The organism is Aeromonas sp. FDAARGOS 1407 (assembly GCF_019048725.1).
Classification (GTDB): Bacteria; Pseudomonadota; Gammaproteobacteria; order Enterobacterales; family Aeromonadaceae; genus Aeromonas; species Aeromonas enteropelogenes.
Genome location: NZ_CP077399.1, coordinates 1,361,986 through 1,419,656, shown reverse-complemented (window position 1 = coordinate 1,419,656; position 57,671 = coordinate 1,361,986). Strand labels below are relative to the sequence as shown.

The window sequence follows — 57,671 nt, the reverse complement described above, 5'->3', positions numbered from 1 at the left end:
CATACAGTATCAAGCCCAATTTATCTGAGCAGGGCCAACAGACCCGACAAGGCCTGTCTCACCGCCTGTTGTCGCACCTGACGACGGTCGCCATCGAAGCGGGCAAGCAGGGAGTGATGACGTCCCGAGCTATCCGCCCAGGCAAACCAGACGGTGCCGACCGGCTTGCCTTCGGTAGCGCCGCCGGGGCCGGCGATGCCGCTGATGGCCACACTGATGGAGGCAGACGAGTGAGCCAGGGCGCCGCGGGCCATCTCCAGCACCACCGCCTCGCTCACGGCGCCATGCCGCTCAAGGCTCTCGTCGCTCACCCCCAGCATCTGCTGCTTGGCCTCGTTGGTGTAGGTGACAAAGCCGCGATCAAACCAGCCGGAGCTGCCCGCGATGTCGGTGATGGCGCTCGCCACCCCGCCGCCGGTGCAGGACTCGGCGGTCGCCGCCAGCCAGCCGCGCTGGCCGAGGGCCTGTCCCAACTCGATGGCCAGGTGCTCAATCTCTGCATCCAGTGTCATGGCGGATCTCCTGCTCATTGAAGAGGCACATTATGCGATCCCGATCCTGTCGCCCGCAACTGGGGGCAATCCAAGCCGACCTCCCCCGTCGCGGCGCTTATGTGTAGAATGGCGCCATCAAGCTCAAGGCTCATCACCGCAGACACAGGCCCGCAGAGGCCCCTTCTGGAATAGCACATGACCGCACAACACCAAGCCACTGGCGCCGCGCCAGGCGCCAATCTCAGCGCCCACACGCCCATGATGCAGCAGTATCTGACCCTCAAGGCCGAGAATCCGGAGATCCTGCTGTTCTACCGGATGGGCGACTTCTACGAACTGTTCTATGACGATGCCCGCAAGGCCTCCCAACTGCTCGACATCTCCCTGACCAAGCGCGGTCAGTCGGCGGGCAGTCCCATCCCCATGGCGGGCGTGCCTTATCACGCCATCGAGGGGTATCTGGCCAAGCTGGTGCAGCTGGGCGAATCCGCTGCCATCTGCGAACAGGTGGGGGATCCCGCCACCAGCAAGGGGCCGGTGGAGCGCAAGGTCATTCGCATCATCACCCCGGGCACCGTCTCCGACGAGGCGCTGCTCAGCGAGCGCCAGGACAACCTGATCGCCGCCGTCTATCACGATGGTCGCCGCTTTGGCTATGGCACCATGGACATAGGCTCGGGCCGTTTCTTCATCAACCAGTTCGAGAAGGAAGAGACCCTGCTGGCGGAGCTGCAGCGCACCAATCCGGCCGAGCTGCTCTACCCCGAATCGTTCGAATTCCTGCACCACATCGAGGGTCGCCGTGGTCTGCGCCGCCGCCCGGAGTGGGAATTCGAGCTCGGCACCGCCCGCAAGCTCTTGTGCCAGCAGTTCGGCACCCAGGATCTGGTGGGCTTCGGGGTCGAGCAGAGCGAGACCGCCCTGTGCGCCGCCGGCTGTCTGATGCAGTATGTGAAAGACACCCAGCGCACCGCCCTGCCCCACATTCGCAACGTGCGCCTCGAACAGCCCGATCATGCGGTCATCATGGACGCCGCCACCCGCCGCAATCTGGAGCTGACCCAGAATCTGGCCGGCGGCCACGACAACACCCTCTCCGCCGTGCTGGACTGTACCGCCACCCCCATGGGGAGCCGGCTGCTCAAGCGCTGGATCCACCAGCCGATCCGCGACCGGGTGATCCTCAAAGGCCGTCAGAGCACCATCAAGGAGCTGATCGAGCAAAACCTTTACGATGAGCTGGGTGGATTGCTGCGCCAGGTCGGCGACGTGGAGCGGGTGCTGGCACGCCTGGCCCTGCGTTCCGCCCGCCCGCGCGACCTCACCCGATTGCGCCAGGCCTTCGCCCAGCTGCCGGAACTGCAGCGCCTGCTGGCGGAGAGTGAGCACGAGGCAGTGCAACAGCTGCGCGAGCGGGCCAGTACCTTCCCCGAGCTGCTGGACCTGCTGGAGCGCGCCGTGATGGAGGTGCCGCCTGTGCTCATTCGCGACGGCGGCGTCATCCGAGAAGGGTTCAACACCGATCTGGACGAGCTGCGGGATCTGGCCAACGGCGCCACCGCGAGCCTGGCCCGTATCGAGGAGCGCGAACGGCTGCTGACCGGCATCAACACCCTCAAGGTGGGCTACAACAAGGTGCACGGCTTCTATATCGAGGTGAGCCGAGCCAACAGCCATCTGGTGCCGGCCCACTACATCCGCCGCCAGACGCTGAAAAACAACGAGCGCTACATCATCGATGAGCTCAAGAAGTACGAGGACAAGGTACTCACCGCCCAGGCTCAGGCGCTGGCGCTGGAGAAACGCCTCTACGAAGAGCTGCTCGATGCCCTGCTACCGCACCTCGGCGATCTGCAGGAATCCGCTGCCGCGCTGGCGGAGCTGGACGTGCTGGCCAACCTGGCCGAGCGGGCCGAGACCCTGGACTACCGTTGCCCCACCCTCATCGACGAGGATCAGATCCTGATCGAGGCGGGCCGCCATCCGGTGGTGGAGCAGGTGATGACCGACCCCTTTATCGCCAACCCCATCCGGCTGGAGCGGGAGCGGCGGATGCTGATCATCACCGGCCCCAACATGGGCGGTAAATCCACCTACATGCGCCAGACCGCGCTCATCGTGCTGCTGGCCCATATCGGCGCCTTCGTGCCGGCCGACAGTGCCCGCATCGGCCCCATCGACCGCATCTTCACCCGCATCGGGGCGTCGGACGATCTCGCCTCCGGCCGCTCCACCTTTATGGTGGAGATGACCGAGACCGCCAACATCCTCAACAACGCCACCGCCCGCAGCCTGGTGCTGATGGACGAGATTGGCCGCGGCACCAGCACCTACGACGGCCTCTCGCTGGCATGGGCCTGCGCCGAACAGCTGGCGAGCAAGATTGGCGCCTACACCCTGTTTGCCACCCACTACTTCGAGCTGACCCGCTTGCCCGAGCTGATGGAAGGGCTTGCCAACGTTCATCTGGATGCGGTGGAGCACGGCGACACCATCGCCTTCATGCACGCGGTGCAGGAGGGGGCGGCCAGCCGATCCTACGGCCTGCAGGTAGCGGCGCTGGCGGGGGTGCCGAAATCGGTGATCCAGCAGGCCCGTCACAAGCTGCACGAGCTGGAAAGCGCCACCCCGGTGGCCGCCGGCGAAGTACGCCCGGCCCCGGTCGCCCTGCCGCCCCAGAACCATCCGGTAGTTGATGAACTGGAAGCGGTGCGCCCGGACGAGCTGACCCCGCGCCAGGCGCTGGATCTGCTCTATCGCCTCAAGCAGATGCTGTAACCGGTAACAAATGCAAACAGGGGAACCGCGAGGTTCCCCTTTTTCATGGCTGGCTGCCAACCCCTGTCAGGGCAAGCCGGGGCCGAACTGTCCCTTGAGCGGATCGTAGTAGTAGGCGCGATAGTCGAAATCCATCTCCTTGAGCAAGGGATTGGGTAGTTCGAAGTACAACCGCTCATCCAGCTTCGCCTGGTCGAGGGAGGGTTTGAAGTGATGCAGCCAGAGCCGCTGCAGCGAGCCATCCTGCCAGGCCAGCCGGATCCCCTCCGAGATGCGCTGGATCGCCGCCTGATTGGCCTTGTTGGTGTAAAAGAGATGGAGGAAGGGATAGTGCAGCACCAGGCGTCGATCCACGGTGAGCGCCGGCAGATCCCCGTGTTGCTCCTGCTCGATGAACACCTCATTCACCCCGCGGCAAAACAGATCGACCCGACCGCGGGCGACCAGCCGGAACAGCCGCTCATAGCTGTCGACCTCCTGCCCCCGCAAGCCGGCATTGCGCAGAATGGCCACATCCTGCCAACCACGCCCCTGACCGTGCACAAACTGCCGCAACTGGGCCAGGGTACTCACGTTCGCCACCGCCTGTGCCTGCTGCGGGCTGACAAAGCAGATGCGGTAACCGAGCAGACCCAGCTCCACCGGGAATCGCACGTAATCGAGGGAGTCACTGATCGCCGCCGGTTGCGGGGTATCGGAGGCGAACAGGTTGGGATAGAGGTTGGCTTTCATAGCTTGGCGCATCCGCACCCGGTTCATCGGTGGTGCCAGCCGCAGCTCGTAATCACCGTGGCTATCGCGGGTCTTCTCCAGCGCCAGTTGCAGCAGGTCGTGAGTATAGAGAGCCCGCATATCCCGTTCACTCTCCGGGCTGATATGGGTAAAGACATCGCCAGCCCGGGTTGGGCTGGCGAAAAACAGGCTGCAGAAGAGCAGACAACAGAGAGCAAGGCGATGGTTGGTCATATGGCTCGTCCCGGGCGCACTGCTTTGAGTGTAGCGCCGAGTACTGCCCGAGGAGGCACGCCTCTCCTTACCAGAAGATCTTGCCCAGCAGGGGCGCCAGCAGCACGGTGACCATGCCAGCGATCATCATCACCATGCTGGAGACCACCCCCTCCTCATTGCCCATCTGGTAAGCCCTGGCGGTGCCGGCGCCATGGGCCGAGGCACCAAACCCGGCCCCCTTGCCGAGCCGGCTGCGAATGGCCAGCACGGTGAGCACGCTCTCCCCTACCGCCATGCCGATCACCCCGGTCAGCACCACGAACAAGGCCGTGAGATCGCTCTCGCCACCGATGGCGCGGGTCGCCTCCACCGCAAACGGGGTGGTGATGGAGCGCATCGCCAGGCTGCGCTGCAGCATGTCGGAAAGATCCAGCCAGCGGGCCAGCAAGACGGTGCTGCCCACCGCCATGATGACGGAGGCAACCACCCCCACCGAAAGAGAGAGCCAGTGCCGACGAATAAGCCGGCGATTCTCGTAGACGGGCACCGCAAAAGCCACGGTCGCCGGCCCCAGCAACCAGAGCAGCCAGTGGGATTCGGCCATGTAGTCCCGGTAGGGGATGTGGAACAACATGACTACCGCCACCAGCAGGGTGGGCGCCAGCAACAACGGCATCAGGGGCAGGATGCGCTTTTTGCCATAGAGCCACTTGCTGGCGTAGTAGAAGATCAGGGTCAGGGCGAAACAGACGAAGCCGAGCAGGGTATCAGACATGGCGACGACTCCGGCGAGCCAGTTTCAGCTCCAGTCGATAGACCCGATCCACCACCAAGGCCGTGGTGCCAAGCACCAGCGTGGTGCTGACCAGCAGCACCACCATGATGCGCCATCCCTCCTGCAACAGCAGATCCTGATAGTTGACTACCGCCACCACGGCGGGCACGAAGAACAGCAGCATCTCCGCCAGCAACCAGCGGGCGCCGGCCTCAAACCACTGTGCCTTGACCACCCCGAGCAGGATGCAGGCCAGCAGCAACAGCATGCCGGTGAGGTTGGCGGGGAGCGGAATGTGCAGGGTACGCACGGCGGTATCGGCCAGCAGCCAGACAAGGGCCAGCAGGGCGATTTGGAAGGGAGTCTGGAACCAGCGAATGCAGAGGGCTTTCATTATCGTCGTCTTTCTGTGAACTGGGTCACAGTATAAAGAGACGGGAAACCTGCAAAAAATGAATTTAAATTATCAAAATTATGCCAAATTGGCATGTTAGGATAACCCGATCAGACACACGCCAACCAGAGGGAAATCCATGGATATCCGGGCCCTGCGCTACTTCGTCGAACTGGTGCGGGAGCAGAGTTTCACCCGCGCCTCGGAAAAGCTGTTCGTCACCCAGCCCACCATCAGCAAGATGATCCGCAACATGGAGGAGGAGCTGGGCCAGCCCCTGTTGAGCCGCTCGGGGCGCCGCTTCACCCTGACCGACAGCGGCCGGGTGCTGTTCAACCGCGCCCAGACCATACTCGCCGAGATGCAGCAGCTGGAAGACGAGCTGGCCGACCTGCAGAGCCTGAAGCACGGACGCCTCACCCTCGGCATTCCCCCCATGGTGGGCCATGTCTATGCGGACCTGATCCGCGCCTATCGGGCCTGTTATCCCGGCGTGGAGCTGAGCCTGGTGGAGTATGGTGGACGCCGCATTGAACAGGCGGTGCTGGAGGGAGAGCTGGATCTGGCCATCACCATGCTGCCGACCAGGGAGGAAGCTGCCCTCAGTACCCTGGAGCTGGACTGCTACCCGATCCGGGTGGTGTTGCCGGATCTGCCCCGCTGGCACGGCGACGCTCCGCTTCGACTCGATGTCCTGCAAGATGAGCCCTTTCTGCTCTACACCCGGGCCTTCACCCTGAGCGAGCGGCTGGAGCAGGCCTGCCAGCTGGCCGGCTTCGAGCCCCAGGTAGCGGCCCGCAGCAGCCAGTGGGACTTTCTCATCGCCATGGTGCGCAGCGGCATGGGGGTGGCCTTCCTGCCCGAGCCAGTCTGCCGCAGGCTGACCCCGGACGGGCTGGTGCTGCGCCCGCTGGCGCCGGAACTGAGCTGGCGGCTCGGGGTGATCTGGCCGAAGGAGCGTTACCTCTCCCGCACTGCAGAGGCCTGGCTGGCGCTCTGCCGTGAGCGCCATCAGCCTCACTGATCGCCGAAACGATCCGTCATCGGGTTGTAGAAGTAGGGGCGGTAATCGAAGCCGATCCCCTTGAGGAAGGGATTATCCAGCCGGATCAGGTGGCGCTGCGGCAGCTTGGCAAAGTCGATGGCCGGGCCGAAGCTGCCGCGCCACAGCGCCTGCAGCGAACCATCCTGCCAGGCCAGTTGCAGCCCCAGCTCGACCCGCTTGATGGCCTCACCGTTTTTCCCGTTGGTATAAAAGACCCGTGGCAGTGGGTAGTAGAGTAACAGGCTGTCATCGACGGTGAGATCGGTCACCCCCTGATGGGTCAGCAACTCGTTGCGAAGCTCGCTCACCCCGCGGCAAAACAGATCGAAACGACCGCGGGACACCATCTTGAACAGCTTCTCGTAACCATCCACCTCCAACACCTGCAAGCCCGAGCGGCGCAGGATCTCGATATCCAGCCACCCCTTGCCCTGACCGAAAGTAAATGGCTGCAGCTCCTTGAGACTGGTCACCCGGGTGACGGCCGCCTGTTGCTGCGGGCTGACAAAGCAGATCCGGTAGCTGACGATGCCAAGGTGAATGGGGAAACGGACATAGGCCAATCCCTCTCCCTCGCGAGCGCTGCTGTAGCTATCCATCACCATCAGGTTGGGCAGCAGATTGAGATCCATGCTCAGACGTGCTCGCGCCTTGGTCATGGTGGGCGCAGGAACCAATTCGTAGTCGCCGAAGGTGTCGCGGGTCTTGTCAAGGGCGAGGCGCAGCAGCTCCCTGTCATAGGTGGTGCGGGGATCCTGCTCGCTCTCCGGGCCTATATAGGTGAAAAGGGTGGCAGCCTGTGCCATCACCGGCAACAAGCAGAGCAGGGAGGCAAACATCAAACGCGGCAACACCATAAACTGGACCTTGGCAAGAGAGACACCCACAAGTGTAGCCACTGGTGTCCCTCTATCGCCGCCCTGCCCTACTTGCCATGGCAACCCGGACCTCTGTTGGTCTGAGCACACTGCTGGCCTCAACCCGGCACGGGTCGCCCCTTCTGGGCGAGGTGCTTCGCTTACTGCTCTTCCCCGATGGGAGCGGCAATCCACTTCATCAGGGTCAGCATGTCCTGGGGTGCCACGCCGACCGAAAGGCCGCGCTTGCCGCCGCTCACCAGGATCTCATCAAACTGCATGGCCGACTCGTCGAGCACGGTAGGCAGCAGCTTCTTCTGGGCCAGCGGGCTGATGCCACCCACCTTGTAGCCGGTCAGCTTCTCCGCCTCCGCCGGCTTCATCATCTCCACCTTCTTGAGGCCGGTGGCCTTGGCCAGCTGTTTCAGGCTGCACATGCCGGACGAGGGGACGATGGCCACCACCGCCTGCTTGTCGTGGTGGGCGATCAGGGTCTTGAACACTTGGGCCTCCGGCAGGCCGAGCTGGGTCGCGGCATGCTTGCCGAAATCGTCGTGGGCTTCGCACTCGTAGGGGTAGAGCTTGTGAGGGATCTTGAGCTTCTTCAAGAGGTTGATGGCAGGAGTCATGATAAATGCCTTGAGTCAAAACAAGACCAGACAGTCTGCGCCTGCATGGCGGGGGATGCAAGCCGGGGCAGGCTGCCACACCATTGTGTCTCCCGGGAGCGGGCCGGCGAATGCGGTCAGTTTTGACTCAAAATCCCGCTTTTGCCATCGCGTCGCGCCTGGGGTAGTTTTTCCCTCCCCAAGAAAACTGCCGGAGGAGTGAATGGCGAGAAGAATCATGGTGCTGAGACACGGCGAGACCCTGTTCAATGCACAGCAGAAGCTGCAAGGGCATTGCAACTCGGCATTGACCGGGCGCGGTGAAGCGCAGGCCAGAGGCGTCGGGCAACGACTGGCACAGCATCTGGCTGGCCGCCCCTACCGGGTCTATGCCAGCGATCTGGGGCGGGCCATGCAGACCGCCGCCATCGTCTGCGGCGAGCTGGACTATCCGGCCGACCAGATAGTGCCTGAGCCCAGGGTGCGGGAGTTCTCTCTCGGGGAGTGGGAGCAGCGCACCATCCCTGACTTGCTGGCCGCTCAGCCCGATCTGCTTGAGCGCCGTGACTGGTACTTGCAGGCCCCCGGCTGCGAGCCGTGTGACGGAGTACGGGCCCGCCTGGCCGACTGGCTGGCCGGCTTGCCAGAGGATGAGGATGTGGTGGTGGTGAGCCACGGCCTGACCGGCGTAGTGCTGCGCGGCATGCTGCTCGGGCTCGATGAGGAGGCCACCTGGCAGCAGGATCTGCCCCAGGATGCCTTCTTCATCATCGAAGCGGGAAGCATGACCCGGGTTGACTGCACGCCCGTGCTTGAGCCTGCGTAACAGGCTGACTTTATCAGCATCTGAACATCGAAAAGGGCGCCTTGTCGGCGCCCTTTGGCATTATGGGAACTGGCTGAACGCGGCTCGCGTCGCCAGCGTCATCAACCGGTGTTGCGCATCCCTGCGGCGATACCGGCGATGGTGACCATCAGCGCCTTGTCCAGCTCGGGGTGCAGGGTCTCCGGGTGGTTGCGGGAGCGGTTGAGCAGCTCGGCCTGCAGCACGTTGAGCGGGTCAGTGTAGGGGTTGCGCAGCTTGATGGACTCCTTGATCCAGGGCTGATCCTCCAGCAGATCCCCGCGCGGGCTCAGCTTCAGCACCACCTCGATGGATTCGGCGAGCTCCTGACGCAGCTGCTGGCCGAGGCCCCACAGCTCCTTGGGCACCAGACGGGTGTCGTAGTACTCGGCGAGCCAGGCGTCCGCTTTCAGGAACACCATCTCCAACATCTCGAGACGGGTGCGGAAGAAGGGCCACTGGGCACTCATCTCCGCCAGCACTTCGAGCTTGCCGCCATCGATGGCCTGTTGCAGCCCCTTGTGGGCACCGAGCCAGGCCGGCAGCATCAGGCGGTTCTGGGTCCAGGCGAAGATCCACGGAATGGCGCGCAGACTCTCGACACCGCCGTTGGGCTTGCGCTTGGCCGGACGAGAGCCGAGCGGCAGCTTGCCGAGCTCCATCTCCGGCGTCGCTGCTCGGAAGTAAGGCACGAAGTCCGCATGACCACGCACGATACTGCGGTAGTGTTCGCAGGAGTCGGCGGCCAGCTGCTCCATCACCTCGCGCCAGCACTCCTTCGGCTTGGGCGGCGGCAGCAGGTTCCCTTCCAGCACGGCGCTGGTGTAGAGCTCCAGGCTCTTGATGGCCACCTTGGGCAGGCCGAACTTGAAGCGGATCATCTCCCCCTGCTCTGTGGTACGCAACCCCCCGCGCAGGGATCCCGGCGGCTGGGAGAGGATCGCCTGGTGAGCCGGCGCGCCACCACGGCCGACGGTACCGCCGCGGCCATGGAACAGGGTGAGGCGAATGTTGTTGGCCTCGGCCAGCCCAACCAGGGACTCCATGGCGGCGTACTGGGCCCAGCCCGCGGCCATCATGCCCGCATCCTTGGCAGAGTCGGAGTAGCCGATCATCACGTACTGACGGCCCTGGATATAGCCGCGATACCAGTCCACCGACAGCAGGCGCGCCATCACGGCGGTGCCCGCCATCAGGTCATCCTGGGTCTCGAACAGCGGGGCGACCGGCATGCGGAACTTGCAGCCGGCCTCTTTGAGCAGCAGCTGCACCGCCAGCACGTCGGAGGGAGCGCCCGCCATGGAGATGATGTAGATGCCGAATGCATCCGGGTCGTGGCCGGCGATCACCTGGCAGGTATCCAGGGTTTCGCGGGTCTCGGCACTCGGCTCCCAATCGTGGGGAATCAGCGGGCGGCGGGAGTTCAGCTCGTTGAGCAGGAAGGCCTGCTTGTCATCCTCACTCCACTCGGCGTAGTCACCCATGCCCAGATAGCGGGTCAGTTCGGAGAAGACCTGGCCGTGGCGCTCGCCATCCTGACGGATGTCCAGCTTGACCAGATGGATGCCGAAGCAGGCGACCTTGCGCAGCACGTCCAGCAGCATGCCATCGGCAATATTGCCCATGCCGCAGGCGTGCAGGGAGTGGTAGCAGAGCTCCAGCGGCTCGCGCAGCTGAGCGGTAGTTTTGATGAGGTCGCGGCTCTCGCTCACCTGACCCTGCACCTTGGCGGTCAAGTGTTCCTTGGTTTCGCGCAGCGCCTCGCGCAGCTCGCGCACCAGGGCGCGGTAGGGCTCGGGATGATCCCCTACCCGCTCGCGCACAGCCTCGGTGCAGTCGGACATGGAAAGCTCGGAGGTGAGCTCCTTGATGTCCTTGTAGAAGAGGCTCACCGCCATCCAGCGGCCCAGCTCCAGCACTTCGGCGGTCACCTTGGCGGTGACGAAGGGGTTGCCGTCGCGGTCACCGCCCATCCAGGAGGTGAACTTGACCGGTGCGGCATCCAGCGGCAGCCGCACACCCAGGTGGTGTTGCAGGCGCTCGTCCAGATTGCGCATGAATTCGGGAATGGCCGGCCACAGGCTGTTTTCTACCACGGCAAAGCCCCACTTGGCTTCGTCCACCGGGGTCGGACGCTGCTCGCGGATCTCGTTGGTGTGCCAAGCCTGATTGATCAGCTGTTCGATGCGATTGAGGATTTTGTCCCGCTCGCGGGGCAGCAGGTCGGAGAGCTCCAGCGCCTCCAGGCAGTCGTTAAGCTGCACATGCTTGTGGATAAGGGTGCGACGGGTCACCTCGGTGGGGTGGGCGGTCAGCACCAGATCGATATCCAGCTCGCGCACCGCCTGGATGATGGCCTCCTGCGACAGATTGGAGGCTTTCAGCTTGTCGAACATCAGCTCCAGCGGATCCGGGGTGCAGGTCTGCTCTTCGCAGCGACGGGAGATGGTGTGGAACTGTTCTGCCACGTTGGCCAGATTGAGGAACTGGCTGAAGGCGCGGGCCACCGGCAGCAGCTCGTCATCGGAGAGGGTGCGCAGGGTATCGAGCAGACGTTCCCGATCGGCCTCATTGCCCTTGCGGGAGGACTTGGCCAGCTGGCGAATGGTTTCGATCTTGTCGAGGAAGGCCTGACCCTGATGATCCTTGATGGACTTGCCCAGCAGTTGACCCAGCATGCCTACGTTGGCGCGTAGTGCGGCGTACTTTTCGTTCATTCCACATCCTTATCTTGTTGGTGCCTGACACCCGTCCCGGGGTGCATGACAGCCTCACTTATTGTTGTGCGATTACAACATATGCTCCATCATCTTAGGGTGACAATCTACCCAGATTGTCTGCGCAAGGTCAAATAACAGGCCGATTCAGAAGATGTATTTCCATCACCTCTCCAGGCGCGGCTTGTTATGTAACTTACTTACAAATGTTCTGCTCTCTGCGCCGTGCCCGTCACAGGCAAAAACGGCGGATCAGGTGCTGCAGCACCGCCGTGGTCGGCTTGACGAAGGAGAGGTCCAGATACTCGTCCGGCTGGTGCGCCTGGGCGATGTGGCCCGGACCCAGCACTATTGTCTGGCATCCCAACTGCTGGATAAAGGGGGCCTCGGTGCAGTAGTTCACGGATTCGGCGGCCCGACCGCTCGCCTTCTCGGCCTCGCGCACCAGCTCCGAGTCATCTGCGCAAGCATAGGCGGGGATGGGCTCGTGCAGGTGCTGCAGGTGCAGGCAGCCGGGCTGGTGAATTTCGATGGGGGAGAGCGCTTCTTTCAGCATCCCCATCAGCTCATCCGGCCCTACCTGCGGGGTGGGTCGCATGTCGATATGCAGCTCGCAGCAGCCGCAGATACGGTTCGGGCTGTCGCCCCCCTGGATGTAGCCGAGATTCAGGGTCGGCTGGGGCACCGCAAAGCGATGGTCGGCGTATTTCTCCTTCAGGCTGTGTTGCAGCTTGAGCACCTGGCCCATGGCCTGATGCATGATCTCCAGCGCATTGACGCCATTGGCGGGATCCGAGCTGTGGCCGCTCTTGCCCGTGATGCGGATCGCCTCCGACATGTGCCCCTTGTGGGCCACCACGGGCACCAGACCGGTGGGCTCACCGATCACCGCGTAGTCCGGCTTGAGCTCGGCCGCCGCCGCGATGGCGCGCGCCCCCGCCATGGTGGTCTCCTCATCGGCAGTCGCCAGAATGCGCAGTGGCTTGTCGAGAGTCTTGAGGTCTATCTCTTTCAGCGCTTCCACGATAAAGGCAAAGAAGCCCTTCATATCGATGGTTCCCAGCCCGTACAAGCGGTTGCCCTCTTCGGTCACCTTGAAGGGATCCTTGCGCCAGCCTCCCTCATCGAATGGCACAGTGTCCGTGTGGCCCGCCAGCAGCAGCCCTCCTTCCCCCTGACCATAAGTCGCCACCAGGTTGAACTTGCCCGGCAGCTCAGGTAGAGCGGTGACCTCGCAGCGAAAGCCGAGCTGGGTGAACCAGTCCGCCAGCAGCCGGATCACCGCCTCGTTGCTCTGATCCCACTTGGGATCCGTGCTGCTGATGGAGGGAATCGCAATAATGTTCTTGTAGAGAGAAAAAAAATCCAGATTGGCCACCCGCTCCTCCTTGCGTCCCCGAAACGTTTCTGATAGAAAATACAAATGCAATGTGAATGCATGAATATGCTGCAAGTTTAACAGGATACGCAGCCCACTGACAAAGGCTACTAGTTGTAAGGGAAAGTTAATGTTCTGTCACCTGATCTATAACCGACGACACAACCCCGCCTGAATTGCCCCTCCGCACCAGTTGCACCAAAGGGGCGATTGACCACCCCTTGCCTCGCAGCACCACGCTGTGAAATTCGAACTCTGACTTGGAATACTCAACAATGCTTAACACCGTTATCGTCGGTGCCAGTGGCTACGCGGGAGCCGAACTGGCCGCACTGGTCCAGAACCATCCACAACTCAAGCTGTTCGGGCTCTATGTCTCGGCCGGCAGCCAGGACGCCCACAAGCGTTTCTCCTCCCTGCATCCCCAGTGGGTCGGCAAGCTGGATCAGCCGCTGCTGCCGCTGGACGAGGATGGCATGACCCGGATCCTGACCCAGGCTGACCTGGTGCTGCTGGCCACCGCCCATGAGGTGAGTGCCGAGCTGGCGCCCAGGTTCCTGGCCAAGGGGCTGCCGGTGTTCGATCTCTCCGGCGCCTTCCGGGTCAAGGATCAGGATTTCTACGCCTCCTTCTACGGCTTCACCCACGACAGCGAACAGTGGCTGGAGCAGGCCGCCTACGGTCTGGCGGAGTGGAATGCACAGGCCATCCAGGCCGCCCAGCTTGTCGCCGTACCCGGCTGCTATCCGACCGCCTCCCTGTGCGCCCTCAAACCGCTGCAGCAGGCCAGCCTCATCGCCAAGGGGTGGCAGCCCATCATCAATGCGGTCTCCGGGGTATCCGGGGCCGGTCGCAAGGCGGCCATCAACACCAGCTTCTGCGAGGTGAGCCTCAATCCCTACGGCACCTTCAATCACAGGCACCAGCCGGAGATCAGCCACCACCTCGGCAAGGAGGTGCTGTTCCAGCCCCACCTTGGCAACTATGTGCGCGGCATCCTGGCCACCATCTATGTGCAGCTGGCGGACGGCGTGACTCCGGCCCAGGTGGATCAGGCCTACCTCAAAGCCTACGAAGGCAAGCCGCTGGTGCGCCTCACCGGCCAGATGCCCTCCATCCGCGGGGTGGCGGGTACCCCTTACTGCGACATCGCCTGGCAACAACAGGGCAACATGCTGGTGGTGGTCTCTGCCATCGACAACCTGCTCAAGGGTGCCGCCTCCCAGGCGATGCAGTGCATAAATATCAAATTCGGTTTCGACGCAGGCCAGGGCCTGATTTAAAGACTCAAGGAAGGATCGCAACGATGGACAAACAGACTCTGGTCATCAAGCTGGGCGGCGCCCTGATCGAGAACGACGAGGCACTGACCGCCCTGTTCGCCACCCTCAAGACATTTCTGGACGAGCAGCACAGACCCCTGGTGCTGGTGCACGGCGGCGGCTGCCTGGTGGACGACCTGCTCAAGGGGCTGGGGCTCACCTCCAGCAAGAAGAACGGCCTGCGGGTGACCCCGTTCGAGCAGATCCCCTTTATCGCCGGCGCGCTGGCGGGCACCGCCAACAAGATGATGATGGCCAAGGCCATCGCCACCGGCATCCCGGCGGTGGGGCTCTGCCTCGCCGATGGCGGTCTGTGCCAGGTGACCCAACTCGATCCGGATCTCGGCGCGGTCGGTGACTGCCAGCCGGGCAACCCGGCGCTGGTGGCCGGCATCCTGGGTCAGGGCTTCCTGCCGGTGGTGAGCTCCATCGGCATCACCGCCGACGGCCAGCTGATGAACGTCAACGCGGATCAGGCGGCCACCGCCATTGCCGAGGCCCTCGGCGCCGATCTGGTGATGCTCTCCGACGTGAGCGGCATCCTGGATGGCAAGGGCAAGCTGGTGCCCCAGCTGAACAAGGTCACCGCCCTCGATCTGATGGAGAAGGGCGTCATCGCCGACGGCATGGCGGTCAAGGTGAAGGCGGCCCTGCACGCCGCCGAGACCCTGGGCAAGCCGGTCTGTGTCGCCAGCTGGCGCTACCCGGATCAGCTGCTCAAGCTGCTGGCGGGCGGTGCGGTCGGCACCCAGGTTGCGATTTGAGATCAATGAAAAAGGACACCGCCATGAAACACCTTCTGAAAGACAGCGACCTGAACAAATCGCAAATCGAGGCGCTGATCGCGCTGGGCAAATCGGTCAAGGCCGATCCGAAAAAGTACGGCCAGGCACTGGCGGGCAAGAGCGTGGTCACCCTGTTCGAGAAGCCCTCCCTGCGCACCCGGGTCACCTTCGACATCGGCATCGCCAAGCTGGGCGGCCACAGCGTCTATCTGGACCAACAGAACGGTGCGCTCGGCAAGCGCGAGTCGGTGAAAGATTTTGCCGCCAACCTGTCGCGCTGGTGTGACGCCATCGTCGCCCGGGTGTTCGACCACCAGACCCTGGTCGAGCTGGCCGAGCACGGCTCTGTGCCGGTGGTGAACAGCCTGTGCAACCTCTACCACCCCTGCCAGGGGCTGGCGGACTTCATGACCATCGCCGAGCACTACGACGATCTGTCCAAGGTGAAGCTGGCTTATCTCGGCGATGGCAACAACGTCAGCCACTCCTTGCTATTGCTGGGGGCGACGCTCGGTACCGACGTCACCCTGATCTGTCCCAAGGGCCACGGCCCGGATACCCAGATATTCCTGCAGGCCCAGGCACTGGCGGCCCAGTCAGGCGCAACCATCCACATCAGCGATGACGTGGCGGATATCGAAGGGTTCGACGTGGCCTACACCGACACCTGGGTGTCGATGGGCGACAGCACCCCGATGGAGCAGGTCACCGATCTCTTCATGCCCTACCAGATCAACCAGGCCCTGCTCGATCGCACCGGCATCCAGCACGTGCTGCACTGCCAGCCGGCACACCGGGAGCTGGAGATCACCTCGCAAGTCATGGATGGTCCGGCCTCCCTCATCATGGATGAGGCGGAAAACCGGATGCATATCCAGAACGCCGTACTGCTGACCCTGCTGGGCGGCCAGGCGTGCGGCAAATAACGGTCCTTAACCCGAATCACAACCCTTTATCGAATCATCACGGAGAGAAGTAAAATGAGCGGAATCAACAAGATAGTACTGGCTTACTCGGGCGGACTGGATACCTCGGCCATCATTCCCTGGCTCAAGGAGCATTATGACGCCGAGATCATCGCCTTCGTCGCCGACGTGGGTCAGGAGCGCGACGATCTGGAAGGGATCGAGCAGAAGGCCATCGCCTCCGGCGCCACCAAGTGCATCATCAAGGATCTGCGCGAAGAGTTCGTCAAAGAGTACGTCTACCCGACCCTGAAGACCGGCGCCGTCTATGAGGGCACCTACCTGCTGGGCACCTCCATGGCCCGTCCGGTGATCGCCAAGGCCATGGTCGAGGCCGCGCTGGCCGAGGGTGCCGACGCCATCTCCCACGGTTGCACCGGCAAGGGCAACGACCAGGTGCGTTTCGAAGGGGCCGTGGCCGCCCTGGCGCCCCAGCTGAAAGTGATCGCCCCCTGGCGTCTGTGGGACATGCGCTCCCGGGAAGATCTGCTGGCCTATCTGGAAGCCCGTCAGATCCCCTGCAAGGCGACCCTGAAGAAGATCTACAGCCGTGACGCCAACGCCTGGCACATCTCCACCGAGGGTGGCGAGCTGGAGAGTACCTGGAACGAGCCGTCCGAAGCCGTGTGGCAGTGGACCGTCTCTGCCGAGCAGGCCCCGGATCAGCCGGAATACGTCAAGCTGACCGTCGCCAAGGGCGAAGTGGTGGCCGTTGATGACCAGCCGCTCAGCCCGCACCAGATCCTGATGACCCTGAACGAGCGTGCCGGCAAGCACGGCGTGGGCCGCATCGACATCACCGAGAACCGGATGGTGGGCATGAAGTCCCGTGGCTGCTACGAGACTCCGGGTGGTACCGTCATGGTCGCCGCGCTGCGCGCCGTGGAAGAGCTGGTGCTGGACAGACCGACCCGCGCCTGGCGGGAAAAACTCGGTGCCGAGTTCTCCCACCTGGTCTATGACGGTCGCTGGTTCACCCCCCTGTGCAAGGCGATCCTCGCCTCCGCCAACGCCATCGCCGAGGATCTCGACGGGGAAGTGGTACTGAAGATGTACAAGGGCCAGGTCACCGCGACCCAGAAGAAATCGCCCAACAGCCTCTACTCCGAAGACTTCGCCACCTTCGGCGCCGACGAGGTGTACGACCAGAGCCATGCCGACGGCTTTATCCGTCTCTACACCCTGGCCAGCCGGATCCGCGCCATGAAGGAGCAGCATCTGGCCATCGGTGGCGACCACACCCACGGTTGATCACCCGGTGTGACCCGCTGATACCGGTGAGGGGGCATGGCCCCCTCACCCATAAGTGGCGGGATGTGACCAACGCGGCAGCGCCCTGGCCGCGTCTGTGAGATAACCCTCTGTCAGAGCAGAGAACAGACAAACAAGGCACGATTTCACGCTCGGGGGCCAGGCGCCGCCGACAACGCATTCAAGGAGAGCAGTATGGCACTTTGGGGTGGACGCTTCAGTCAGGGAGCCGATAGCCGGTTCAAGCAGTTCAACGATTCGCTGCGGTTCGATTACCGCCTGGCGGAGCAGGATATCCAGGGCTCCATGGCCTGGGCCCGCGCCCTGGTAAAAGTGGGCGTGTTGACCGAGGGCGAGCAGGCAAAGCTGCAACAGGCGATGGAAGTGCTGCTCGCCTCGGTGCAGCAGGATCCCCAGCAGATCCTGAGCTCGGATGCCGAAGACATCCACTCCTGGGTCGAGGGCAAGCTCATCGCCGCCGTCGGCGATCTTGGCAAGAAGCTGCACACCGGCCGCTCGCGCAACGATCAGGTCGCCACCGACCTCAAGCTCTGGTGCAAGGCGCAGGGCGAGCTGCTGGCCGCCTCCATCACAGCCCTGCAACAGGGGCTGGTGGCCTCCGCCCGGGCCAATCAGGCCGCCGTGCTGCCCGGTTACACCCATTTGCAGCGCGCCCAGCCGGTCACTTACGCCCACTGGGCGCTGGCCTATGTGGAGATGCTGGAGCGGGATCACTCCCGCCTGCAGGATGCCCTCAAGCGCCTCGACACCAGCCCGCTGGGCTGCGGCGCCCTGGCGGGCACCGCCTATGCCATCGACCGCGAGGCGCTGGCGCTGGATATGGGCTTTGCCGGTGCCACCCGCAACAGCCTGGATTCGGTGTCGGATCGGGATCACGTGGTGGAGCTGATGCACGTGGCGTCGCTCTCCATGACCCATCTGTCGCGCTTTGCCGAAGATCTGATCTTCTACAACACCGGCGAGGCGGGCTTTGTCGAGCTCTCCGACGCGGTCACCTCCGGCTCCTCCCTGATGCCGCAGAAGAAGAACCCGGATGCGCTGGAGCTTATTCGTGGCAAGACGGGTCGGGTGGTGGGCGCCCAGCTGGGCATGCTGATGAGCCTCAAGGCGCTGCCGCTGGCCTACAACAAGGACATGCAGGAAGACAAGGAGGGGCTGTTCGATGCCCTCGATACCTGGCACGACTGCCTCGACATGGCGGCCCTGGTACTGATCGACCTGAAAGTGAATGGCGAGCGCACCATGGCGGCGGCCCAGGGCGGCTACGCCAACGCCACGGAGCTCGCGGACTACCTGGTGGCCAAGGGGATCCCGTTTCGCGAGGCGCATCATATCGTCGGCGAAACAGTGGTCTACGCCATCAGTGTGCACAAGCCGCTGGAGGAGCTCTCCATCGGTGAGTTCCAGCGCTTCAGCCCGGTGATCGACTTCGACGTCTACCCCAATCTGGAGCTGGAGACGACCCTGGCCAAGCGGGTTGCCAAGGGCGGCGTCGCCCGCGAGCAAGTAGAAGCGGCCCTCACCGCCGCCGAAGCCTGGCTGGCCAAGCGCGGTTAATCCCACCGGGATATCAGGAGAGGGCGTCAGCCCTCTTTTTTATGTCGGGTTATCAGCTCGTTCCGCTTGCCCCGAGGGCGGCAAAGCGGGCATATATCCCTGACCAGGCTGAATGGATCTCAGCGCCAACCAGAAGGAACCTGCATGTATCTGCCACCCCATTTCTCGGCCACCGACCCCAAGGCCCTGCACCAACTGATCCTGGCCCATCCGCTGGGCGCCCTGATCACCCATGGCGAACAGGGGCTCGATGCCAACCACCTGCCCTTCGAATTTGACGGTGAAGAGGGGAAGCACGGCATCCTGCGCGCCCATGTGGCCCGCAACAACCCGCTCTGGCAGGAGGTGAAAGACGGCGACGAGGTGCTGGTGATCTTCAAGGCCGCCGACGGCTATATCTCCCCCAACTGGTATCCGGGCAAGCAGGCGCACCATAAACAGGTGCCGACCTGGAACTACAGCGTGGTGCATGCCCACGGCCGCATCCGGGTACGCGACGATGCCCGTTTCGTACGCCGTCTGCTGGCAAACCTGACCCGCCGCCACGAGGCCGGGGAGCCAGCGCCATGGAAGATGGCGGATGCGCCGCGAGACTATCTCGAGGCCATGGTGCAAGCCGTGGTTGGCATCGAGATCGAGGTAATACGGCTGGTCGGCAAGTTCAAGCTGGGTCAAAACAAGGATGAGTCGGATCGCCAAGGGGCCGTCCACGCCTTGCAGGCAAAGGGACTGACAGAGCTGGCCGGCGACATGGCAAGCCCGCCCTCGCCTCTCGCATAACCCTTTGAGCAAAAACCAAAACGGCAACCATCAGGTTGCCGTTTTGTTTTATTTATCCAGGCTCACGCGCTGGCATTCAGCAGCCTGCCGACCCCCTCCCCCTTGCCGTTGGGCAGGGTCTGTTTAAAGGCGGCGAGCAGCTGATCGAGGTTGAGACTGCTTGCCCCCAGGGAGCCCTTGAGGGTGTCGAGTTCGCTGCGCAGCGCATCGAGACGGGTGCCCTGGGTGCCATTGGCGAGCTGGGTGCGGGCTGCGTCGATGGCATCCGGCAGGGACTGGCCACCAAACTCCTGCCCCAGGCTCTGCACCAGATCGCTCATAAAGTGGTTGATGGCGGGGCGATTTTGCTCGCTGTTAGCATCCTTGATACCGAGGCGCTGGAACAGGCTCTGGACCGTCGGGGCCAGACGCTCCGGCTGTGCGGCCTGCGGCGCCGCTTGCGTCTTGCCACTGCTGCTCAGCAACTGACTGCCGAGCTTGAGGGCAATGGAGGCGATGGGAAGCAGGGTACTGATCATCATGATATCTCTCCGCGGCGATGGCCCTGGGTGGTGTTGCCAAGAGAAGTGCATAAGCGGGGCCAACATGGCGAAAAAAACGCCGGCCATGGCTAACGCCTTGAGCCGCCATCTGATTTACCGAGCCGCATCGACTCGCAAAGTGGGAAGCGCCCCCTCCCCGCAAGCCACCGGCGGCCAGAAGCTGCCATCTGCGCGCCAAGCGGCAAGTGACTGCGGCAAGACAGTTTGCCTCCTGTTCTCTGGCCCCTTGCGACCATAAGAGGCAGCAGACAGTCCCCTTTTATCGGCGCATTTATTAGGGAATCTTATTGGCATTAAGATGATGTCGATTTTCTTATCATCCCGCTTCCCGCAAGATGGCTCGCAGATCGGGTCCGCCCATCTTGGTATCTTGTGTCCCTTGTTCTCGGTGGCCCTGCCTCTCTGTAAGTCAAACACCTGTCCCGGAGTCCTTATGTCGTTGATAACACCTCTGATTGCCCCCGAAGTCACTCACATCGCTCCCGGATTCAGAGCCCTCAGCATCACGGTGCAGGCGGCCGCCATCAGCGATCCCGAAGTGGGCGCTCGTGCGCTGGACAGCGCCTTTGCCGCCATGGCGCGGGGGGATGCCCCCTGGGCCGAGGCACACCTTAGCGCCTGGGCGGACGTGTTCAGAAAATTTGGTGCCAAGCCGCAGCGCACCCCCTGCTCCGCCGAGGCGCTGAGAAAGCGGGTGGCCCGCGATGGCAGCCTGCCGAGCATCGACCCCATCGTCGATCTCTACAATGCCATCAGCATCGAGTACGCCATCCCGGTCGGCGGGGAGAACCAGGTTGCCTATCAGGGCATCCCCCGTCTGGTGGTGGCCGATGGCAGCGAGCTGTTCGACACCGTCAAGGGGGGTGAAACCGCCCACGAATCCCCCGAGCCGGGCGAGGTGGTCTGGCGGGATGACAAGGGCGTCACCTGCCGGCGCTGGAACTGGCGGCAGGGGGTGCGCACCCGCCTCAGCGTGGAGTCCAGCAAGATGTGGTTCATTCTGGAGAGCCTGCCCGAGATGCCGCTGGAGGCCCTCCATGAGGCCGGGGAGAAGCTGGTGGCCGGCATTCGCCAGATGATGCCGGGGGCTCTGATCGAACAGGTCCTGATTGGCGAGCAGGGCTGAGCCCCTTTCCCCCCGACGAAACAGACAGGGGGCAGAAATGCAAAGAGGCTCCGAAGAGCCTCTTTTTTATGCCTTGCCCGCTTATCCCAGCAGCAGATAGAGCTGGTGTGCCGCCACCCCGGCGCACAGGCCGCCGACGGTGTGGGCCACGATGGCGCGGGAGGTGAGATGGCGATAGCCGAGGGCATCCAGCATCGCGGTGTGGGTGCTCAAAAAGCCGCTCCAGCACATCCCCATGGCGGTGAACACGGCTACCTCGTTGCCGGTGATCCACCCCTTGGCGATAAAGGGGGGGACCAGCGACATGGCCGCGCCGACCGCGCCGAGGGAGGTGGCCGGGAAGGCGACCAGCTCCGGCTGCTGGAAGCCGAACAGCAGATCAAACAGCCAGCCCGCCTTGGCCGCCAGCACAGGCAGCAGCGCCACCCCCTGGAAGGCCTCGCCGGTATAACCCTTCTCCCCCGGGCCGAAGGTCAACAGCATCACGAAGGTGCTGATGATCAGCACCCCGGGGATCACCGCCATCCCGAGTTCGACGCCGGACTTGCCGCCATCAAGCAGGGAGTTGAGCACCCGCAGCCAGCCAGGTGCCGCCTCTTTGCGAAGGCCCGGCTTGGGACCATGGGTTCCCTCCAGGCTCTCGGGCAGCACCTCGCCAACCAGCGGGCGGATCATCCGCTGCATCAGTCGGGTGGACACCACTGAGCCCACCAGGGCCCCGAGCAGGCCGATCAGCGCCGCCGTGGCGGTGGATTCGCCGCCCGGCAGCTGCAGGGTGGCCATAAAGGTCACCACGATCAGTCCCATGCCGAAGGCGGTGCCGAAGTTGGTCAGCGATACCAGCTGCCAGGGGGTGAAGCCCTTGCGAAAGCGGCTGTCCCTGGCGAGGCTGATCACCGCCGGATTGTCGGAGAAGAAGGTCATCAGGGCCGCCAGGGCGGTGCGACCCGGCAGGCGAAACACCGGCTTCATCAGGGGCGCCAGCAGCACCTCCAGCAGGCGGATCACTCCGAACTCGCTCAACAGCTGGCTCAGGGCACCGGAGAGCACTGTGATCCCCATGATAAAGAGCACGGTATTGAGCAGCAGCTGGTGTGCTGTATTGAACAGGGTGTTCACCATGGCGGAAAGGCCCATCTCGCTACCCAGATAGCCAAACAGTCCCCCCAGGATCAGCAGAACCAGCACGGGTTCCAGCCAGCCACGAAGGGCGGCCAACCGCCCTTTGGATTCGATAACTACATGATTTTCCATATCTATCCTGCGTTGTGTCTGTGCGTGTGTTGTTATGGTGGCGTCAGGGCCCACGCCAAATGACAAGCCCCCGTCTTGCGACAAGGGCTCGCTGAACTGGCTCCTCCCGCCGGCCTTGCGCCTGCGGCCTATGCGCGGCCACCGTCACACCCGACGGCGCGACTGGCTCGGCACAATTGGCTGAACGGCTGAGCTGGGGAGGAAAAATACGTTGAGTAATGGGCAAGCCAGCGCGGCCAGCCCGCCATCGCACCGGACGGCGCTCAATCCCCGGCCGGCCAGCATTGAGGGGCGGGAGTATAACAACTGGGGTCAGTCAGTAAAAGAATCGGCGGCAGCGGGGGCCTTTTCCCCCGGCTCCACGCCAAACAGGGCTCCAATGGCAGCACTTTTGCCTGTTTCTATATCCTCATCTGGCGGCTCTCAGAGTGGCAGCCTGCGCCATGCCACAAAAAGGTGGCGCCGATCCTCTCGATTCCGTTACGGTAACCCGAGCCCAGATTCGAAAGGAGCACCCCATGCACGGACCCGACCCCGCCAACCCGCACCCCATGGCGAGCTTCCCCCAGGTGTGCTTTATCAAGAACACCATCAAGGGGCCCAATATCGAGGTGGGTGACTACACCTACTACGATGACCCCGAGGATTCGGCAGGTTTCGAGCGCAACGTCCTCTACCACTTCCCCTTCATCGGCGACAAGCTCATCATCGGCAAGTTCTGCGCCATCGCCCGCGGGGTGAAGTTCATCATGAACGGCGCCAACCATCAGACCTCCGGCTTCTCCACCTACCCCTTCTTTGTCTTCGGTAACGGCTGGGAGCGCGCCGCCCCCGCCCCGGGCAGCCTCCCCTACAAGGGCGATACCGTCATCGGCAACGACGTCTGGATTGGCTATGAGGCCCTGATCATGCCGGGGGTCAAGGTCGGCAACGGCGCCATCATCGCCGCCCGCGCCGTGGTCACCACTAACGTGCCCGACTACGCCGTCGTCGGCGGCAACCCCGCCAAGGTGATCCGCTACCGCTTCGACGACGACACCATAGCGCGCCTCAACGCCCTCGCCTGGTGGGACTGGCCGGTGGAGCGGATCAGCCAGCACGTGGCGCTGATTAGCAGCGGGGAGATCGCCGAGCTGGAAGCGGCAACCCGATAGAGACGACCACCATCAAGCAGGAAGCACTATGCAATTAACCACACCACAGCCGCCTCAGGACGATGAGATCGAAGCGCTGCGCATTGGCCTCTCGGGATACAACACGGGTCACGCAGGGACCCATCTGCGCGAGCGGATCGCCAGCTTTATCAAGGATGAATAGGGTGTGGTGCTGGGCGGCATTCTGGGGGAGATAAAATGGGGCTGGCTCCATATCGAGGGGCTTTGGGTCGATGACGCCATCCGCCAAACTGGCTGAGGGGCCCGCCTGCTCGGCGCCATGGAGCAGTACGCCCAGAGTAAGGACATCACCAATTACCATCTGGAAACCACCAGTTTCCAGGCCCTCCCCTTCTACCAGCAGCAGGGTTACGAAGTCTTTGGCCAGTTACCCGATATGCCGCCGGGGCATATCAGTTACTTTCTGAAAAAACAGGAGCGCTGATGACCTTCCCGTCCCTTGCCAATGCCCAGATCGTGATCCGTCCCTTCGAGCCGGGCGATGCCGACGAGTTTGTCCGAGCTGCACACGAATCCATCGAGACGGTCGGCCGCTGGATGAGCTGGTGCACTCCCTCGTTCAACCGGGAGCAGGCGCTGGCCTGGTTTGCCACCTGCGATCAGGATCGCGCGGCGGGACGCGCCTTTGATATGGGCATTTTCTGCGCCACCACCGGCCAACTGCTGGGTGGCGCCGGAATCAACCAGCTGTCACCCCATCATCGCTACGGCAATATCGGCTATTGGGTACGCCAATCCCGCCAAGGATGCGGTATCGCCCGACAGGCGGTCGCCCTGCTCCGTGACTTTGGCTTTCAGCAGTTGGGACTATTTCGGCTGGAGATCGTGATGGGAGTTGGCAACAGCGCCAGCGAAGCGGTTGCCATTGCCGCCGGGGCTACCTTTGAGTGCCGGGCAAGAAACCGCATCTTCCTACATGGTCAGCCTCTTGATGCGAATATCTATTCTCTTACACCATCAAACTAAATCCTGTGCAGATTAATCCAAAGCACAGGGTCAATTATCACCGCGGTCTCCCTGAAAATACCTCACACAAGCTGATCGTCGGCTCTGCAAGGGTTGAGTTACCATATTCTTGTTGTGCCAAGAGAATGCGTGCTCTGTAGCATCTCACACTTTTAACAAAAAAAGATTCATATAGCCCTCCATAGATCGTACCCTGATAAGCGACTTAAAAACTACTCAAACATGAAAACTTTACGATTCCATTTCAAAAGATAGCGAAAAAATTATGTTCAACTTTATTATGAGCGTTGAGTCACCAACATGGAATATGCATTATGATATGCATGGCTCGTCATCTTTCCCCTTATCTAGGTTTCTAGAGTCCACTCAAACAGACATTACAAACAGACTGTATCCAATAACTGAAAATTCATTATCATTCGTTGAAAACCTTCCAGCTTTATTCATGACTGAAATGGAATCGGAACTGAGTGAAGAGGGAACTAAAAACTTCGTCAAAGTTAGAGTGGGAAAGATCTTCAATCTTAAAATTGAAGATCGAGATATCACTTTCAGCTTCGAAATAGAAAACGACTTTGGCAAAGTATACATTGAGTCTGCAAAAACTTATGAGAAAATATTAGGAACAGGTTCTTTTGGGCTACACAGAACCCATTGGTCCGTTAAAGATAAAGGGCTGTCAGATGTTTTGAATGAACTGGGATTAGAAGAACTCAAGTCTAATTTAGAAATTATTCCTCCCCCACCAGTACAAACCTCAAATACAATCTTCGTAGATAGTGTAGAATCATTTCTCAGTATCGTTTTCTCTACACAAGAAGATGACAACAACGATGATTTATCCGAAGTGTTCTATCGAGGTCACTCTAATTCCAATTATAAGTTAGAGCCATCACTCTTCAGGAAAAACAGAGATGGAATTTATCGATACCTCTCGAATGAAGATAAGATGACAAGAGAGTTGTTAACGGTACAAGCTGCTGAATTTCTATCCGACAAGTACATGCTAGATAAATTAGTTAGAATGCAACATTATGGTTTACCGACACGACTACTGGACGTTACATCGAACCCACTTGTTGCATTGTATTTTGCTTGTTCTGAAGAACATAAAGACAAAGATGGCTGTGATATAGATGGACAAGTAATAATATTAAGAACAGGAAAAGAAAACATTAAGTTCTTTGACTCTGACACAGTGAGCTGTATATCTAACCTTGCACTTCTTTCTACCCCTATGAAAGATGCTCTGAATACAGCGATGTTACCAAATGAATTTAATGAATCCCCCCCTTGCTCTCAGTTGGTTCATCTAATAAAAGATGAGAAGTCATATTTCGAAAACAAAATAAATCCTAATGACATTGAAAAAATACTACTTGTTAAAGGACGAATTTTAAACGACAGGATCTCTTCCCAGTCAGGTTCATTTCTTATATTTGGTCATAACTCCATTCTCCCCGAGACAGGTTTGAGCAACATTGCTATACAGAAAATAAATATAAGAAACAAGGAGGTCATATTAAAACAATTAAACAAGCTAAACATAAACGAGAGCACTGTATACCCTGGAATAGAAAAGGCAGCCAAGGAAATTGCCAAAAAATATGATGAAAAATATTAAGATAAATGATGCATGTGTTATTAATCATGTTGTAGCCATAATATATTTAACCTCTACATTTACTACCGCAGTGCATTACGCTTCGCTTATTATTCCTACAGTTCCCTTGACGTGACGGTGGGCACAATCTTGATTCCTCCTCCAATCCGCCGAGGGGAAGGTGCAAGGTAAGGAGCGCCATCAGGGATGATGGCGCAGACGCAGCCGGCACAGGGATGTGCCGGCTGCGGCGGTCCGTCCGACCTTGCACCTAACCCGAGGGAAACCGCGTAGCGGTCGGGTTGGCGGGGGTGGCCGCTCGATTGGTGACTTTTCTTTGGCCACGCAAAGAAAAGTTACTCGCCCCGGCCCGAAGGGCGGGCGAAACCCCGTCGAGGCCGGCGGCCTCGAGTCCTGCACGGCAAAGCCGTGCCACCACACAACGGCCCCTGCCGCCAACGGCATACCTCGGAACGGACGATTACGCCTGACGGCTAATCGACCCTACGACTGCACGGTGCAGCCGTGCCTGCTTGCCACAGGCACGGAGTCTGGCTGAACGCCGGGATGCCACCAGCAACGGGGGGCGTGGCCGCCCCTATCGGCCCAGGAAGGGTTCCCAATCCTTGAACACCGGCTGCAACCCCGCCTGCCGCACGGCGGCGGCCACTTCCCCCACCGGGCGGTCGTCGTGGATGGCGAACTGCTCCAGCTCCTCTTTATCCCCCTCGGTATAGCCCCCCGGCTGGGTGCGCGACTCGGCCGACATCTGGGTGATGCCAAGGCGCACCGCGCCGTTTCGAAGCAACAACCTCACGACTTGCACAACACCATCGAATTGGCTGAAATGCAGAAGATTCTGAAAAATAGTTACAGTAGGATTTCCGTTATTACACATTTGAGGTTGCCATGTCCGACAAGACTAAAGACATCAGAGAAGCGCTCGCAGAGGCACTGATACATGCCGAAGAAAAAGGTGACCTTGTCATTACAACAAGTGTAATCGACGGCATTACCGTCCCCATGGCTGAAGCAATCAAGACTGTATATGCGGGAATGTTTACAACTCATGAATTGTCCGCGCTGAGCAACTTGGCATTCCATGCAACGCAAGATGCCAATTTTTACGATTGGGAAATGCCAACACTTATCGGTTTATCCCGAGAAGAGATGCAGTCATTGGGAGAAAAGCTGCGTGACCTCACCTAGCGGCAACACAGCGTAAAATTGTTTGCGTTCCCACTCTCACCCCAACACAGAATGGACGATTACGCCTGACGGCTAATCGACCCTACGATTGCACGGCGCAGCCGTGCCTGCTCGCCACAGGCACGGAGTCTGGCTGGACGCCCGGATGCCACCAGCAAAGGGGGGCGTGGCCGCCCCTATCGGCCCAGGAAGGGTTCCCAGTCCTTGAACACCGGCTGCAACCCTGCTTGCCGCACGGCGGCGGCCACTTCCCCCACCGGGCGGTCGTCGTGGATGGCAAACTGCTCCAGCTCCTCGGCATCCCCCTCGGCATAGCCCCCTGGCTGGGTGCGCGACTCGGCCGACATCTGGGTGATGCCGAGGCGCACCGCGCCGTTGCGAAACGCCGGCGACTCCCGGGTCGAGAGCGACAGGTCCAGGGTGGGCGAGAAGAGGCGCCAGGCGCAGATAAGCTGCGCCAGCTGGCGATCCGACATGATGACGGAGGGCTCCAGCCCACCGGTGCAGGGGCGCAGGCGCGGGAAGGAGAGCGAATAGCGGCTCTGCCAGTGGTGGCGCTCAAGCCAGGCGAGGTGCTCGGCGACAAAATAACTGTCGGCACGCCAGTCCGAGGAGAGTCCGATCAGCGCCCCCAGCCCTATCTTGTCGATGCCGGCACGGCCGAGCCGATCCGGCGTGGCGAGACGCCATGCGATGTCCTGCTTGTTGCCGCGCAGGTGGTGACGGGCATAGGTGGGGGCGTGGTAGGTCTCCTGATAGACCATGACGGAGTCGAGGCCGAGAGTCTTGAGCTCGGCGTATTCGTCCTGGGAGAGGGGCTGCACCTCCATCGCCACCGTGCTGAAGTGGCGGCGGATGATGGGCATCACCTCGCGGAAATAGCCGAGCCCCACCTTGGTCTCGTGCTCGCCGGTCACCAACAACACGCTGTCAAAGCCGCGCGCCTTGATGGCGAGACACTCGCGCTCTATCTCTTCTGCATTCAAGGTCTTACGCTTGAGGCGATTGCTCATGGAGAAGCCGCAGTAGGTGCAGTCGTTGGCGCACAGGTTCGACAGATAGAGGGGCACATAGAAGCCGATGGTGTTGCCGAAACGCTGGCGGGTCAGGCGCTCGGCCTCGGCCGCCATCCGGGGCAGGTAGGCCTCGGCAGCCGGGGAGAGCAGCGCCATAAAGTCATCCAGGCTGCGGCGCGAACTGGCAAGCGCCCGCTCCACGTCCGCGGCGGTCTTGGCGCGCACCTGCATCCCCACATCGTCCCACTCCAGCGCCTGCCATCTATCGAGAAAACTCACGCCCTCGATGGGGTCGAAGTGCACGCTCATAGGGCCCCCAGAAAATCGGTGAGCGGGCTGGAGGCTTGCGCCTGCAGGGCGCGGGCGCCGAGACCCGCCTCATAGGCGCTACGGCCTGCCTCACAGGCCAAAGCGAAGGCGCGGCCCATGGCGACCGGGTCGCCGCTCACCGCGATGGCGGTATTGACCAGCACGGCGTCGGCGCCGAGCTCAAAGGCGGCGGCCGCGTGGCTAGGCGCACCGATGCCCGCATCCACCACCACGGGCACATTGGCCTGCTCGACGATGATGGAGAGAAACTCCCGGGTCACCAGACCCTGGTTCGAGCCGATGGGCGCACCGAGCGGCATCACGGCGGCGCAGCCCACCTCTTCCAGCCGTTTGCACAGCACGGGGTCGGCGCCGCAGTAGGGCAGCACCACAAAGCCCTCTTTGACCAACTGCTCGGCGGCTTTCAGCGTCTCGATGGGATCGGGCAGCAGATAGCGCGGATCGGGGTGGATCTCGAGTTTGAGCCAGTGCGTCTCCAGCGCCTCGCGGGCCAGGTGGGCGGCAAACACCGCCTCGGCGGCGGTCTTGGCGCCGGAGGTGTTGGGCAACAGCTTGACCCCGAGTTGCAGCAAGGGGCTGAGGATATCGTCGTGGGCCTTGCCGGGTTCGAGGCGCTTGATGGCCATGGTGACGAGCTGGGAGCCGCTCGCCTCGATGGCGGCGGCCATCAGTTCCGGGCGGGCAAACTTGCCGGTGCCGGTAAAGAGGCGCGATGAGAAGGTGTGATCGGCAATCTTGAGCATGTCAGCCTCCCGCAATGGCAGTAAAGAGGTGGAGTTCATCCCCGTCATTGAGACGGGTCTCGGCCCAGCGGCCACGGGGCAGCACGGCGCCGTTAAGGGCCACCGCCACCCCCTGGGGATTGACCCCTTGCGCCGCAAGCAGGTCGGCCACGCTCTGCCCTGCCGCCAGCGGCTGGGCTTTATCGTTGAGTCGAATGGTCAAGGTCATGGGGTGATTTCCTTGTGCTGCCCGCAAACCGGGCAATCGGGATCGGGGGCCAGGGTGAGGGTCTGCCACTGATGGGCCAGCGCGTCGAAACGGCGCAATGTACCGGCGACCGGGCTCGGCAGACCGAGCAGCAGTTTCAGTGCCTCCAGCGCCTGCAAGGTGCCCATCACCCCGACCAAAGGGCCGGTAACGCCACTGGTCTCGCAGCTCTGGCTCACCTTGGTATCCTGCGGATAGAGGCAGGCGTAACAGGCGTGATCTGCATGGCTTCGCGCCATCAATTGTCCCTGCCAGCCCACAGCGGCGGCGGAGATCCAGGGTTTGCCCTGGGCCACGCAGGTGGCGTTGATGGCCTGGCGGGTGGCCAGGTTGTCGCAGCAGTCGACAACCAGATCCACCTCTTCCACAAACCCGGGCAGGCTGGCGGCATCGAGCCGCTGATTGATGGCGATCAGCTCCACCAGGGGGTTGTGGGCGGCCAAGCGTTCGCGGGCCAGCTCCGCCTTGGAGTGGTTGACCGCATCGACATCGAACAGGATCTGGCGCGGCAGGTTGCTGGAGTCCACGGTATCGCCATCGGCAAGCCACAAGGTGCCCACACCAGCCCCGGCCAGATAGAGGGCGAGCGGCGAGCCGAGCCCGCCGAGGCCCACGATCAACACAGATTTGCCTTTCAGCCGCACCTGCCCTTCTTCACCCACTTCCCCCAGCATCAGCTGACGGCCGTAGCGCAAATACTCTTCGTCACTGAGAGACGCGGCATCAGAGCGCATGGTCCACCTCCCGCATCACGCTGGCCGAGCGTGGCTCATCCCCCGCCCCCACGGCGGCGAGCAGCCGTTCGGTCGCCCCCTGCCAGTCGTCACTCGCCGTGATGGCCGAGACCAGGGCGATGCTGCCGACCCCACTCTCTTTTACCGCCGCGACCCGCTCCTCGCTGATGCCGCCGATGGCCACCGTCGGCCACTCCGCCATCAGGGCACGGTAGTGGTGCAGCCGCGCCAGCCCCTGGGGGCGCGAAGGCATCGCCTTGGTGTTGGTCGGGAAGATATGGCCCAGCGCGATATAGGAGGGGGCCAGCTCGCGGGCGCGCATCAGCTCGAAGTAGCCGTGGGTGGAGATGCCAAGGCGCAGCCCCGCCGCCTGAATGGCGGCGAGATCGGCGGTCTCCATGTCCTCCTGCCCCAGATGCACGCCCCAAGCGCCCGCCTCGATGGCCTGCTGCCAGTAGTCGTTGATAAAGAGCCGCGCCCCATGACGGCGACCGAGCGCGACCGCCTCAGCAATGGCCGGCGCCACCTGGGCGACGGGCAGGTTCTTGATGCGCAGCTGGATCGTCTTGACCCCGGCCCCCAGCAGGCGTTTGAGCCACTTGACCGAATCCACCACCGGATAGAGGCCGAGGTTGTGTTCGGTCGGCGCGAAGGGGCCCTGCGGCAGGCGGGCACTGCTTGTCTCATACAGGCCGAAGCGGCGATCCAGGGCTGACCCCGCCAGCACTGCGCGGGGGAAGTGGGCAAGATCGGCTGGCCAACCCAGGTGGGCGATGGGGCCGGGGCCTGCCCCCACCCCCTGCGCCGCCGCCAAGCCTTGTTGCAGGTAGGCGCGCGCCAGGGTGATGGCGTCTTCCACCGGGTAGTCCTGCGCCACCACGGCGGCGATGGCGCTGGCGTAGCAGCAGCCGGTGCCGTGGCCGTGGCGGGTATCGAGGCGCGGCGCTGCCAGCCAGAATTCGCGGGTCTCATCCTGGTAGTAGTCGAGGCAGAGATCCCCGCTCCACTCAAGGTGGCCCCCCTTGACCAGCACGGCGCGGGCGCCGAGTTCGCGCAGTCGCCGTGCTGCGAGGCGCACCAGCTCAGGACTGGTGGCTGGCAGACCGGTCAGGGCTTCCAGCTCGGGGCCGTTGGGGGTAATCAAGGAGAGGCGCGGCAGCAGGTGCTCGCGCACCGCCGCCAGCATGCCGGGCTCTGCCATGGGGGTGCCAGTGCTGGCGATAGCCACCGGGTCGTAGACCACGAAGGGAGCATCGACGGTCGACAACCTGCGGGCCAGCACCTCCACATGGAGCCGGGTCGGCAACAGGCCTACCTTGATGGCGGCGGGCGGCAGATCGACGCTAAGGGCGTCGATCTGGGCGGTGAAGGTCTGCATCAGCACGGGGTCGACCATCTTCACCGCCACCGAGTTCTGGGCCGTGATGGCGGAGATGACCGAACAGCTGTGCACGCCCAGATCGTGCATGGTGTGCAGGTCGGCCTGAATGCCGGCCCCGCCGCCGGAGTCGGAACCCGCTATGGTCCAGACCACGGGGCGCGGAACCGCCGTCACCGCTGTCAGGTCGGCGGGGCTAAAAGCCCCGCGCTCCCTGTTCACGCCTCCTCCCCTGCGGCCTGCTTCAGGGTCGCCGCTTGGTGGTAGATCTCGCCGCCGGTCTCCTTGAAGGTCTCCGCCATCCGCGCCATGCCGTTCTCCACCTCGGCCACCACCCGCTCCTGCTGGCCGTCCATGCCCACCAGCTTGATCTCTACGGCTTCCAGCTTGGCGGCATAGTCGCGCACGTCCTGGGTGATCTTCATGGAGCAGAACTTGGGCCCACACATGGAGCAGAAGTGTGCCACCTTGCCGGACTCCTGGGGCAGGGTCTCGTCGTGGTAGGCGCGGGCGGTGTCGGGATCCAGCGCCAGATTGAACTGATCCTCCCAGCGGAACTCGAAGCGCGCCTTGGACATGGCGTTGTCACGGATCTGGGCGCCCGGGTGGCCCTTGGCAAGGTCCGCGGCGTGGGCGGCGATCTTGTAGGTGATGAGCCCCTGCTTCACGTCTTCCTTGTTGGGCAGGCCCAGGTGCTCCTTGGGGGTCACGTAGCAGAGCATGGCGCAGCCGTACCAGCCGATGAGCGCCGCACCGATGCCGGAGGTGAAGTGATCGTAACCCGGTGCGATGTCGGTGGTGAGCGGGCCCAGGGTGTAGAAGGGCGCCTCGTGGCAGTGCTCCAGCTGCTCGGTCATGTTGCGCTCGATCATGTGCATAGGCACGTGGCCGGGGCCTTCGATCATCACCTGCACGTCGTACTCCCAGGCAATTTTGGTGAGCTCGCCCAGGGTGCGCAGCTCGGCAAACTGGGCCTCGTCGTTGGCGTCGTAGACGGAGCCCGGGCGCAGGCCGTCACCCAGGGAGAGACTGACGTCGTAGGCGGCGCAGATCTCGCAGATCTCGCGGAAGTGTTCGTAGAGGAAGTTCTCCTTGTGGTGGGAGAGGCACCACTTGGCCATGATGCTGCCACCGCGGGAGACGATGCCGGTGAGGCGCTTGGCTGTCATGGGCACGAAGCGCAGCAAGACGCCTGCGTGGATGGTGAAGTAGTCCACCCCCTGCTCGGCCTGTTCGAGCAGGGTGTCGCGGAACAGCTCCCAGGTGAGATCCTCGGCGATGCCGCCCGTCTTCTCCAGCGCCTGGTAGATGGGCACTGTCCCGATGGGCACCGGACTGTTGCGCAGGATCCACTCGCGGGTCTCGTGGATGTAGCGGCCGGTGGAGAGATCCATCACTGTGTCGGCGCCCCAGCGGGTGGACCACACCAGCTTCTCCACTTCCTCTTCGATGCTGGAAGTGACCGCCGAGTTGCCGATGTTGGCGTTGATCTTCACCAGGAAGTTGCGGCCGATGATCATGGGCTCGGCTTCCGGGTGGTTGATGTTGCAGGGGATGATGGCGCGGCCGGCAGCCACTTCATCGCGCACGAACTCGGGGGTGATGTTTTCGGGCAACCTAGCGCCAAAGCCCTTGCCCGGATGCTGGGTGCGCAACAGCTCGGAGCGCACCCGCTCGCGGCCCATGTTCTCGCGCAGGGCGATAAATTCCATCTCGGGGGTGACGATGCCGGCGCGGGCATAGTGCAGCTGGGTCACCCGGCGACCCGGCTTGGCGCGCCGAGCGCTGGGCAAATGCTCGAAGCGCAGGTGATCCAGCCCCTCGTCGGCCAGGCGCTCTTGGGTGAAGACGGAGCTTAGGCCCTCCAGCGCCTCGGTGTCAGCGCGCTCCAGCACCCAGTTTTCACGCAGGCGCGGCAGACCGCGGCGCACGTCGATGGGGGCAGCCTCTTCCCCATAGAGGCCCGAGGTGTCGTAAACCGGCACCGGCTCGTTGGGCTCGAACCGGGGATCCTCTTTGGTGCCGCCGACGAAGGTGTCGGCCAGCTGGATCTCCCGCAGGGGCACCCGGATGTCAGGGCGGGAGCCTTCAATAAAGATGCGGCGGGAATTGGGGTGAGCCATCCCCTTAAGGTTGTCGATAAAGGTCTGGGCGCTGGATCGCTGCTCGCGGCGGCTGGATTTGGCGGTATCAGAAATATTGGTAGACATAGCAAAACTCACATTAACTGGTTGAAGTTATGGGTGTTTGCTTGTCTGGAGTTCGAGGAGAAGATGAACTTGCGGCGGGGTGTGTTCGGGGGAGTGGGCGATGGATCTCTCCTACCCTGCTGACCCTCTCTCCCTGACAGGAGAGCCGGCGCCTGATGGACGACCGGTGGGGACAACCTCCCCCTGTGCGCCTGTAGCAGCCAGAAGCGGTCTGCCTCTGACTGGCGGGAAGGTGCTCCTTCCCCGGCGCGGTAACCCGCAAGTTACCCTTGTTTCCCTTCGCAGGTCTTAACCTGATCAGGTTCCACGGATCCCGAATTAACGGTCTCAGCTTAGCGTCGTTCGACGGTCAGCACTCCGACAAGATGGCGCCAGTATAAGTGGGGTTTTGCAAAGTACAACCCATTAACACGCCCGACCAGTGCAAAAGAAAGACCGGGCACTGGGCCCGGTCTGATCGTTACGTTGCGTGTGCTTGTTTAATTGCGAGCAGGGGTCACCGAGAGCGTGACATTCTCGAAGCCCAGATTGGAGAGCTCCTGGGCATCCAGCGGGATATCCAGCTTGAGCCCGTTGACACCTCGCCCATTGCCTCCATTGCCAAGTGGCACTGCGTTACCGATCTCGATATTGCCGGCAAACTGGCCCTCGGCATGGAAGTCACCCGTGATGCTGGCACGAACCGGGCGCAACACCCTGGCCAGGCTGTCCTGCATGGTGGCGAGGCCGTTCTGCTGGATGGCCCAGTTCCAGTCCCACCACTTCATCTCGCCCGGGATGTAGCGCTTGTCCCACTGGTAACGGATGCTGCTTGCCTTGTCCTTGAAGGGGCCGATGGCAAAGGTGTGGCGCATCACTGGGCGTTCACCCGGGTGAGTATGCCAGGCATTGCCGCTCCAGCGCAGGAAGCCTTCCAGAGTCAGGTCATAGCTCACATCCGCCTTGAACTCGTAGGGGTAGGAGATATCTGCCTTGTAGAGTTCGATCTTCACCGGGATCTTGGAGTGAGCCGGCACCTTGGGGCGCACCGACTGGGACAAGCCAGTACTGACGGTCCCTCCGTTCTGGGAGGCCCAGGACTGGTTTGCGGCAATCTCGATGGAGACCTCGGTTTCCCCCACCAGCGGCCACTTGAAGGTGTTCTTGGTCGACACCTTCTCGCTCAAACCATAGGTGTTGGTCTTGGACCAGTTGTTCATGGTGGTGTAGTTCAGGGTCACGTCATAGCCGGACTGCTCGATATCGCTGTCATTGATTGCCCAGCCCACCACCGTCTTGATCAGGGTGCGATTGGTCTGGGTCACCTCACCATGGCTGAAGCTGGCCGGATCCAGGGTGTAGGCGAAGTTGTTGAGACGGATGCTGCTCTTCTCTTTGCAGCGATCGCCCTCGCATGACCCGTTCTCGTTGCCACTAACCACCCAGTCGTCCCCCTCACGGGTCACGTCCATGTCATCTCCGACAAACTGGCTGTGATCGCCTCCGACCCAGGCATAACCGAGGTAGTGCGCCAAATAACTGGCCGGCTTGATGAAATTGGCGCTGTCATGAACCAGACGCCACTGCACGTCGACTTCATCACCATCGGGGATATTAAAAGCGGATAATACCGGTATTTCAGCCTTGGTCGGGCGAACAGGATAACACCAGGTTGTCGATGCCTTGCCCGGTTTTATTTCACCGTTATAACCTGGCCCAAGAATAACCCAATTATTGGCCAACCCACTGATTTGCCACTGCCCCATCATGGCCGCAATATTATTACGGACACTCTGCGCCTCTTCACGATTCACCGGGCGATAATCGGTGCCACAGACATCTTCCCCGAGGGAAAAGAGGCGCAACTGGTCAGGATAGATGGGCTCTGCGGCACCGGCCTGAGTGGCCAGCGTGGCGGAGATGATTAATGACAAGCCTGTTATTTTGAGTGCTTTCATAGCAACCCCTTATTTTATTAAGAACAACACGAATGAGAGGGTTATTTTTATTACAAGCAGCACGCCAGACCACCATATCAGTCGAGGTTATTTTGACTCAAGCCGGAATATTTATTTTCATGATCCAAACACAATGCAAACGTTTTATTGGAGCGATAACTTTAATGACCAAAAACTTAAAAGCACTATTCTTTAAATGAAATAAAATCTAACAATTTTATATATTTTAAAATATCCTGACTCATTGGATAAATCAGCCAAGCGATATTTCCCCGATTTATTCCGTGATTTCATCTTCCGGATTGACGACCAGGATCGCCTGTAATCGCCCCGCCTCATCCCGGGTCAACACCAGCTCGCGCCCCGGTTGCAGGTCGCCGGGGCCGCCATTGAGCCAGCGCGTGTGGCGGTCAAAGCTCACCTCCCCCAGCCCTGCCATCGAAAGCGTTCCGGCATCTTGTGCGATCAGGGGCGCCTGCGCCCGCCGCCAGCCATCCTGCTGCCGGGGCGGCGCCAGAGCAATCTGCTCGGCCACGCCGTCACGGCTCCAGATGGCCAGACGCATACCGGGCCTCAAATCAGATAACTGCCGAATGCCCTCCAGCCGGGCGCTGCCCAGCTCGAGTTCGGCCCCCTGAAACTGCAGGCGCAGGCCGTCGTTGTGTTCCAGTTCCACCAGCCAGAGTTCGCGCTCGGCAGCCTGGGTATAAAAGGGCAGAGAGAGGAGAAGAAGGATGGCGGGTTTCATGTGGCGGCCCATGGTCAAGTGCAGGAGGAGCCTTAACTATGGGCCGGGATGGGGAGATTTTCCGCTGGCGGGTCAGTCGTCCTGGCGGCAGCGGCTCAGGCGCATGCCGTCGAATTTGCACTCCAGCTCGAGCCAGCGCCCTTCAAACGGAGCCAGGCTGTTGTCCGAAGTGGTATAACCCCAGATCCGCCCCCGCTCGACCGGCCCTTCCAGCTCCATCTCGTCCGCTTCGTCGATCGCTTCCACTTCCCGCACGTAGCGCACGCCGTCCAGCACCACCCCTTCCAGATCGACCCAGGTGCCGCCGAGATCGTCTTCGTTGAGCCAATCCTTGAAGCGGGTCTGATCGTCGATCACAAACGGCAGACCATTGACCATCAGCTGCCCCAGCTGCCAGGTGGTGCGGCCGGTCAGCTTGAAATCGGCGGCATGTGCCATGCCAAATGGCAGCATGAGCAACAACAGCAGGGCACAGATAGGTTTCTTCATCGGGGATCCTCGGGGTTACACTGGCACACAGGATGCCGTATCCGGTGTGAAAAGACCGTGAAAAGGTCGCTGACCAGGAGAGCAAAGCATGAAGATTTTGGTTGTGGAAGACAATCCTCAGGTAGCGGAAACCATCATGGATTATCTGGAGCTGGCGGGCCACCGGCTGGACTGCGCCTATCACGGCCAGGCCGCCCTGCAGTTGCTGGCGGAGCAGCGCTTCGACGTCATCATCATGGACGTCATGATGCCGCGCCTGGACGGCCTGAGCGCGGTGGCTCGCCTGCGCGAGCAGGGCATTGCCACCCCGGTGCTGTTTCTCACCGCCCGCGACAGCCTGGAGGACAAGCTGGCCGGCTTCAAGGCGGGGGGCGATGACTATCTGGTCAAGCCGTTCGCCATGGAGGAGCTGGAGGTGCGCCTGCAAGCCCTCAGCCTGCGGGGGCCGCGCGGAGACGTGGGTGCCATCAGCGTGGGCGAGCTGACCGTCGATGCCGCCAGCGGCCGCGCCACCCGGGCCGGGGTCGAACTCAAGCTGGGCAAGATCCCGTTCCGGATCCTCACCCTGCTGGCTCGCCGCGCCCCTGCCATCGTCAGCCGCCAGGAGGTGCTGGACACCGTCTGGGGGGATGAGGAGCCGGACTCCGACGCCCTGCGCAGCCACATCTATGCCCTGCGCAATGCCCTCGACAAGCCCTTTCCCACCCCCATGCTGGAGACCCTGCACGGCCAGGGCTACCGGCTGGTGACCCCATGAGCCTGCCGAGCCTGCGCCGTCGCCTGGTGGTGGCCCTTGGTGGCGCCGGCCTGGTGCTGCTGATGCTGATCTCGGGCCTGATGCTGGTGGCCGAGGACAAGATGGAGGAGCTTAGCTTGCGCCACTGGCTGGAGGCTGAGGTAACCCGCTACGGCGATGACTGGCTGCGCCTCGGCATGGCGGCGCCGGCGCCGAGCCCGCGCCAGTTTTCCAGCTACTGGACCGAGGCCGGCCGCCTGCCGGTCTGGCTCAGGCCCTACCAGACCCCCGGCTTTTTCGAGCATCAGCTGGGCGAGGAGGACAAGCACTTTCTGGTGGCGCGCCACCCCTCTGGCAAGGGGCTGCTCTACCTGGTGTTCAACGACGACGCAGACGACTATCTGGATCCTTACGAAGACAAACTGCATCTCGCTACCCGGCTGATCGGGCTGGCGCTTCTGCTCGCCTTCATCGGGTTTGGCATCTGGCTGGTGCGCCATATCACGGGCCCGTTGCAGCGGTTGCAGCAGCGGGTTGCCCACCTCACTCCGGATCAGGCGGACTTCGTGCCCGATGCCCCCTGGCAGGAGCTGCGGGACATAGAACAGGCGCTGCTGACCGGCAAGCAAGAGGTCAGCGCCGTATTTGCCCGCGAGCAGGAGTTCAGCCGCTTCGCCAGCCACGAGCTGCGCACCCCCAATATGGTGATCCAGGGTTCCGCCGCCCTGCTCGGCAAGGTAACCGATCTGCCAGCCCCGGCGGCCCGCGCCACCGTCCGCATTCGTGCCGCCGCCGACGAGATGGCCCTGCTCACCGAAACCTTCCTGCTGCTGGGGCGCAAAGAAGAGGTGGAGCGGCCGCCACAGCAGGTGGCACCCTTGATCCGCCGGGAGCTGGCTCGCCTTGCCCCCTTGCTACAGCGGGAGTCCCTCGATATCCGGCTTGAACTGGACGAGGCAAGCGAAGTAAACGCTCCCCTCTCCCTGCTCGCTATTGCACTTGGCAACCTCTTGAAAAACGCCCTCAGCTACGCCGAAGGCCATATCGAGATCGAGCTGCGCGGGCAGGTGCTCACCATCAGCAACCCGACGGCGGCGGCGCCGGATCAGATCCTCGGCTACGGCTGCGGCCTCACCATCATCCAGCGCATCTGCGAGAAGCTGGGCTGGCAGATAGAGACCCGGCTGGCAGAGGGTATCTTCAGCGCCCGGCTGGCGATGAGCCCATGAAACAAGAAGGCGCCCGAGGGCGCCTTCTCTTTATGCTGCTTGATGCAGCTTGTCACCCACAGCCCCTTACTCGGCAGGCTTGTGCTTGCGGCTACCCTTGAGCTCGAGAAACTCGATGATCTTGCCTGCCACATCCTTGCCGGAGGCGGCCTCCACCCCTTGCAAACCGGGGGAAGAGTTCACCTCCAGCACCAGCGGCCCGCGGGCAGAGCGCAGTATGTCTACGCCAGCCACATCCAGCCCCATGATCTTGGCGGCCTGCACCGCGGTAGCCCGCTCCTCCGGGGTGATCTTGATCGCCTCTGCGGTGCCGCCCCGGTGCAGGTTGGAGCGAAACTCCCCGGGCTGGGCCTGACGGCGCATGGCCGCCACCACCTTGCCGTTGACCACCAGGCAGCGGATGTCGGCGCCGTTGGCCTCGCGGATATACTCCTGCACCAGTATGTTGTTGTTGGTCTGGATAAAGGCCTCGATCACGCTCTCGGCGGCCTTCTGGGTCTCGCACAGCACCACGCCGATCCCCTGGGTGCCCTCCAGCAGCTTCACCACCAGGGGGGCACCGCCCACCATGGTGATAAGGTCGGGCACGTCATGGGTGCTGTGGGCATAGCCGGTCACCGGCAGGCCGACCCCGTGGCGCGACAGCAACTGCATGGCCCGCAGCTTGTCGCGGGAGCGGCTGATGGCCACCGAGCTGTTGAGGGCCAGGGTGTTCATCATCTCGAACTGGCGCAGCACGGCGGTGCCATAGGCGGTGATGCTGGCCCCGATCCGCGGGATCACGGCGTCATAACTCTCCAGCTCCCCCCCCTCGTAGTGAATGGAGGGGTTGTGAGAGGCGATGTTCATGTAACAACGCAAGGTGTCGAGCACCTCGACCTGATGACCACGAGCCTGTGCTACCTCGACCAGACGGCGGGTGGAGTAGTTTTTCGGCTCACGGGATAAAATGGCGATCTTCATGACAATTCCGCTAGAAGGCAGTGCCTGGGCAGGATGGGGCGGGAGAGTATAAGGTGCCACAGCGCCAAGACAACGCCAATTGTTTCTCCTGACAACAAGACAAACCGCACGCAGAGCTCACCGCTCAGCTCCTCGCCGCGACCATGGAAAACGACGGCTTCGGGCTGGCTGGTCCACCAGCCCGAGCATGCCGCCGTTTTTGCCTGACGATCAGCCGGATTTCATCCGGCCTTTCACTCTTAGCCGATATTGGGGGCCAGCCAGCGCTGGGCCTCCTCCAGGGTCATCCCCTTGCGCACGGCGTAGTCCTCCACCTGATCGGGCTGGATCTGGGCCACCGCGAAGTATTTGCTGTCGGGGTGGGAGAAGTACCAGCCCGACACCGCCGCCCCCGGCCACATGGCGTAGGACTCGGTGAGCTGCATGCCGATGGCCTGCTCCACGTCCAGCAGCTCCCAGATGCTCCCCTTCTCGGTGTGCTCCGGGCAGGCCGGGTAGCCGGGCGCCGGGCGGATGCCGCGGTAGTTCTCGCGAATGAGCTCCTCGTTGGAGAGGGCCTCGTCCGGGGCATAGCCCCAATGCCGCTTTCGCACCTGCTCGTGCAGGTACTCGGCAAAGGCCTCCGCGAGACGGTCGCACACCGCCTGGATGAGGATGGCGTTGTAGTCGTCGTGCTCCGCCTTGTAGGCCTTGGCGATGGCCTCTTCGCCGATGCCGCCGGTCACCGCAAAGGCACCGATCCAGTCGGGCTTGCCGCTCTCCTTCGGCGCCACATAGTCCGCCAGACAGTAGTTGGGGAAACCCTGCTTCTCGCTCTGCTGGCGCAGGTGGTGCAGCACTTTTTTCACTTCAGTGCGCGACTCGTCGGTGTAGACCTCGATGCTGTCCCCCACGGCATTGGCCGGGAACAGGCCGACGATGCCGGCACAGCGCACGCTCTGTTCCTTCTCCAGCTGATCCAGCATGGCGTTGGCGTCGGCAAAGAGGCGCGTTGCCTCCTCCCCCACTACCTCGTCTTCAAGGATGCGGGGGAACTTGCCCGCCAGCTCCCAGCTCAGGAAGAACGGCGTCCAGTCGATGTAGGGGCGCAGCACCGAGATGGGCACATTCTCGAACTTCTGTACGCCGGGCTCCCGGGGCGCCGGGGGCTCATAGCCCACCCAGTCCAGCTGATGGCGGTTGGCGCGGGCCTCCGCCAGCGTGATGGGGCGCGAGCGCGGCTGCTTGCGGGCGTGCTGCTCGCGGGCAATCTCGTACTCCTTGTCGATGCGGGCCACGAAGGCTGGTTTGAGCTCCGGGCTCAGCAGGCTCTGGGCCACCCCGACCGCGCGGGAGGCGTTGGAGACATAGACCACGGGCTCGGAGTAGTTCTGCTCTATCTTCACCGCGGTGTGGGCCTTGGAGGTGGTGGCGCCACCGATGAGCAGCGGCAGCTTGAAGCCCTGGCGCTCCATCTCCTTCGCCACGTGCACCATCTCGTCCAGGGACGGGGTGATGAGGCCCGACAATCCGATAATGTCGGCGTTCACTTCCCGGGCCGTCTTGAGGATGGTCTCGCAGGAGACCATGACCCCGAGGTCAACTATCTCGAAGTTGTTGCACTGCAGCACCACGCCGACGATGTTCTTGCCGATGTCGTGCACGTCCCCCTTCACGGTGGCCAGCACGATTTTGCCGTTGCTGGAACCGCCCGATTTTTCAGCCTCGATATAGGGCTGCAGGTAGGCCACCGCCCGCTTCATCACCCGGGCCGACTTCACCACCTGGGGCAGGAACATCTTGCCGGCGCCGAACAGATCGCCGACTACGTTCATGCCGTCCATCAGCGGCCCCTCGATGACGTGCAGCGGCCGCTCGGCCCCGGCGCGCGCCTCCTCGGTATCCTCCTCGATGAAATCGGTGATGCCCTTGACCAGAGCGTGTTCCAGCCGCTTGCCCACCGGCCAGCTGCGCCACTCCTGCTCCCGCGGATCCTCGGCCTGGGCGCCGGCGCCGCGGTACTTCTCGGCGATGGCCAGCAGCTCTTCGGTCGCGTTGTCGTTGAGGTTCAGCACCACCGCCTCGACCTTCTCTTTGAGCTCGGCCGGGATGTCTTCATAGATGGCGAGCTGGCCCGCGTTGACGATCCCCATGTCCATGCCGTTCTTGATGGCGTGGTAGAGGAAGACGGCGTGGATGGCTTCGCGCACCGGCTCGTTGCCCCTAAACGAGAAGGAGACGTTGGAGACGCCGCCGGAGATCATGGCGTGGGGCAGGTTATCCTTGATGTCCTTCACCGCGTCGATGAAGTCCACCGCGTAGTTGTTGTGCTCGTCGATGCCGGTCGCCACCGCGAAGATGTTGGGGTCGAAGATGATGTCTTCCGGCGGGAAGCCCACCTGATCCACCAGGATGCGGTAGGCGCGCTGGCAGATTTCGAACTTGCGGGCGCGGGTATCGGCCTGCCCCACCTCGTCAAACGCCATCACGATGACGGCGGCGCCGTAGCGGCGCAGCAGTTTCGCCTGCTCGATGAACTTGTCCACCCCCTCCTTCATGGAGATGGAGTTGACCACCGGCTTGCCCTGCACGCACTTGAGGCCGGCTTCCAGCACCTCCCACTTGGAGGAGTCGATCATCACGGGCACCCGGGCGATGTCCGGCTCGCCGGCGATCAGGTTCAAGAAGCGCACCATGGCCGCCTCGGCGTCCAGCATCCCCTCGTCCATGTTGATGTCGATGATCTGGGCGCCGTTCTCCACCTGCTGCTTGGCGACATCCAGGGCCTCGTCGTAGAGCCCCTCCTTGATGAGCCGCTTGAACTTGGCCGAGCCGGTGACGTTGGTGCGCTCCCCCACGTTCACGAACATGGACTCCGCCGTGATGATGAGGGGCTCCAGGCCCGACAACCGGCAGGCCACCGGCAGATCCGGCAGGGCGCGGGGCTTGATGCCCGCCACCGCATCGCTCATGGCGCGAATATGGGCCGGGGTGGTGCCACAGCAGCCGCCCACCAGGTTGAGAAAGCCGCTTTGAGCCCACTCGCGGATATGGCCCGCCATCTCGGCGGCGTCGAGGTCGTACTCGCCGAAGGCGTTCGGCAGACCGGCGTTGGGGTGGGCGCTCACGAAGGTTTCGCTGATGCGGGAGAGCTCCTCCACGTACTGGCGCAGCTCATCTGGCCCAAGCGCGCAGTTGAGACCGAAGGAGACGGGTTTGACGTGGCGCAGCGAGTGGTAGAAGGCTTCGGTAGTCTGGCCGGAGAGAGTACGGCCGGAGGCGTCCGTGATGGTGCCGGAGATCATCACCGGCAGGCTGTAGCCCAGCGCCTCGAACACCAGGTCCACCGCGAAGGCGGCCGCCTTGGCGTTGAGGGTATCGAAGATGGTCTCGATCAGGATGATGTCGGCGCCGCCCTCAATGAGGGCATGGGTCGATTCGGTATAGGCGGCCACCAGCTGGTCATAGGTGACATTGCGCTTGCCGGGGTCGTTCACGTCCGGCGAGATGGAGGCGGTGCGGTTGGTGGGCCCCAGGACGCCTGCCACGAAGCGCGGCTTGTGGGGCTCTTTGGCGGTCCACTCGTCCGCCACGGTGCGGGCCAGGCGGGCCGCCTCCCGGTTGATCTCGGCAGAGAGATCCTCCATCTCGTAGTCGGCCATAGCGATACGGGTGGCGTTGAAGGTATTGGTCTCGAGGATATCGGCGCCGGCGGCGCAATACTGGTCGTGTATCTCGCGGATCACGGCGGGACGGGTCAGCACCAGCAGGTCGTTGTTGCCCTTGATGTCGGTGTGCCAGTCGGCGAAACGCTCGCCTCTATAGTCCGCCTCGCCGAGCTTGTAGCCCTGGATCATGGTGCCCATGGCCCCGTCGATGATCAGGATCCGCTCCTTGAGGCAGGTTTCCAGTTTCTTTGTTATGTCCGACTTCTGGTTCGGATCCCTACTTTGCCCACTCTTCGCCACGGCGCTTTCCTCTTACATCCATGCAACTGCGTAAGCAGCATCCTAACAGTAAACCTGAAAAATGGAAATCTAGCCGTCTATCAGTCCAAAATGGCCTGCATATACTCACTTGTGGGTAATGAGTAACATATGACCCGGGAGTACCCTATGGGCGTCCCGACAGGGATACGTGCTTGCTGTTTACAAACGAGAAAAAATAACTATGAGCGTCTACTACACACTCTGCTTCCTGGCAGCGTTGGCGATCTTTATCGCCTTTGCCAACCAGTATGTCGTGAAGATCCAGACCACCATCGCCATCACCGCCGGCTCCATGCTGATCTCCGCGCTGATGGTGCTGTTCGGTAAACTGGGTTGGTTCAACCTGGAACCCCTTGCCGTCGAGACCATGAAGAGCATCGACTTCCAGAATTTCCTGCTCAAGGGGATCCTGGGCTTCCTGCTGTTCGCCGGAGGTCTTGGCATCAACCTCAAGGCGCTGCGCAGCCAGAAGTGGGAGATCACCATTCTGGCCATAGTCGCGACCCTGCTCTCCACCTTCCTCATCGGCTACGGCTTCTGGTTCATCGCCAAGCTGCTGGGCTGGGATGTGCCACTGGTCTACTGCATGCTGTTCGGTGCCCTGATCTCCCCCACCGACCCCATCGCCGTGCTGGCCATCGTCAAGAAGATGAAGGCGCCGCCCCAGATCTCCATCCAGATCGAGGGTGAGTCCCTGTTCAATGACGGTGTCGGCCTCGTCATCTTCGCCACCGTGTTTGCCGTGGCATTTGGCGGCGTCGAGCCCACCTTCGGCAGCGTGGCGGGTCTGTTCCTGCATGAAGCCCTGGGTGGCATCCTGTTCGGTGCCGTGCTGGGGGTCATCGCCCACGTGATGATCAGCGCCACCGATGACGGCTCTTTGGAGCTGCTGCTGACCCTCTGCATCCCGACCGCCGGCTTCGCCTTTGCCAACATGATCGGTGTCTCCGGCGCTCTGGCCATGGTGGTCACCGGCATCATGATCGGCAACTGGACCCGCCACTCCGGCTTCTCCGAGCAGAGCCGCCATCACCTGGATCACTTCTGGGAGTTGATGGACCAGTTCCTCAACGCCCTGCTGTTCCTGCTGATCGGTCTGGCGCTGGTGCTGCTGGATCTCGCCTGGCGTGACTGGATCCTGCTGGTCATCGCGGTGCCGCTCTGCCTGGCTGCCCGCTTCATCAGCGTCTCCCTGCCCTATGTGGCCTTCCGCCGTTTCCGTACCTATAACACCTTCTCGGTGCGGATCCTCACCTGGGGCGGCCTGCGCGGCGGTCTGGCCATGGCGATGGCCCTGGCACTGCCGTCCGGCGTCATGATGCTGCCGGAGCATGGCGTCGACCTGCGCCAGGTCATCCTGGTGATGACCTACTCTGTGGTGATGTTCTCCATCGTGGTGCAGGGCATGACCATCACCCCGATGATCACCGCTGCCAAGCGGGCAAGCGGCGACTACTGATCGCCGCCTGCCGCCGGGTTTTGCGACCCACTGGCACGCTGATAAAAAAATCCGGCCCCTCTACGGGGCCGGATTTTTATTTGCGCGCGGATTGCCGATGCCCTCAACAAGCGACGGCGGGTACCGACCGGGGATTGGCGGCGTTCTGGTTCAGCTCCGCCCTGAACTGCCCAAGGGGGATCGGCCGGCCAAACAGGTATCCCTGCTGATAGGTCACCCCTTTGGTCTTGAGATATTGCGCCTGCGCCGGATGTTCGACCCCCTCGGCCACCAGGGAGAGACCGAGGCGGGAACCCAGGTCGATCACGTTGTCGACTATGTGCTCGGAGAGAGACTCGGTCCCGATCCGGCTGATAAAGGACTTGTCGATCTTGAGGTAGTCCACCTGGAACTGCTGCAGATAACGCAGGCTGGAGTGGCCGGTGCCGAAGTCATCGATGGCCAGCCTGACCCCCAGCTCGTTGAGCCGTCTGAACAGCGACAGGGTCTGGGGATCGGCCACCAGCAGCTCCCGCTCAGTCAGCTCCAGCACCAACACCACCTGGCCCGGCGCGAAATGAGCGAGGAAGCGGCGACACTCGGCGAGCAACCCGGCCTCGCGGCAATGGGCCGCACTGATGTTGAAGCTGATGTGAAATCCGTGGGGCACCTGCTGGCGCTCCATACCCAGCTCCCGGGCCACCTCTTCCATGATCAGGGTCGTCATCGGCACTATGAGGCCACTCGCCTCCGCCTGGGGGATGAAGAGATCGGGACGGATCAACCCGGCCGTCGGATGTTGCCAGCGCATCAGTACCTCGGCCCCCATCACCCGCTCGCCATCCGACGCCACCAGAGGTTGCAGGTAGGGCACGAACTCCTTGTTGCGCAGGGCGCGTTCCAGCTCGCTAACGGGTGAGCGGGGCCGTCCCAGCAACCACCAGATCAGCAGAGCAAAAGTCAGGGAGATGCCCGCCAGCAGCAGGGCTCCCCACCGCTTCTCCTGCCACAGGGAGAGCCAGAGCGAGGAGATTTCGTGTCCCGCATAGATGGAGAGCGGATAGCGGGCGGAAGGGGTCTCGTGACTGGCCAGGGTGGGCAAGGCCACCTCCTTGTCGCTCAGCACCCCCTCGTCATCCAGCCACTGGCTCCCCACGTGGAGCAGCAGTTTGCAGGGGCGGCCGCTGATCACCAGCATGAAGCGCAGATAGTCGCCATCTATGGTGCTGACCGCCGCCCCCTGCTCCTTGTTGTCCCGCAGGATCAGCAAGGGGTGATCGGCACGCACCTGGCTACCCGACACCAGGCGCAGGCGCCCGTCGATGTAATTTTCCTGCCGATCGGGCCAGCGGATGGGACCAAACAGGGAGTTGCAGTAGGCCTCCTCCTCCCCCGCCAGATTGACGGTGCGCACGAAGGGCACCAGCGCTACCTGTTGGCGCAGGGCAAACAGGGCCCGTTCGCACGACTTGCCGAGGAAGGGCAGGATCGCCTGATTGGCCTCTTCCGCATGGGACAACATGGTTTCCATCAGGGAGACCGCCTGTTTGGCGGACTCCTCGGACTGGCGTTCCAGGGTCTGTATATGGCTGTTGTACAACATCCAGAGACCCAGGGAGAAAGGCAGTCCGAACAGCAGCAGGGTACAACCAAGGCGTAGCCAGGGACGGGAGAAATCCAGGTTGGGCAACGTCATCGACATAAGGGCACCATACAGCGAACATGGCGACCCAACATAACAGGCGATGCTGAACTCAGGCCTAACGCGAACAAAGTTTGACCAGAATGGAGCCGAAACAGCCAGCCCACTCTCCGCTTGCCAGAGCCCTTTAACTGGCGTTCACGCTGCGCTTTTCCCGTGCAGGAACAGGCGAGCTGGCGGGGATATCCCCTGACTGCAGCTCTTCGCAAAATTGCGGCAACGGCATGGGGTGGGAGTAGAGGAATCCCTGCAGAAACTGGACTCCCTTGCTCCTGAGATAGGCGGCCTGCTGCTCTGTCTCGACCCCTTCCGCCACCAGGGCGAGACCAAGACGGCTCGCCAGATCGATCACGTTGTCGACTATGTGCTGGGAGAGGGATTCTGTGCCTATCCTGCGGATAAATGACTGATCTATCTTGAGATAATCCACATGAAACTGCTGCAGGTAACGCAGGCTGGAGTGGCCTGTGCCAAAGTCGTCGATCGCCAGCCTGACCCCCATCTGATCCAGCTGCTGGAACAGGGAGAGCGTCTGGTTATCCGCCACCAGCAGCTCCCGCTCGGTCAGCTCCAGCACCATCACCACCTTGCCGGGGGCAAAGTGATCGAGAAAAGTACGGCATTCGCTGAGCAGGGAAAAGTCGTGGCAGTGGGCCGCACTGATGTTGAAACTGATATGAAAACCATCCGGCAGCTGCGCCTGTATCCGCCCCAACTGGTTCGCCACGCTTCTCATCATCTGGCTGGTCATGGGCACGATAAGGCCGGATTCCTCCGCCTGGGGAATGAAGAGATCGGGGCGGATCACCCCCTCGGTGGCATGGTGCCAGCGCATCAGCACCTCTCCTCCCATCATGCTGCCGCCATCACTGGCCACCTGCAGTTGCAGATAGGGGACGAATTCCCTGGCACGCAGGGCCCGTTTCAGCTCGTCATTGGGGGAACCCGGGCGGCCCAGCACCCACCACACCAGCCAGGCAAGCAACAAGGCGCTGGCGGCCAGTGACAACAACGCCAGCTGACGCGCCTCCCAGAGTGACTGCCAGTAGTGGGGAATGCTGTAGCCTGCGTAGATGGCAAAGGGGTAGCGGTCGGAGGAGAGCCTGAGGCTGGTACTGCGCTCCAGCCTGGGGGCATGGTCCAGATAGCGGCCAGACTCGTCGATGCTGGCCGAGCCCACCTGCAGAAACAGGACGTCGGGCTTGTCTCCCAGGGAGAGCATGAAACTGAGCAATGAGCTGTCGACGGCGCTGAGAGCGGCATCCCTGCCCTGTTCGGTGCGCACCACCAACAGGGGGTGGTTCTGCCTTACCTTGTTGCCGCGCATCAGCAGCAACTTGCGATCGAGATAACGGGAGCCATCATCGACTTCGCTGACAGCCCCGAACAACGAGGTACAGCTGATCACTCCATCATTGACCAGGTTGACCGAGCGCAGGAAGGGCTCCACAGCTACTTTCTTGCGCAAGATCAGCAAATTACGTTCACAGGGGGCCGCTACAAACGGCAGCACTTCCCGGTTGACCTGTTCCGCACGATCCAGCACCTCTTCCATCAAGGTAATGGCCTTGTGCGCCGAAGCTCGCGAATCGGCTTTAAGATCATACAGATAGTTGCCGCGAACGATCCAGCCACCGACCAGCAGAGGGAGAGAGAACGCCAGCAGTGTGCTGCCGATGCGCAACCTGGTACGGGAAAGATCCAACCGGAAAAGAAACATAAAAAACCACGCCACAAGCTGTCAGGCCTGCCCAGGCAGACGCTGCACTAGACCAAGAGTCGGGTTACACAGGTAACGATGACTCATCGCTACCGCTCATAACCGAATAACATAACGCAAAGCGTTTATAAAACGAACCGATGAAACTGTGACCAGATCACACTTGGGCCAGCCGCTCCCGCAGCAAGAGGCCCCCCATAGAAACGAATAATGCCGCGTCGGGACGCGGCATTATGGTTTATTTCCGATACGGACTCCGGCGAAGAGCGGTTATACCGCCTGCTGCAGGATCACCGCATCGGCCTTCTTGGTGTAGGAGGCGATCTCGTTGAAGTTCAGGTAGCGATAGGTGTCGGCCGCAGTAGCGTCCAGCGCCTTGGCATACTGCAGGTACTCTTCCACGGTCGGGATCTTGCCGAGGATGGCGGCAACCGCAGCCAGTTCGGCAGAAGCCAGATAGACGTTGGCACCCTTGCCAAGACGGTTCGGGAAGTTGCGGGTGGAGGTGGAGACCACGGAGGCCCCTTCCGCTACCCGCGCCTGGTTGCCCATGCACAGGGAGCAGCCCGGGATCTCGATGCGGGCACCGACCCGACCGAAGATGCCGTAGTAACCCTCTTCGGTCAGCTGATCCTTGTCCATCTTGGTCGGCGGGGCGATCCACATGCGGGTCGGCAGCTCGCCCTGGTACTTCTCGAGCAGTTTGCCGGCGGCGCGGAAGTGGCCGATGTTGGTCATGCAGGAGCCGATGAACACCTCGTCAATCTTGTCGCCAGCCACGCTGCTCAGCAGGCGGGCGTCGTCCGGATCGTTCGGCGCGCACAGGATCGGCTCCTTGATGGTGGCCAGATCGATCTCGATGATTTCGGCGTACTCAGCGTCCTTGTCCGCTTCCATCAGGGTCGGGTTGGCCAGCCACTCTTCCATCCCCTTGATACGGCGGGTAATGGTGCGTACATCGCCGTAGCCTTCGGAGAGCATCCACTTCAGCATCACGATGTTGGACTTCAGATACTCGATGATCGGTTCTTTATCCAGCTTGATGGTGCAACCGGCGGCGGAGCGCTCGGCGCTGGCGTCCGCCAGCTCGAACGCCTGCTCCACCTTGAGGGTCGGCAGACCTTCGATCTCGAGGATGCGGCCGGAGAAGATGTTCTTCTTGCCCGCTTTCTCGACCGTCAGCAGCCCCTTCTGGATGGCGGCATAAGGAATGGCGTGGACCAGGTCACGCAAGGTGATGCCCGGCTGCAGCTCGCCCTTGAAGCGCACCAGCACGGATTCCGGCATGTCCAGCGGCATCACGCCGGTGGCGGCGGCGAAGGCTACCAGACCGGAGCCCGCCGGGAAGGAGATCCCGATGGGGAAACGGGTGTGGGAGTCACCACCGGTACCCACGGTATCCGGCAGCAGCATACGGTTCAGCCAGGAGTGGATGACGCCGTCACCCGGACGCAGAGAGACACCGCCGCGGTTCATAATGAAGTCCGGCAGGGTGTGGTGGGTCTGCACGTCGATGGGCTTGGGATAAGCAGCGGTATGGCAGAAGGACTGCATGGTCAGGTCGGCGGAGAAGCCGAGGCAGGCCAGATCCTTCAACTCGTCGCGGGTCATCGGGCCCGTGGTGTCCTGGGAGCCGACGGTAGTCATCTTGGGTTCGCAGTAGGTACCCGGACGAATGCCCTGCACGCCGCACGCCTTGCCCACCATCTTCTGGGCCAGGGTGAAGCCCTTGCCGGTGTCGGCGACAGGCTGCGGACGACGGAACACGGTGGAGAACGGCAGACCCAGCGCTTCGCGGGCCTTGTCGGTCAGGCCGCGACCGATGATGAGCGGAATTCGGCCACCGGCGCGCACTTCGTCGATCAGCACGTCGGTTTTCAGTTCAAACTGGGCCAGCACTTCTTCGGTGCCGTGCTTGCAGATCTTGCCCTGGTACGGGTAGATGTCGATGACATCGCCCATCGCAAGCGCAGAGACGTCTACCTCGATGGGCAGGGCGCCGGCATCTTCCATGGTGTTGAAGAAGATGGGGGCAATCTTGCCGCCAAGGCAAACACCGCCGGCACGCTTGTTCGGCACGAACGGGATATCGTCGCCCATGAACCAGAGCACAGAGTTGGTGGCGGATTTGCGGGAAGAGCCGGTACCGACCACGTCACCCACATAGGCGAGCGGGAAACCTTTCTCTTTCAGCGCATCAATGGTCTTGACGGGGCCGACCACACCGTCTTTGTCCGGGGTAATGCCGGGACGGGCGTTTTTCAGCATGGCCAGGGCATGCAACGGAATGTCCGGGCGGGACCAGGCGTCCGGCGCCGGCGACAGGTCGTCGGTGTTGGTCTCGCCGGTCACCTTGAAGACGGTGACGGTGATCTTGCCGGCCAGCTCGGGACGGGAGAGGAACCACTCGGCATCGGCCCAGGATTGCATCACCTGCTTGGCGTGGGCGTTGCCCGCCTTGGCCTTCTCTTCCACGTCGTGGAAGGAGTCGAACATCAGCAGGGTGTGGGAGAGGCCCTTGGCAGCAAGAGGGGCCAGCGTCGCGTCATCCAGCAGGTCGATCAGCGGCTGGATGTTGTAACCCCCCTGCATGGTACCGAGCAGCTCGACGGCTTGCGCGGCAGTCAGGATGGGGGAATGGGCCTCGCCCTTGGCGACGGCGGTGAGGAAACCAGCCTTCACGTAAGCCGCTTCATCAACGCCAGGGGGAATTCGGGAGGACAACAGCTCTTTCAGAAAGTCTTCTTCGCCGGCGGGCGGATTCTTGAGCAACTCGACCAGGGCGGCGACTTGCTCAGCATCCAGAGGTTTGGCAACTATGCCCTCGGCGGCACGTTCTGCGACGTGTTTACGGTAAGTTTCAAGCACGACTAATTCCTCTTTGGTCTTTTTTTGGGGTTCGCCCACGCTCGCGGCGATCGTCCTTGCGGGACACCCTGTAGGGTGCTCCCCACTATATAAGTTTTAACGACTAATTAAAATCCAAACGCTGTTTACTTATTCACCGCAAACTCATAACCAATTAATCGCTATCTATTTTTTTGGAAATTTAAAAATCCGCCACAACCAGACTTAACAAATCAGCATCATTTTCGCATTATTCGAACGTACTGCCCAATTGCAGATAGAAGACATCATTGCCCCCCTCCGCCATGCCATAGCCGAGGAAGACGGGGCCGAGGAAGCTCTCCACCCCCACATAGACGGAGCCCGCGGTGAAGGAGCTTCCCATGCCGATGTCCTTGCCCTTGTTCCAGACCCCGCCCTGCTCCAGGGAGCCCCCCAGGTAGAGCGGCATCCTGAATGCCCCGAAGTCGTTGTCGGCCACCCGATAGATGTAGCGCAGCCCGCCAAACAGGCTGTAGCGGCCGCTCAGCTGGTAACGCTGGAAGCCGGAGAGACGGAACAGGCCGCCCAGATCCTGGATGTGCAGGGGGACCGCCTCCTCGCTGCCGGAGCCCCCCCCTTCCAGTATCAGGTTGAGGCTGTGGCGATCCCAGGACCAGGGTTTGATCATGGAAAGGTGGTAGTTCCACCCCTCGCTGCGATCATTCAGATCCTCCGGCCCCTCGAAGTTGACGTGAGAGTGGCCCAGCTTGATGTCCCACTTGACCCCTTCATAGGGGAAATAGAGGCTGTCGAGGTTATCGTGCTCGAAACGCACATAAGGGCCCCAAGCCGTCGCATCCACGCTGTAATTCCTGAAGTTTTGCAGATCCACCTTGCCGGTCTGTCCCTCCAGGCCCATGGAGAGGCGGCTCCAGGGTTGGCGGTTCCAGCCGATAGCCAGATCCGCGCTGAAGAAGGAGTAGTCGGTATCGAGGTAGTTCAGGTCGATTTCGTCCGGCACCGGATTGAACAGACGACGGTCGGTCTGGTCATAGGCCAGGCTGGCCTCACCATAGAAGGTCTGGGAGGGCTCCAGCGGCGTATAAAAATCGGTCTTGATGTGCTTGGCCGTGCCCAGCGACGCCTCGGTCAGCCACTCGGCCCCCCAGTCGTTGACGTTGGTCAGGGTGTAGGACATGCCGACGTTGTAGTTGGAGGTATTCTCGAAGTCGTCGGTGAAGCCGAACTGGAAGTTAAGGTAACCCGGGCCCCAGTTCTTCTCGCTGGCATCCACCACCAGCACGTTCTCCCCGTCCCGCTCCTCCACCTCGTAGGTGATGCGATCGAACGACTCCAGGGCATAGAGGCGGCGGATCCCCGCTTCCAGACTCTCGTTGGTCTGGATCTTGTCGGGCCGCACCTTCAGCATGGCGCGTACCGTATCGTCGGAGAGTCGCGACTTGTTGAGGATCTCCACCTTGTCGATGAAGTAGGCGGGCTGGCCGCTGCGCTCGGCGCGCCGGCTCAGCTTGAGATTGCGGTAGTCGTTGTACTCGGCCTTGCTCAGGGAGAGGCGTTCAAGCTGCGCCGATGCCTTGCCGGCCGTCGCCTCTCCTATCTTGATCCCCTCCGGCATGCGGCTGAAATCGGCGATCCCCATGTCGCCGAACTCGGGCACGAGCAGTATGTCGTCGGGCCCCAACAGCGCCTTCTGTTTCTCGGTGCCCACCTGGGTCATGTAGGTGGTGAGCTGATCGATCATGGCGAGCCCCGACTTGAGGGATTCCTTGGTGCGCAGCTTGGCGCCGATATCCACCGCGATCACCACGTCGGCCCCCATCGCCTTGGCCACATCCACCGGCATGTTGTTGACGCTTCCCCCGTCCGCCAGGATATGCCCCTCCCACTCCACCGGCTTGAGCGCGCCGGGAATGGACATGGAGGCCTGCATCGCCTTGGCAAGGCTGCCATGATCCAGCACGAAGGGGGTCACCGTCTCCATGTCGGTCGCCATGGCGCGATAAGGGATGGGCAGATCGTCAAAGCTCTTCTGCACCGGCAGGTTGGAGGTGGCGTGGCGCAGCAGGCTGGCCATGGACTGCCCCTGGAAGAAACCGTCCGGCAGCTGGGTGGTATCGCCGTTGACCCCGATATCGGTGCGCAGCTGGTACTGCTCGCTCTGCTGCTTCTTGCGCAGGGAGAGCTCGTTGCGGCCGACCTTGTCCTGATAGCCTTTGTTCCAGTCGATGGCGAGGGTGGTGCGCTCCACCTCCTCGGCACTGAGCCCCATGGCGTACATCCCCGCCACATAGGAGCCCATGCTGGTGCCCACTATGATGTCGACCGGGATCCGCTTCTCCTCCAGCACCTTGAGGATGCCGATATGGGCTGAGCCCTTAGCCCCGCCCCCACTCAGTACCAAAGCGACCTTGGGGCGGCTCCCTTCGCTTGCCTGCACCAGCAGGGGACAGAGAGCCAGGATCAGCAGAAACAAACGGGTCCATCCCGCACGGAAGCAGCGCATCATATTTTCCATATCATTCAAGGGGGATTACTCACCAGGATTGGCCCCTACTATAAGGGCCGCTCCGATGATCGCAAACTGCATCCGCGTGGCAGGTGGTCACCAGCACGCATCCTTGGTGCCATACGGGATTCGCCTCCTGTGAGCGCAAACGTAATCTGCGAATAAAGGTGTCCCTTGACTCAAGGGCATGGCCCCCTGGCCGCTAATATCAACTCATCCCGTGTTCCTCCACCCGAGTCACTCTTATGCTTGCAAGCCTGACACTCAAACAGAAAATCCTGGCCACCATCACTCTGGCCGTCGTGCTCTCCTGCCTGCTGGTGGGTTACTTCAGCCAGCGTTCGGCCCAGCAGCTGATCGAGAAGCGGATGTTCGAGCAGGAGCTACCCAACCTGACCCAGCGGATCAGCAAGGAGATCGAACAGGATCTCAAGGGGATCGCCCAGGCGGCACGGCAGCTGGCCACCGATCGCTTCATCCTCGACTGGGTGGACAGGGGGATGCCCAAAGAGCAGGAACCCATCCTGATCAACCAGCTCAAGGACGTGGCCAGCCAGTATGGTCTGGTGACCGCCTCCTTCGCCGATCGCCAGAGCGCGGCCTACTACAACCAGGACGGCTTCCTGCGCAACCTGACACCAACCCAGGATGCCTGGTTCTACGACTACACCAAGAGCCAGAAGGAGATGACTCTCAGCATCTTTCGCGAAAGCAACGGCGAGATGAAGCTGTTCGTCAACTTCCAGCAACTCGATGGCCGCGGCCTGGCCGGATTTGCCAAATCCCTTGATGCCATGGTCGCCATGGTCTCCAGCTTCCGGCTTGAGCAAAGCGGCATCGTCTTCATGGTCGATGGCAGCGGCAAGGTGAAGCTGCACCCCAACGCCAGTCATATCGATCGCGATACCCTGGGCGCGCTGGTCAGCGGTGACAGTGCCAGCCTGCTCGCCAAGCGTCCCTTCGCCGTCATCAACGCCGAGGTGGACGGCCAACCCATGGTGCTGGCCAGCAGCTATATCCCCATGCTGGACTGGTATCTGGTCACCCAGGTGCCCCAGGCCGAGATCTATGCCGGGCTGGCCCAGACCCGCAACGAGATCCTGATGATCTCTCTCGTCATCGCGCTGGCCATGGGCGCCATGGGCATGCTGCTGGCGGGCTCGGTGAGCCGACCGCTCAACGACCTGGCCGGGTTGTTCAAGGAGCTTGGCAGCGGCGATGGCGATCTGACCCGCCGCCTCAAGGTGGAAGGGCGTGACGAGCTGGCCCAGGTGGCCAGCGGTTTCAACAACTTCGTGGCCAAGATCCACGCCTCCATCGAGCAGGTGGCCGACAACTCCCGCCAACTGGCCGCTACCGCCAACGAGGTAGCCGGCAAGGCGCAACTGACCCAGCACAACTGCACCGCCCAGCGCGACCGCACCGTGCAGGTGGCCACCGCCATCCACGAGATGGGGGCAACGGTGAGCGAGATCGCCGGCAATGCGTCGCAGGCGGCAGACGTGGCGAAACAGGCCAACGATCAGGCGGATGCGGGGGCCCAGGTGGTCGCCCAGGCCCGCCACGGCATCGTCGATCTCTCCGGCGAGATCGAGCAGGTGGCTGGCGTCATTGAATCCCTGGCCAGCCAGACCAACTCCATCGGCAGCATCCTCGACACCATCCGCAGCATCTCGGAGCAGACCAACCTGCTGGCCCTCAACGCCGCCATCGAGGCGGCCCGGGCCGGGGAACAGGGCCGTGGCTTCGCCGTGGTGGCCGACGAGGTGCGCAACCTCGCCAGCCGCTCCGCCGCCTCCACCGCGGAGATCCAGGAGATGATCAACCGGCTGCAGGAGCAGAGTGCCCGTGCGGTCAGCGCCATGGCCCGGGGCCGCAACCAGAGTCTGGAAGTGGTGAACCAGGCAGATGAGGCCAACGGGGCGCTCGGCCAGATCACCGCCCACATCACCCAGATCAGCGACATGAACATTCAGGTGGCCACCGCCACCGAGGAGCAGTCGAGCGTGGTCGGCGAGATCAACCGCAACGTGGAGGACATCAACCAGCTCACCATGGAGACCGCCGACATCGCTCATCAGCTGACCGAATCGAGTCGCAGCCTGCAGCAGCTCTCCGGCCAGCTCGATAAACTGGTCAGCAGCTTCCGCCTGTGATGAGCATTGCGGGATTATTCGGGGGCGCCCTGGCGCCCTTTTTTCATGGTCGCGCCATACCATGACGCAGCCCCCTCGCCCTCTCTGCTCCAAAGGCCGGAAATGCCTCATAATCAGGGAAAAACAGGAGGCAGTATGAGCAAGCTGGTTGTCGTGATGTTGCTGGGGGGACTGCTCAGTGCCTGCAGCAGTGGACCGGTACGGGTACACAGTGCCGATGTGAGCGTCGATGACGCCCGCATCCGCATCAGTGATGGCAGCAGGGACGGCTACGGCACCTTCTGCCCGCCGGGCCAGGCGAAGAAGGGACGCTGCTAAAGGCAGTGACTCTCGACCAGGCCACATGAGCTGCAACGGGAAGTGCAGCAACAGGCATCAATAAAAAGTGCAGCAACAAAAAAAGCCGCTCGATTGAGCGGCTTTCTTGTGCAACCAATTGAAGAAAATTACTTTTTCTTCTTGGCCTTGGCGTTCGGCAGGTCAGTGATGGAGCCTTCGAACACTTCGGCAGCCAGACCCACGGACTCGTGCAGAGTCGGGTGAGCGTGGATGGTCAGGGCGATATCTTCGGCGTCGGCACCCATTTCGATGGCCAGACCGATTTCACCCAGCAGTTCACCACCGTTGGTACCCACGATGGCACCACCGATGACGCGGCCGCTCTCCTTGTCGAAGATCAGCTTGGTCATGCCGTCGGAGCAATCGGAGGCGATGGCGCGACCGGAAGCTGCCCACGGGAAGGTGGCGACTTCGAAGTTCAGACCCTGTTGCTTGGCTTCCTTCTCGGTCAGACCAACCCAGGCCATCTCTGGCTCGGTGTAGGCGATGGACGGGATCACTTTCGGGTCGAAGTAGTGCTTCTTGCCGGCGATGACTTCAGCGGCAACGTGACCTTCGTGAACACCCTTGTGGGCCAGCATGGGCTGACCGACGATGTCACCGATGGCGTGGATGTGAGCCACGTTGGTACGCAGCTGTTTGTCCACCTCGATGAAGCCGCGCTCGTTAACGGCAACGCCCGCCTTCTCGGCGTCCAGCATCTTGCCGTTCGGCACACGGCCTACGGCAACCAGCACGTTGTCGTAGCGAACCGGCTCGGCCGGAGCGTGCTTGCCTTCGTAGGAGACGTACAGGCCGTCTTCGCGGGCTTCAACTGCAGTGACCTTGGTCTCCAGCA

The 57,671-nt window shown here is 62.1% G+C and carries 45 protein-coding genes, 2 pseudogenes and 1 riboswitch (1 of these 48 running past the window's edge); of the genes and pseudogenes, 20 read left to right on the top strand and 27 right to left on the bottom strand.

Annotated features, from left to right (window positions below; all coding sequences use genetic code 11):
- Positions 1-20: 20 nt before the first annotated feature.
- Positions 21-512, bottom strand: a complete 492-nt coding sequence (gene pncC, locus I6L37_RS06880; protein ID WP_026456471.1) for a nicotinamide-nucleotide amidase — start codon at positions 510-512, stop codon at positions 21-23.
- Between the two features lie 177 nt (positions 513-689).
- Between pncC and mutS the strand changes: the two genes are divergently transcribed.
- Entirely contained in the window at positions 690-3,272 is a 2,583-nt protein-coding gene (mutS, locus tag I6L37_RS06875; protein ID WP_216993601.1) for a DNA mismatch repair protein MutS, read from the top strand.
- A 66-nt stretch (positions 3,273-3,338) separates the two neighbouring features.
- On the opposite strand, the gene I6L37_RS06870 is transcribed toward mutS, so the two are convergent.
- The 3 genes from I6L37_RS06870 to I6L37_RS06860 all read right to left on the bottom strand — a co-directional run bounded on the left by I6L37_RS06870 (position 3,339) and on the right by I6L37_RS06860 (position 5,389).
- Positions 3,339-4,238 carry a hypothetical protein gene (locus tag I6L37_RS06870; protein WP_216993600.1) on the bottom strand — a complete coding sequence of 300 codons (900 nt, stop codon included), beginning with the start codon at positions 4,236-4,238 and terminating at the stop codon, positions 3,339-3,341.
- Between the two features lie 67 nt (positions 4,239-4,305).
- On the bottom strand, positions 4,306-4,995 hold the full coding sequence (locus tag I6L37_RS06865) for an LrgB family protein (RefSeq protein ID WP_026458283.1): 690 nt from the start codon (positions 4,993-4,995) through the stop codon (positions 4,306-4,308).
- Positions 4,988-5,389 (bottom strand): CidA/LrgA family protein, encoded by a 402-nt coding sequence (locus I6L37_RS06860; protein ID WP_061476541.1) that lies wholly within the window; start codon positions 5,387-5,389, stop codon positions 4,988-4,990. The genes I6L37_RS06865 and I6L37_RS06860 overlap by 8 nt, the downstream gene beginning before the upstream one ends.
- 139 nt (positions 5,390-5,528) lie before the next feature.
- On the opposite strand from I6L37_RS06860, the gene I6L37_RS06855 reads away from it, so the two are divergent.
- Positions 5,529-6,413, top strand: coding sequence for a LysR family transcriptional regulator (locus tag I6L37_RS06855; RefSeq protein ID WP_216993599.1), 885 nt, complete (start codon positions 5,529-5,531; stop codon positions 6,411-6,413).
- On the opposite strand, the gene I6L37_RS06850 is transcribed toward I6L37_RS06855, so the two are convergent.
- Together I6L37_RS06850 and ybaK are read right to left on the bottom strand one after the other, a co-directional pair.
- Positions 6,407-7,291, bottom strand: a complete 885-nt coding sequence (locus I6L37_RS06850) for a hypothetical protein (RefSeq protein ID WP_216994131.1) — start codon at positions 7,289-7,291, stop codon at positions 6,407-6,409. The two genes, I6L37_RS06855 and I6L37_RS06850, sit on opposite strands and share 7 nt — an antisense overlap.
- A 161-nt stretch (positions 7,292-7,452) precedes the next feature.
- Complete coding sequence (gene ybaK / locus I6L37_RS06845; protein WP_026457579.1) at positions 7,453-7,920, bottom strand: Cys-tRNA(Pro) deacylase; 468 nt, start codon at positions 7,918-7,920, stop codon at positions 7,453-7,455.
- A 202-nt stretch (positions 7,921-8,122) separates the two neighbouring features.
- Here ybaK and I6L37_RS06840 point away from each other — a divergent pair, with 202 nt between their 5' ends.
- Complete coding sequence (locus I6L37_RS06840) at positions 8,123-8,725, top strand: histidine phosphatase family protein (protein ID WP_216993598.1); 603 nt, start codon at positions 8,123-8,125, stop codon at positions 8,723-8,725.
- A gap of 101 nt (positions 8,726-8,826) precedes the next feature.
- Here the strand turns inward: I6L37_RS06840 and ppc are convergent, their stop codons facing one another.
- Complete coding sequence (ppc, locus tag I6L37_RS06835) at positions 8,827-11,460, bottom strand: phosphoenolpyruvate carboxylase (protein WP_061476547.1); 2,634 nt, start codon at positions 11,458-11,460, stop codon at positions 8,827-8,829.
- Between the two features lie 232 nt (positions 11,461-11,692).
- Entirely contained in the window at positions 11,693-12,838 is a 1,146-nt protein-coding gene (gene argE, locus I6L37_RS06830; RefSeq protein WP_216993597.1) for an acetylornithine deacetylase, read from the bottom strand.
- 275 nt (positions 12,839-13,113) lie between these two features.
- On the opposite strand from argE, the gene argC reads away from it, so the two are divergent.
- The 6 genes from argC to I6L37_RS06800 all read left to right on the top strand — a co-directional run bounded on the left by argC (position 13,114) and on the right by I6L37_RS06800 (position 19,519).
- Entirely contained in the window at positions 13,114-14,121 is a 1,008-nt protein-coding gene (gene argC / locus I6L37_RS06825) for an N-acetyl-gamma-glutamyl-phosphate reductase (RefSeq protein WP_216993596.1), read from the top strand.
- Positions 14,122-14,144: 23 nt separating this feature from the next.
- Positions 14,145-14,924: an acetylglutamate kinase gene (gene argB, locus I6L37_RS06820; protein ID WP_216993595.1), complete on the top strand. Its 780-nt coding sequence runs from the start codon at positions 14,145-14,147 to the stop codon at positions 14,922-14,924.
- 23 nt (positions 14,925-14,947) lie between these two features.
- Entirely contained in the window at positions 14,948-15,871 is a 924-nt protein-coding gene (locus I6L37_RS06815) for an ornithine carbamoyltransferase (protein WP_201941532.1), read from the top strand.
- A 54-nt stretch (positions 15,872-15,925) separates the two neighbouring features.
- Positions 15,926-17,161, top strand: a complete 1,236-nt coding sequence (locus tag I6L37_RS06810) for an argininosuccinate synthase (protein WP_216993594.1) — start codon at positions 15,926-15,928, stop codon at positions 17,159-17,161.
- A gap of 195 nt (positions 17,162-17,356) precedes the next feature.
- The gene (gene argH, locus I6L37_RS06805; RefSeq protein ID WP_216993593.1) at positions 17,357-18,739 is read left to right on the top strand and encodes an argininosuccinate lyase; all 1,383 of its coding nucleotides are present in this window, start codon (positions 17,357-17,359) and stop codon (positions 18,737-18,739) included.
- Between the two features lie 144 nt (positions 18,740-18,883).
- Positions 18,884-19,519 carry an FMN-binding negative transcriptional regulator gene (locus I6L37_RS06800; protein ID WP_216993592.1) on the top strand — a complete coding sequence of 212 codons (636 nt, stop codon included), beginning with the start codon at positions 18,884-18,886 and terminating at the stop codon, positions 19,517-19,519.
- Between the two features lie 62 nt (positions 19,520-19,581).
- On the opposite strand, the gene I6L37_RS06795 is transcribed toward I6L37_RS06800, so the two are convergent.
- Positions 19,582-20,037: a hypothetical protein gene (locus tag I6L37_RS06795; protein ID WP_216994130.1), complete on the bottom strand. Its 456-nt coding sequence runs from the start codon at positions 20,035-20,037 to the stop codon at positions 19,582-19,584.
- Positions 20,038-20,494: 457 nt separating this feature from the next.
- On the opposite strand from I6L37_RS06795, the gene I6L37_RS06790 reads away from it, so the two are divergent.
- Entirely contained in the window at positions 20,495-21,187 is a 693-nt protein-coding gene (locus I6L37_RS06790; protein ID WP_216993591.1) for a B3/4 domain-containing protein, read from the top strand.
- Between the two features lie 81 nt (positions 21,188-21,268).
- Here I6L37_RS06790 and I6L37_RS06785 read toward each other — a convergent pair whose 3' ends face one another.
- A complete protein-coding gene (locus I6L37_RS06785) occupies positions 21,269-22,441 on the bottom strand; it encodes a nucleoside recognition domain-containing protein (RefSeq protein WP_216993590.1) in 1,173 nt (390 codons plus the stop codon).
- 518 nt (positions 22,442-22,959) lie between these two features.
- Here I6L37_RS06785 and I6L37_RS06780 point away from each other — a divergent pair.
- The 4 genes and pseudogenes from I6L37_RS06780 to I6L37_RS06765 all read left to right on the top strand — a co-directional run bounded on the left by I6L37_RS06780 (position 22,960) and on the right by I6L37_RS06765 (position 26,206).
- On the top strand, positions 22,960-23,595 hold the full coding sequence (locus I6L37_RS06780; RefSeq protein ID WP_216993589.1) for a Vat family streptogramin A O-acetyltransferase: 636 nt from the start codon (positions 22,960-22,962) through the stop codon (positions 23,593-23,595).
- A 28-nt stretch (positions 23,596-23,623) separates the two neighbouring features.
- Positions 23,624-24,040 (top strand): annotated as a pseudogene (locus I6L37_RS06775) (GNAT family N-acetyltransferase).
- A complete protein-coding gene (locus I6L37_RS06770; RefSeq protein ID WP_216993588.1) occupies positions 24,040-24,582 on the top strand; it encodes a GNAT family N-acetyltransferase in 543 nt (180 codons plus the stop codon). The pseudogene I6L37_RS06775 and the gene I6L37_RS06770 overlap by 1 nt, the downstream one beginning before the upstream one ends.
- Before the next feature lie 265 nt (positions 24,583-24,847).
- Positions 24,848-26,206, top strand: coding sequence for an FRG domain-containing protein (locus tag I6L37_RS06765; RefSeq protein ID WP_106844165.1), 1,359 nt, complete (start codon positions 24,848-24,850; stop codon positions 26,204-26,206).
- Between the two features lie 577 nt (positions 26,207-26,783).
- On the opposite strand, the pseudogene thiH (I6L37_RS06760) reads toward I6L37_RS06765, so the two are convergent.
- Positions 26,784-26,987: pseudogene (thiH, locus tag I6L37_RS06760) on the bottom strand (2-iminoacetate synthase ThiH); the annotation flags it as partial.
- A 107-nt stretch (positions 26,988-27,094) separates the two neighbouring features.
- Here thiH (I6L37_RS06760) and I6L37_RS06755 point away from each other — a divergent pair.
- Complete coding sequence (locus tag I6L37_RS06755; protein ID WP_026457977.1) at positions 27,095-27,394, top strand: hypothetical protein; 300 nt, start codon at positions 27,095-27,097, stop codon at positions 27,392-27,394.
- Between the two features lie 176 nt (positions 27,395-27,570).
- Here the strand turns inward: I6L37_RS06755 and thiH (I6L37_RS06750) are convergent, their stop codons facing one another.
- The 9 genes from thiH (I6L37_RS06750) to I6L37_RS06710 all read right to left on the bottom strand — a co-directional run bounded on the left by thiH (I6L37_RS06750) (position 27,571) and on the right by I6L37_RS06710 (position 37,226).
- On the bottom strand, positions 27,571-28,719 hold the full coding sequence (gene thiH / locus I6L37_RS06750; RefSeq protein WP_216993587.1) for a 2-iminoacetate synthase ThiH: 1,149 nt from the start codon (positions 28,717-28,719) through the stop codon (positions 27,571-27,573).
- Complete coding sequence (locus I6L37_RS06745; RefSeq protein ID WP_216993586.1) at positions 28,716-29,483, bottom strand: thiazole synthase; 768 nt, start codon at positions 29,481-29,483, stop codon at positions 28,716-28,718. Before I6L37_RS06745 ends, thiH (I6L37_RS06750) begins: the two co-directional genes overlap by 4 nt.
- Before the next feature lies 1 nt (position 29,484).
- Positions 29,485-29,691 carry a sulfur carrier protein ThiS gene (gene thiS / locus I6L37_RS06740; RefSeq protein WP_064337452.1) on the bottom strand — a complete coding sequence of 69 codons (207 nt, stop codon included), beginning with the start codon at positions 29,689-29,691 and terminating at the stop codon, positions 29,485-29,487.
- Positions 29,688-30,464, bottom strand: a complete 777-nt coding sequence (locus tag I6L37_RS06735; protein ID WP_216993585.1) for a HesA/MoeB/ThiF family protein — start codon at positions 30,462-30,464, stop codon at positions 29,688-29,690. Before I6L37_RS06735 ends, thiS begins: the two co-directional genes overlap by 4 nt.
- Positions 30,454-32,064, bottom strand: a complete 1,611-nt coding sequence (gene thiE, locus I6L37_RS06730) for a thiamine phosphate synthase (RefSeq protein WP_216993584.1) — start codon at positions 32,062-32,064, stop codon at positions 30,454-30,456. Before thiE ends, I6L37_RS06735 begins: the two co-directional genes overlap by 11 nt.
- Positions 32,061-34,052, bottom strand: a complete 1,992-nt coding sequence (gene thiC / locus I6L37_RS06725) for a phosphomethylpyrimidine synthase ThiC (RefSeq protein ID WP_302056963.1) — start codon at positions 34,050-34,052, stop codon at positions 32,061-32,063. The genes thiE and thiC overlap by 4 nt, the downstream gene beginning before the upstream one ends.
- Positions 34,053-34,308: 256 nt before the next feature.
- A riboswitch (TPP riboswitch) is annotated at positions 34,309-34,422 on the bottom strand.
- Between the two features lie 109 nt (positions 34,423-34,531).
- Positions 34,532-35,989, bottom strand: coding sequence for an aerolysin family beta-barrel pore-forming toxin (locus tag I6L37_RS06720; protein WP_216993583.1), 1,458 nt, complete (start codon positions 35,987-35,989; stop codon positions 34,532-34,534).
- Between the two features lie 277 nt (positions 35,990-36,266).
- On the bottom strand, positions 36,267-36,737 hold the full coding sequence (locus I6L37_RS06715) for a hypothetical protein (RefSeq protein ID WP_216993582.1): 471 nt from the start codon (positions 36,735-36,737) through the stop codon (positions 36,267-36,269).
- Between the two features lie 72 nt (positions 36,738-36,809).
- On the bottom strand, positions 36,810-37,226 hold the full coding sequence (locus I6L37_RS06710) for a hypothetical protein (protein WP_216993581.1): 417 nt from the start codon (positions 37,224-37,226) through the stop codon (positions 36,810-36,812).
- 88 nt (positions 37,227-37,314) lie between these two features.
- Between I6L37_RS06710 and I6L37_RS06705 the strand changes: the two genes are divergently transcribed.
- The gene (locus I6L37_RS06705) at positions 37,315-37,983 is read left to right on the top strand and encodes a response regulator transcription factor (protein ID WP_026458199.1); all 669 of its coding nucleotides are present in this window, start codon (positions 37,315-37,317) and stop codon (positions 37,981-37,983) included.
- A complete protein-coding gene (locus I6L37_RS06700) occupies positions 37,980-39,191 on the top strand; it encodes a HAMP domain-containing sensor histidine kinase (RefSeq protein WP_216993580.1) in 1,212 nt (403 codons plus the stop codon). Before I6L37_RS06705 ends, I6L37_RS06700 begins: the two co-directional genes overlap by 4 nt.
- 66 nt (positions 39,192-39,257) lie before the next feature.
- Here I6L37_RS06700 and rimK read toward each other — a convergent pair whose 3' ends face one another.
- Together rimK and metH are read right to left on the bottom strand one after the other, a co-directional pair.
- Positions 39,258-40,154 (bottom strand): 30S ribosomal protein S6--L-glutamate ligase, encoded by an 897-nt coding sequence (gene rimK / locus I6L37_RS06695; RefSeq protein ID WP_042025107.1) that lies wholly within the window; start codon positions 40,152-40,154, stop codon positions 39,258-39,260.
- A 239-nt stretch (positions 40,155-40,393) separates the two neighbouring features.
- Positions 40,394-44,101 carry a methionine synthase gene (metH, locus tag I6L37_RS06690; RefSeq protein ID WP_216993579.1) on the bottom strand — a complete coding sequence of 1,236 codons (3,708 nt, stop codon included), beginning with the start codon at positions 44,099-44,101 and terminating at the stop codon, positions 40,394-40,396.
- A gap of 202 nt (positions 44,102-44,303) precedes the next feature.
- Here metH and I6L37_RS06685 point away from each other — a divergent pair, with 202 nt between their 5' ends.
- Positions 44,304-45,581 (top strand): sodium:proton antiporter, encoded by a 1,278-nt coding sequence (locus I6L37_RS06685; protein WP_026456942.1) that lies wholly within the window; start codon positions 44,304-44,306, stop codon positions 45,579-45,581.
- Between the two features lie 103 nt (positions 45,582-45,684).
- Here I6L37_RS06685 and I6L37_RS06680 read toward each other — a convergent pair whose 3' ends face one another.
- The 4 genes from I6L37_RS06680 to I6L37_RS06665 form a co-directional block, all read right to left on the bottom strand.
- Positions 45,685-47,262 (bottom strand): EAL domain-containing protein, encoded by a 1,578-nt coding sequence (locus I6L37_RS06680; protein WP_216993578.1) that lies wholly within the window; start codon positions 47,260-47,262, stop codon positions 45,685-45,687.
- Between the two features lie 127 nt (positions 47,263-47,389).
- Positions 47,390-48,982 (bottom strand): EAL domain-containing protein, encoded by a 1,593-nt coding sequence (locus I6L37_RS06675; RefSeq protein ID WP_216993577.1) that lies wholly within the window; start codon positions 48,980-48,982, stop codon positions 47,390-47,392.
- Between the two features lie 270 nt (positions 48,983-49,252).
- Complete coding sequence (acnB, locus tag I6L37_RS06670) at positions 49,253-51,850, bottom strand: bifunctional aconitate hydratase 2/2-methylisocitrate dehydratase (protein WP_216993576.1); 2,598 nt, start codon at positions 51,848-51,850, stop codon at positions 49,253-49,255.
- Between the two features lie 229 nt (positions 51,851-52,079).
- Entirely contained in the window at positions 52,080-54,335 is a 2,256-nt protein-coding gene (locus I6L37_RS06665; RefSeq protein ID WP_216994128.1) for a patatin-like phospholipase family protein, read from the bottom strand.
- A gap of 248 nt (positions 54,336-54,583) precedes the next feature.
- Between I6L37_RS06665 and I6L37_RS06660 the strand changes: the two genes are divergently transcribed.
- Positions 54,584-56,494: a methyl-accepting chemotaxis protein gene (locus tag I6L37_RS06660; RefSeq protein WP_216993575.1), complete on the top strand. Its 1,911-nt coding sequence runs from the start codon at positions 54,584-54,586 to the stop codon at positions 56,492-56,494.
- Between the two features lie 135 nt (positions 56,495-56,629).
- Positions 56,630-56,812: a hypothetical protein gene (locus tag I6L37_RS06655; protein WP_026456693.1), complete on the top strand. Its 183-nt coding sequence runs from the start codon at positions 56,630-56,632 to the stop codon at positions 56,810-56,812.
- Positions 56,813-56,940: 128 nt separating this feature from the next.
- On the opposite strand, the gene lpdA is transcribed toward I6L37_RS06655, so the two are convergent.
- Positions 56,941-57,671, bottom strand: the 3' portion of a protein-coding gene (gene lpdA, locus I6L37_RS06650; protein WP_042025101.1) for a dihydrolipoyl dehydrogenase. Its footprint extends 697 nt past the window's final position; only the last 731 of its 1,428 coding nucleotides appear in the window; the start codon falls outside the window, past its right edge; its stop codon occupies positions 56,941-56,943.

Excerpts from the sequence above, each read along its gene's own strand:
- pncC (WP_026456471.1), bottom strand. The coding sequence starts at position 512 with ATGACACTGGATGCAGAGATTGAGCACCTGGCCATCGAGTTGGGACAG.
- mutS (WP_216993601.1), top strand. The coding sequence starts at position 690 with ATGACCGCACAACACCAAGCCACTGGCGCCGCGCCAGGCGCCAATCTC.
- I6L37_RS06870 (WP_216993600.1), bottom strand. The coding sequence starts at position 4,238 with ATGACCAACCATCGCCTTGCTCTCTGTTGTCTGCTCTTCTGCAGCCTG.
- I6L37_RS06865 (WP_026458283.1), bottom strand. The coding sequence starts at position 4,995 with ATGTCTGATACCCTGCTCGGCTTCGTCTGTTTCGCCCTGACCCTGATC.
- I6L37_RS06860 (WP_061476541.1), bottom strand. The coding sequence starts at position 5,389 with ATGAAAGCCCTCTGCATTCGCTGGTTCCAGACTCCCTTCCAAATCGCC.
- I6L37_RS06855 (WP_216993599.1), top strand. The coding sequence starts at position 5,529 with ATGGATATCCGGGCCCTGCGCTACTTCGTCGAACTGGTGCGGGAGCAG.
- I6L37_RS06850 (WP_216994131.1), bottom strand. The coding sequence starts at position 7,291 with ATGGTGTTGCCGCGTTTGATGTTTGCCTCCCTGCTCTGCTTGTTGCCG.
- ybaK (WP_026457579.1), bottom strand. The coding sequence starts at position 7,920 with ATGACTCCTGCCATCAACCTCTTGAAGAAGCTCAAGATCCCTCACAAG.
- I6L37_RS06840 (WP_216993598.1), top strand. The coding sequence starts at position 8,123 with ATGGCGAGAAGAATCATGGTGCTGAGACACGGCGAGACCCTGTTCAAT.
- ppc (WP_061476547.1), bottom strand. The coding sequence starts at position 11,460 with ATGAACGAAAAGTACGCCGCACTACGCGCCAACGTAGGCATGCTGGGT.
- argC (WP_216993596.1), top strand. The coding sequence starts at position 13,114 with ATGCTTAACACCGTTATCGTCGGTGCCAGTGGCTACGCGGGAGCCGAA.
- argB (WP_216993595.1), top strand. The coding sequence starts at position 14,145 with ATGGACAAACAGACTCTGGTCATCAAGCTGGGCGGCGCCCTGATCGAG.
- I6L37_RS06815 (WP_201941532.1), top strand. The coding sequence starts at position 14,948 with ATGAAACACCTTCTGAAAGACAGCGACCTGAACAAATCGCAAATCGAG.
- I6L37_RS06810 (WP_216993594.1), top strand. The coding sequence starts at position 15,926 with ATGAGCGGAATCAACAAGATAGTACTGGCTTACTCGGGCGGACTGGAT.
- argH (WP_216993593.1), top strand. The coding sequence starts at position 17,357 with ATGGCACTTTGGGGTGGACGCTTCAGTCAGGGAGCCGATAGCCGGTTC.
- I6L37_RS06800 (WP_216993592.1), top strand. The coding sequence starts at position 18,884 with ATGTATCTGCCACCCCATTTCTCGGCCACCGACCCCAAGGCCCTGCAC.
- I6L37_RS06795 (WP_216994130.1), bottom strand. The coding sequence starts at position 20,037 with ATGATCAGTACCCTGCTTCCCATCGCCTCCATTGCCCTCAAGCTCGGC.
- I6L37_RS06790 (WP_216993591.1), top strand. The coding sequence starts at position 20,495 with ATGTCGTTGATAACACCTCTGATTGCCCCCGAAGTCACTCACATCGCT.
- I6L37_RS06785 (WP_216993590.1), bottom strand. The coding sequence starts at position 22,441 with ATGGAAAATCATGTAGTTATCGAATCCAAAGGGCGGTTGGCCGCCCTT.
- I6L37_RS06780 (WP_216993589.1), top strand. The coding sequence starts at position 22,960 with ATGCACGGACCCGACCCCGCCAACCCGCACCCCATGGCGAGCTTCCCC.
- I6L37_RS06770 (WP_216993588.1), top strand. The coding sequence starts at position 24,040 with ATGACCTTCCCGTCCCTTGCCAATGCCCAGATCGTGATCCGTCCCTTC.
- I6L37_RS06765 (WP_106844165.1), top strand. The coding sequence starts at position 24,848 with ATGTTCAACTTTATTATGAGCGTTGAGTCACCAACATGGAATATGCAT.
- I6L37_RS06755 (WP_026457977.1), top strand. The coding sequence starts at position 27,095 with ATGTCCGACAAGACTAAAGACATCAGAGAAGCGCTCGCAGAGGCACTG.
- thiH (WP_216993587.1), bottom strand. The coding sequence starts at position 28,719 with ATGAGCGTGCACTTCGACCCCATCGAGGGCGTGAGTTTTCTCGATAGA.
- I6L37_RS06745 (WP_216993586.1), bottom strand. The coding sequence starts at position 29,483 with ATGCTCAAGATTGCCGATCACACCTTCTCATCGCGCCTCTTTACCGGC.
- thiS (WP_064337452.1), bottom strand. The coding sequence starts at position 29,691 with ATGACCTTGACCATTCGACTCAACGATAAAGCCCAGCCGCTGGCGGCA.
- I6L37_RS06735 (WP_216993585.1), bottom strand. The coding sequence starts at position 30,464 with ATGCGCTCTGATGCCGCGTCTCTCAGTGACGAAGAGTATTTGCGCTAC.
- thiC (WP_302056963.1), bottom strand. The coding sequence starts at position 34,052 with ATGTCTACCAATATTTCTGATACCGCCAAATCCAGCCGCCGCGAGCAG.
- I6L37_RS06720 (WP_216993583.1), bottom strand. The coding sequence starts at position 35,989 with ATGAAAGCACTCAAAATAACAGGCTTGTCATTAATCATCTCCGCCACG.
- I6L37_RS06715 (WP_216993582.1), bottom strand. The coding sequence starts at position 36,737 with ATGAAACCCGCCATCCTTCTTCTCCTCTCTCTGCCCTTTTATACCCAG.
- I6L37_RS06710 (WP_216993581.1), bottom strand. The coding sequence starts at position 37,226 with ATGAAGAAACCTATCTGTGCCCTGCTGTTGTTGCTCATGCTGCCATTT.
- I6L37_RS06705 (WP_026458199.1), top strand. The coding sequence starts at position 37,315 with ATGAAGATTTTGGTTGTGGAAGACAATCCTCAGGTAGCGGAAACCATC.
- I6L37_RS06700 (WP_216993580.1), top strand. The coding sequence starts at position 37,980 with ATGAGCCTGCCGAGCCTGCGCCGTCGCCTGGTGGTGGCCCTTGGTGGC.
- rimK (WP_042025107.1), bottom strand. The coding sequence starts at position 40,154 with ATGAAGATCGCCATTTTATCCCGTGAGCCGAAAAACTACTCCACCCGC.
- I6L37_RS06685 (WP_026456942.1), top strand. The coding sequence starts at position 44,304 with ATGAGCGTCTACTACACACTCTGCTTCCTGGCAGCGTTGGCGATCTTT.
- I6L37_RS06680 (WP_216993578.1), bottom strand. The coding sequence starts at position 47,262 with ATGTCGATGACGTTGCCCAACCTGGATTTCTCCCGTCCCTGGCTACGC.
- I6L37_RS06675 (WP_216993577.1), bottom strand. The coding sequence starts at position 48,982 with ATGTTTCTTTTCCGGTTGGATCTTTCCCGTACCAGGTTGCGCATCGGC.
- I6L37_RS06665 (WP_216994128.1), bottom strand. The coding sequence starts at position 54,335 with ATGCGCTGCTTCCGTGCGGGATGGACCCGTTTGTTTCTGCTGATCCTG.
- I6L37_RS06660 (WP_216993575.1), top strand. The coding sequence starts at position 54,584 with ATGCTTGCAAGCCTGACACTCAAACAGAAAATCCTGGCCACCATCACT.
- I6L37_RS06655 (WP_026456693.1), top strand. The coding sequence starts at position 56,630 with ATGAGCAAGCTGGTTGTCGTGATGTTGCTGGGGGGACTGCTCAGTGCC.